A 57,671-nucleotide genomic window follows, 5' to 3' on the forward strand; every position below is an offset into this window, starting at 1 on the left:
TTAATACAAGGTTTTCTGTATTTAATTCTAAATACCTTGCTAAATTTTGAGAACTTCTTTTTAAATCAATTTCGTTGGTAGTTACTGTATTTTGAGAATTTAATACGGATAATTCCATTTGGAGTAAATCGTTTTCTGCAATTTTTCCCATTTTAAATCTTCCTTTCGAAATTTGAAAAAGGGTATCTTGATTCGATAAATTTGTTAATGCAATTTTCGATTGCATTTGTGCTTTTAATAAAGCAAAATATCTTCTAGAAGTGTTTAAAGAAATTTGCTCCATACTTTCTATGAATTGTCTTTTAGCTTCTTCATAAATTAAAGGTTCAATTTTTTTATCCCATTTAAACTCATTAAATAACAACGAATTTTGATTATAATTAATTGAAAAAGGAATTACAGAAAATCTTGTTGCGCTATTGTCTCCAAAAATATCTACACGTTCTAATTGAGAACTAAAAGATAATGTACCTCCAGTAAAAGCTACATTCTGATTCAGAGATAATGTACCATCGATTCTAGATTGATTTGAACGTACGAAAATATCCTGTCCATTATCATTCGTTAATCTTCTAACTGAATTTGCATATTGTGGTAAAGTTGCATCTAATCTTAATTGTGGTAAAAAACTAGCTTTGTAATTTCTATATCTCCAATAACTAGATTGATTTTGGTTTAATAACCTTTTATAATCTGGCGATTTTTTTTGTGCAATTTCTATAGCTTGCTTTAAGGTAATAAATTGTTGTTCTTGACCGAAAGTAATTCCGGTACATAAAATACAAAGAAATAAAATAAGTTTTTTCATAGTTTTATTCATGTCTAATTGCTTCAATAGGACTTTTACTTGCAGCAGATCTTGCTGGTGCAATTCCAAAGATTAATCCAATAAGTGTCGCAACAAAAAAGGATAATAAAATAGAACTTAAAGATAAAATAGTTTCAATTCCTGTGGTAACTTGTAGTACATAGGAGGCAAAAATACCTAAGAAAATTCCTATAATTCCTCCACCAATACTTACCAATACAGATTCTGTTAAAAACTGAAGAATTACATCTTCTTTAGTTGCTCCAATAGCTCTAATAATACCAATTTCTTTGGTTCTTTCTAAAACTGAAGCCAACATAATATTCATAATACCAATACCTCCAATTAAAAGAGAAATACCAGCAATAATACTTAAAACTACATTAAATATTTGTTTTGTTTTTTGTTGTTGTTTTAAAAGCTGAATAGGAATGGAAATTTCGAAATCTAACATTCCATTATGTCTTCTCTTTAACATTCTACTTAAAACATCTGCAGTTGCATTTAGTTCTTTTGAATCGTTTACCTGAACAACCAATTTGTCTAATTGATGATAATTACCTCTTGGAATTCTCTTTTTAGGACCTTGTGAATTTCCACCATTTATAAACACAACTCCATTACCAGTTTCCATTGGTTTATCGGAAATTATTTTACGGTCTTTATAACGAACTAAAAATGTCTTTATAGGAATGTATATATCTTGGTTCATATCTCTAATACCTAAGTTTTCTTGTGCAGTATCCGAAATAAACTTTTCTTCAATAACACCAATAACTTGTAACCAAACATCTTTAACCTTAATGTTTTTACCTATTGCACTTTCTCCTGTAAATAGTTTTTTCTCGATTTTTTTACCAATAATACAAACAGGTAATGCATTTTCGGATTGTGCAGTAGAAAAGTTTTTTCCACTTTCAATCTCAATATTAGAAGTTGCAAAATAATCGTCTGAAACTCCAATTAATTTTACGGAATTTTGTCTTCCTTTCTTAATTACGTAGGTTTCTAAAATAATTTCTGGACTTACTGTTTTTACAGATGGAACATTGTTTTTGATGCTTATAACATCTAACATATCTAATCCTTTAGAAAAACGTTTAGATTCTGTGGCACCATCATCATCTTCTTCTTCTGAATCGCTGTCTTTTTTTTCATCTGGAATTGGGGTAATTACAATATTATTTACACCTACCAATTCTAGTTGTGCTAAAATTTCTTTTTCTGCTCCACTACCAATTGCAAGCATGGTAATTACTGCAGCAACACCAAATATAATTCCTAAAGAAGTTAATAAAGTTCTTATTTTATTTGAAGAAATAACACGTACAGCCTCGCTAAAATTAGATTTTAGTTTTTCTATGTATATTTTATTGAACATAGAAATTAGTTTAATTTTGCTATTTTGGCTGTATCATAACCTTCAGGTTTGTTTAAATAAACAACATCGTTTTCCGATAATCCCTTTTTAATAATAACAGCATCGTTATTAGAAACTCCTATTTCTACTTGTTTTTTTGAAACAGAAAAACCAGATTTTGTGTATACGTATGTTAAAGAGTCTTTAGAGAAAATGGCTTCTAAAGGAATGCTTAAAACATCTTTTCTTTCGAAAGTTAATATTCTGTTAGATGTAGTCATTCCAGGTCTAATACTATTATCAGTTTCTTTTAATTTAATCATAACCTGAAACACTTTAATATCTGAACCTCTTTTCTTTTCTCCTACATTTGCAACATCTGTTACAATTCCATTTAATTCTACATCAGGAAAAGCGTCAAAACCAACTTTTACAGGCAAACCTTCTTTAATTTTTCGAATATCTACTTCGTTTGCATATGTTTTAGATTCCATTTTTGTTAAATCTGGTAAACTTGCAATGGATGGATCCCAAGGACTTATAGAAGAACCTACTTTTTTCTTAGTTCCATTCCATTCTCTCACGTATGTAATCATTCCATTTCCATCAGAATAAATAGTAAACGATTTTAATAAGTCTAATAAATTATTTAATTCTTTTCTAATTTTAGAAACTTCTGTACCAACTTCCACCATTTTAGCATTAGCTTGTCTTTTCTTAATGCTGTAATTTTCTAACTTTTCATTAAGGCCTCTTTCTGCTTTTTCTAAGCTAATTTCTAATTTTTTTATTGTTGCAGGTGGTTCGTAAATAGATTGTTTTAGTTCTAATTTTGTTTCTTCCATCGTAAAACGAAGATCTTTAATTGAATTTCTTTCTTGTTTTAGAGACAAAGTAGTATCTAATTGTTGTTGTGTGTATTTAGATTGTGCCCTTTCTAAGTTTAAACGAGCGTCTAATATTTGCTCATTTACACCAGAAGGATCTAATCTACCAACATAATCTCCTTTTTTAACAACGGTTCCTTCTGCTACTAAATCTTGAATTTTAATATCTCTTAATCTAAATTTTCTAAGATTTGCTGGACCATTTATCTTTTTTAAACTTGTAGATTGTGCTTCTCCAGAAGTAATAACCTCACTAATAAAGTCTCCTTTTTTAACTTTAGAAGTTAGATAAACTGTATCGTCTGAAGCTGGAGAAAAATAACTGTAAATTAAATAAATGGCTATTGCTGAGACAACAGCAATAATTGCAATACGTTTCTTGTTCATGTGAGTAGGTTGATTAAAAAAACAAATCTAAAAAAAAAGAGTGCCTAGAAAGGCACTCTTTGTGTTAATATCTTGGTAAAATTTTAAAGATTTAAAATACTTAAAATTGCGTTGAAAACTGCATTTGGCCTCATTGCATTGTTTGCTAAAACCTCATTAGGTTTATAGTATCCTTGAATATCTACAGCATTTCCTTGTATTTCATTTAACTGCCCAGTAATTTTAGACTCGTTCTCAAGTAACTCTTTATAAATTTTAGAAAACTCGTTACTCAATTTTGAATCTTTTGTTTGATTAGCTAAAGCTTTAGACCAATATAAGGCGATGTAAAAATGACTTCCTCTATTGTCTAATTCACCTACTTTTCTTGAAGGAGATTTCATGTTATCTAAGAAAGTATCTGTTGCATCGTCTAAAGTTTCTCCTAAAATTAGTGCTTTTGGGTTATTTTGGGTAGTTCCTAAATGCTCTAAGGAAACAGCCAATGCTAAAAATTCTCCTAAAGAATCCCAACGTAAATGGTTTTCTTCTAAAAATTGTTGCACGTGTTTTGGAGCAGAACCTCCAGCTCCAGTTTCAAACAAACCACCACCATTCATTAAAGGAACAATAGACAACATTTTTGCAGAAGTACCAACTTCTAAAATAGGGAATAAATCTGTTAAATAATCACGTAATACATTACCTGAAACAGAAATGGTATCTTCTCCTTTTATAATTCTTTTTAAAGTGAATTCAGTTGCTTCAATAGGAGATAAAACTTGAATATCTAAACCAGAAGTATCGTGATTTGGTAAATATGCATTTACTTTTTTGATAATTTCTGCATCATGTGCTCTGTTTTTATCTAACCAAAAAACTGCAGGAGTTTCAGAAGCTCTTGCTCTTGTAACTGCTAATTTTACCCAATCTTGAATTGGTGCATCTTTTGTTTGGCACATTCTCCAAATATCACCAGTTTCTACATTGTGTTGCATTAATGTATTTCCATCTGCATCTAAAACAACTACTTTTCCATTTCCAGAAATTTCGAAAGTTTTGTCATGCGAACCATATTCTTCTGCTTTTTGAGCCATTAAACCAACATTAGGAACTGTACCCATTGTTGTTGGATCGAAAGCACCATTCTTTTTACAAAAATCGATAGTTGCACTATAAATTCCTGCATAAGAACTATCTGGAATTACTGCTTTAGTATCTTGTAACTTTCCTTCTGCATTCCACATTTGTCCAGAAGTACGAATCATTGCAGGCATAGAAGCATCAATAATTACATCACTAGGAACGTGTAAATTGGTAATTCCTTTGTCTGAATTTACCATGGCAACTGCTGGTCTTTTTGTGTAAACATCAGCAATATCTAATAAAATTTCTGCTTTTTTATCTGCAGATAATTCTTCTAAATTTCTTAATAAATTTCCAAAACCATTATTTACATCTACACCAATTTCTTCTAAAGTTTTTCCATGTTTCGCAAAAATGTCTTTAAAGAAAATACGAACTGCATGCCCGAAAATAATTGGGTCAGAAACCTTCATCATAGTTGCTTTCATATGCAATGAAAGTAATAATCCTTGTGCTTTCGCATCATCAATTTCTTTTTCCAAAAAGTTAATTAATGCTTTTTTACTCATTACAGTAGCATCAATAATTTCTCCTTCTAAAAGAGAAAGCTTGTCTTTTAAAACTGTTTTTTCTCCATTTTCTGCAATATGCTGAATGCTTATTGTTGTTGCTTTAGGTAAAGTAACAGATAATTCATTGTGCGCAAAATCTCCTTCAGCCATGGTTGCAACATGCGTTTTAGAGTCTGCAGACCAAACACCCATAGAATGTGGATTCTTACGAGCGTAATTTTTTACTGCTTTTGGTGCTCTTCTGTCAGAATTCCCTTCACGTAAAACTGGGTTTACAGCAGAACCTTTTACTTTATTATATAATGCTAAAACCTTTTTTTCTTCGGCAGTATTTGCTTCTTCAGGATAGTCTGGAAGTGCATAACCTAAAGATTGTAATTCTTTTATTGCATCATTTAATTGAGGTACAGATGCACTAATATTTGGTAATTTTATAATGTTTGTATCTGGTAATTTTGCCAAATCACCTAATTGAGCCAAAGCATCTTCCACTTTTTGATCTTCTGTTAAATACTCAGAGAAATTAGCTAAAATTCTTGCTGCTAAAGAAATATCTTTTACTTCGAACTCTATATTAGAAGATTTTGTGAAAGCTTCTACAATTGGTAAAAAAGAACGCGTTGCTAAAGCTGGTGCTTCATCTGTTTTCGTGTATATAATTTTAGCTATTTTGCTCATGTAAATTGTTTTTTAAGTAATTGTACTATTGGAATAACTTTCTAAATGAAGATTCATTATTTTGAAAGCGAGCAAATTTAAGGATTTTTGTTGAGTTTTTTATTGGTAAAATGGGATTAATTAGTGGGTTTTATTGCAGAATTAATAATTTTTGAAATCGATTTCGTAGAAGTTAAAAATAAAAGCCATATCCAACAATTTCTTGTTATGATATGGCTTCTTCGAAATAGTTTTAAGTACTGTTTTGTACTGCTACAAAAACAAATAAAACAAATGTTTTATACTTCCTTAAAAAAGAAAATTGCTATCAGCTATTTCAGTTTTTGAAACATCCTTAATTATATAAAAGCATTCTACTTTTATAAAATTTTTATTAATGTTTCTATTGTTTTCTTTGAACTAAATCTAAACTTAAAATACAGTTCAGTTGATAATTTTAAAATATACGTTATAAATTCTGTGCGTTAAGAAGCGAGTGTCCTCTACTAATTTCTTAGTATTTCTAAAATAAACGAAGTTGCCTTTGTTGTGTTTTAGAATGTTTCTTTTTTAAACTACCTAATTATAATGATTTAAAATATCTGAATTGAATTTTAAAATTTCATCAATTTTCAGAAAAACAATATATAAAGAACGTTACTTTAAGTTTTTACTTTTAATTTCTTTTTAGCTTTTGAAGACTTATAGTTTAATTAATTTGTAAATTCTGAAGTAAATATAGTTTCAATTTAAAGGCTTACAAAATTTTTAACCAATTAGAAATCAACATTCTATTAACTATGGTTATAAACAATTGTTAACTAAAAAAAGCGTTGTGAAAAATCACAACGCTTTTTAATACTTTTATTTGAAAGAGATTATCTTCTTTTTTCAGTAATTCTAGCTTTTTTACCAGTAAGACCTCTAAAGTAGAAAATACGAGCTCTACGTACTTTACCTCTTTTATTAACTTCGATTTTTTGAATAGAAGGTAAGTTTACAGGGAAAATTCTCTCTACACCTACAGTTCCAGACATTTTTCTGATTGTAAAAGTTTCAGATAAACCAGTTCCTCTTCTTTGTATAACAACTCCTCTAAAAAACTGAGTTCTTACTTTTTCTCCCTCTTTAATTTCGTAATACACAGTAATTGTATCACCAGCAGCAAATTCTGCAAATTCTTTTTTTGTTACAAATTCGTCTTGTACAAATTTTATTAAAGCTTCCATATTAAATATTTATTATTTTGTAAAGCAACGTTCACGATTTCTTCGTCAGAGGTTAATTTAGCGGTTGCAAAAGTAGTAATTATTTTTAGTTACTAAAAACTAATTTTAATTATTTTTTAGGTTGATAGTCAGTACAATAGAAAACCCAGAATTTTCTGCTCTCTTTATCATTGATTTTTATAATAATTGGCTCTAGTTCTGCCACATTTTTAAAGTAAGTAGTTAATAAAGGATCTATTGTTCCTAATTTATCTTTATTGTTAAAACGCTTATCAGAATCTATAAAAATGGCATTTTTCCCTTTTAAGGTAGATAAATCGTCCCCTAAATAATCGAAATGCAAAGCTGGTAAACCTATAATGTTTTGTGCATAGACTTTATCATCCATAAAAAAGTTTAAACAGGCAGATGTTTTATAATTATCGTTAGAAAAGATAAAGGTATTTGGATAATTTTCTTGTAATTCTTCAGTTTCAGAGGCTAATTCTTTCCAGCCAACCCAAGTATCATCACTTTTAATTGGTACTAAATAAAAGATAACTTGCAAACTAACAGCAATATGAAAAACAATAGAAATTATAATTTGGGTCTTTAATAATTTTTTATTGATAAACATTCCTGCAATTATAATTCCAGTAACATAAGAAGGCATCATCCAGTTTAATTTTACCCAATAAATAGGAGTAAGAGCAAAAAAGCCAACAAATGTAGGAACAAAAAATGCTAATAAAAATAAGGTTTTCGCTTGCGGAATTTTAAACTTCAACAATGCTCTTTTAATATATTTAAAAGTGAAAGTAATTATTACCAAAAATAAAATAGGTAGTAATAAGAACATTTGATGACCAATGGCTCCAAAGAAGTTTTTTGGAGAAATTTCGAATTTTGTAATTGAACTTGTTCTTGCAGAAGATTGAAAAGCAAACGAAGCAAATTCATTCTGATAATTCCAGTACCAAACAGGAAAAGTAACAGCTACAGAAATAATTATGGAAATCCAAACCCATGGAGAAATTAATAATTTTCTATATTTATTGGAGAATATTAAGAAAGCTAACAACCCAAATTGTAATAAAATCGCTGTGTATTTACTGTTGAATGCCAATCCCATTGCAATTCCTCCAAAAATCCAAAACCATTTTTTCTCTTCGAAAATTGCTTTGTACAAACAAATTAAACTCGAGGTCCAAAATAATAAAAGTGGCACATCTGGTGTTGAATTAAACGAAAGTATGGAAACAAAAATGGTAGATGCAAATAAAAGTAAGGCTCTTTGTTGTTTTCCTTTAGATAAAAAATAACTCGCTAATTTATAAAAACTAAATATAGTTAAAGATGTAATTACAAAATCGGCAAATTTTACTACAAAAACGGAGGTTCCAAAAGCATCTGTAAACGCTCTTAGCATATAACCAATCATCCCTGGATGATCGAAATAAGAGAGCGATAAATTCTGCCCATATAAATAATAGTATGCATCTTGAGGCATTAAACCCATAAATGGTAAGAGAATCAATCTAAATAATTGAAATCCTAAAACCCAGCCAATTGCTTTGTTTTCTTTAAAATAAGCTGTTATTTTTTGAATGCTACTCATCTAATAAATCGGGTCTTATGTTTTTTGTTCTCTCATATGCTTTTTCACTTCTCCAATCATCAATTTTTGGAAAATTTCCAGATAATAAAATCTCAGGAACTTTATTTCCTTCAAAATCGGAAGGTCTTGTGTACACAGGAGGAGACAATAAATTATCCTGAAAAGAATCTGTTAAGGCAGATTGCTCATCACCAATAACCCCAGGAATTAATCGAACTATTGCATCAACTAAAACTGCAGCTGCCAATTCGCCACCAGTTAAAACATAATCTCCAATAGAAATTTCTTTGGTAATAAATACGTCTCTAATTCTTTGATCTACACCTTTATAATGTCCTGTAAGTATTAAAATATTTTCTTTTAAAGAAAGTGTGTTTGCTGTAGATTGATTCAGGGTTTTTGCATCTGGAGTCATATAAATAACTTCGTCATATACTCTTTCTGCTTGTAATTTTCGAATACAATTCGCAATGGGTTCAATCATCATAACCATTCCAGCTCCACCACCAAACTGAGTATCATCAATCTGTTTGTAGTTTCCTAAACCATATTCACGTAAATCGTGAATTATAATTTCTGCCAAGCCTTTTTCTTTAGCACGTTTAACAATTGAATGGTTAAAAGGACTTTCTAATAAATCTGGAGCTACTGAAATAATATCTATTCGCATGTTGCAAATGTAAGTTTTTTAGATAATTTTAAAATCTATTTTTAAAGAGTATTATTTAAACAAAATTACTCAACAGTTAAAATTGTTCTTAATCTAATATCGTTGGAAGATGCTCCAATTAAAATTCTAAAAGTTCCAGGTTCTACAACACGTTCCATTTTTTTGTTTAGCATTGTTAAGGTTTCTGGTGTAATTTTAAAACTTACATTTTTAGATGCTCCTTTTTTAAGATGAATTCGTTCAAAACCTTTTAATTCTAAAATAGGTCTTGCTACAGATGCAAACTCGTCTCTAATATAAAATTGAACAACTTCATCTCCATCAAAATTACCAGTATTTGTTATTTTACAAGTAACAGTTGTAGTTTCTGAAGGGTTTATAGTGTTTTTATCAAGTTGAATATCACTATATGTAAAGTTTGTATAACTCAAACCAAAACCAAAAGGAAACAATGGTTTTCCAGTAAGATTTACATAATCGTCTCCTCTTCCTGTAGGTTTGTGATTATAATATAAAGGCACTTGCGACTCGTGAATTGGAAATGTAACAGGCAATCTTCCAGCAGGATTGTAATCTCCAAAAAGTACATCTGCAACTGCATTTCCACCTTCATCTCCAGGATACCAAACATCTACAATTGTAGGAACTTCATGAATCCAATTTTGCATAGTAATTGCACTTCCACCAATTAATAATACAACTGTTGGTGTGCCTGTTTTTGCGACAGCTTTAATTAATTCTTCTTGATGCCCAGGTAATGTTAAATAAGCACGATCTCTAAATTCGCCTTCTTCAATTCCTACACAAACTACTGCTACTTCTGCGTTTTTTGCGATTGAAACTGCATTTGATATTTCTTGTTCCCAAGTATCTTTAATACCAGCATTCCAAAGTAATTTAAACCAAACATTTCCAGTGGTTTCATAAAATTCTACTTTAAGATCGTAGGTTTTATCTTTTTGAAATTTGTATGGTTTTGTAATTTGTTGAACGGTTTGTTTTTTCCAATTATCAATAATAAGTTCGTTGTTAATATATAATCTGTAACCATCATCACCCTTAATACCAATATCTATCGTTCCAGATTCTGGTGCGACTAATTTCCCTGTCCATCTTGCGGAATAATAATCGTAATTAATTTTACTTTGATCTGGAGAAAAAAGCGTCCAACGAAAATCAATTTTTTCATCAATTCTAGATAATGCAGGTTCTCCTTCAAGATCGATATTATTAAAATAATCTGCTTTTAAACCTGGTTTTTTCTCATTATTGTCAAGATGAAATAAATTTTCTTTAGGAACTGCCACAAAATCTTCGGTAATCATTTCAGTACCTTTTGCATACTTTACATTTACTGAATTGCCTACTTTGTTTTTAATTCCTTTTAAAATACTAACAGGATTATTTCCTGGGCCAGAGTAACCTCCTAAACGTGCAGCATCTGCATCAGGACCAATCACTGCAATAGATTTAATATCTTTTTTAAGTGGAAGTGTTTGGGTTTCATTTTTAAGTAAAACAATAGATTCTAAAGCGGCTGTTTTTGCTAAACCTTTATTATTTACAACACTATTATTTTTTTCTAAATCTGTAACACTTACATACGGATTTTCAAATAAACCTAATTTAAATTTTGCATATAATACACGTCTTACAGCTTCGTTAATGGCTTTTTCGTCTATCATTCCTTTTTCGAAAGCTTCGTAAAAAAGCGGATAATGATTGTATGAAGTTTGAAAAATAACATCCAATCCACCTTCAATCGCTTGTTGGGTAGATTCTGCATAATCTTTCGCTGTAAAGTGAAGTACGTTTGCACCTCCAGTTGCACCAGCATCCGAAATTACAAATCCGCCAAAACCCCAATCTTTTTTAAGTTTTTCATTTAGAACTGCATTATTTGCAGAGGCTTGTGTACCATCAATAGAATTATAGGAAGTCATAATAGACCAAGCTTTTCCTTCTTGAACACTGGCTTTAAAAGCAGGATAATAAATTTCTTCTAAAATACGTTCGTTAAAATGAATAGGGTAGGAGTCTCGACCTCCATCACCAACATTGGCAACAAAATGTTTTGGTGTGGTAATTACGCCACGTGTTTCGAAAGCAGAGATATAAGAAACTGCCATTCTCGAGGTTAAAAAAGGATCTTCTCCATAGGTTTCTTCGACACGTCCCCATCTTACATCTCTTGCGATATTAATTACTGGAGATAAAGTTTGTCGAATTCCACGCGCTTTTACTTCAATTGCAATTGCAGCAGCAACAGTATCCATTAATTTGGTGTTAAAAGATGCTGCTAAACCAATAGATTGTGGAAAAGCGGTTGCGTCTTCACGAATTAAACCATGCAGAGCTTCATCGAAAGGAATAATAGGAATGCCAAGTCTTGTTTCATTAATAAAATGTTTTTGCATGTCATTAATAAGAATTGCGGTTTCTTTTGCAGTTCCTCCACCAGAATAATCTAAAATTTGTTCTGCTCCATTTTCAGATGAACCTTTTGTTGAAACTTGAAAGCCAAAAATACCATGCTTATATTTTTCTTTTCCTTCAGATAAATCTCCTGGAATCATAAAAAGTTGCCAGAACTTTTCTTCTAAAGTCATTCTTGGTAATAAATCTGCAACACGTTCGTCTATGGACGCATCTGGGTTTTTATAAATAAATTTATCTTCTTGATTACAAGAAATAAATAATAAAAATGCTGAAAATACAATTACAATTTTCTGGGTTGAATACATTTTTTATTAATTTTTGGTGGTTGATTTGGTTTTTATGAAATTGATAAAAATGTTATTTCAAATATTTTTAGCAATTGAGTTCTGCTAATTTATTAGAAATTAAACTAGTAGACAAAAGAAGTTAATTAACTATTATAGTAAAAGGTATAGCATATTTTACGCTAACAGGTTTTCCTTTTTGGTAACCAGGTTTTATTTTTGGTAACCTTCTTATTACATTTATTACTTCATCTACAATTTCTGGATGAGGAGCTTTCACTCTAATATCTTCTGACTTTCCTTCTTTATTAACTTTAAAATTTATGAGAATTCTTTTTCTACCAGTTGATAAACCAAGTTTTTTAGGTAATTTAGAATCAAAAGTCCTTGCAAAATGACGTTGCACACCTTTACTAAAACATTTTTTTGCATTTGAAATGCTTTCAGACTTTTCACATCCTGGAAAGATAGGAATAGTTTCTTCGCCGAATTTTTTTAAAGTTTCTACGATGGTTTTACCATTTTTATAAGTTAAAATAGTTGTAAAATAATTCGCTAAAGTGTTTCTTTTTTCTAAATTTAATTGTGTATTTAGGTATTCTTTAAAAAGCTTAATAATTTTATTTTCTAAGCTATAGGAGCGAGCATTAGTTTTAATATTAATAGGTTTTCCGTTTTTATCAATTTCAAAATTTAGATATAGGTTTTTATTAATTCTGTTTAATCCAGAATTTCCAATATATTTTGCCTCTAATCTTTCTGTTATAAATTTTGTGAATTCGTTTGTTGAGCTTGCCTTATTATTTGAAATTTCATCAGCATTTAAAAAAATATTTTTATTATTTGTGGATGGATAAAAGGTATAATTATAGACAGTTGGTTTTCCATTTATTTTGGCAGGACTATTAAAAAGAGGAAAGTTACTTGTAACTCCTGAGAATAAATCTAAATTTTCACCTTTTAAAAGAATTAGCTTTCCTTTTTTATTAACTCTTAATTTTGCCTTTAAACTTTTCGTTTTCTTTTTAGCAATATTAACAGCGGAAGAGTCTAAATTTCTATTAAAAAAGTTCTTTATTTCTAAATTTATACAGCTTTTTATGTCTTTATAATATTCCAAATCTGTACAAGGCTCACAAACAGGAAGTGTTTCTTCAATAATAATGGAGCTACAATAAATAATATTTTCGTATTGAACTGTACTTGCAATAATTTGAAACGAATATCTTTTTTTGGTATCTAAAGCTCCTAAATTTAATTTTTCTATTGGAAAATCTAAAAGTGCTTTTTTAATAGTATTGCTAAGTTCTTTATTTACTTTAAAACTAGTACTTATATCATAAGGTTCGCCTAATGTATTCACATAAAAAAATACATTAAGAGTATATGTTGCTTTAGGGTACTTAATATTTTTAAGTAATCTAAAAGGAATTGCATTTTTAAAATGAAGAGATAATTCGTTTTTCGGATTAGGATTAGAATTTTTTAAATAGTCGAAATTATTTTTTTGAGAAAAACCTTCAATTGAAAGTAATAATAATACAATAAGTGTCAGTTTTATTTTCATTGCTAATAATTTTTATTCTTCTAAGCTAATATGAAACAAAGCATCTCCTTTATTTACAATTGGAGTTTGGTTTACACAGAAAATATGACAATTATCTGGTGCGTAAATTTTCTTTTTAAATTCCCCAAAAGGATCCTGTATAACACCTAAAACTTCTTTCTTTTTAACAAATGCACCATTTCTTACTCTAATTTGGAACATTCCAGAGTGTTGTGCTCTTAACCATTTTGCTTTTTTCACATAAACAGGTGTCGCTTTTACACTTAATTCTCCTTCTATTAAACCTAAACGAATTAAAACATTTTTAGTTCCATTTACACCTTCGTTTATTACTGTTGGGTTTAATTCCTTTGATTTCCCTCCTTCAAAAAGTAAAATAGTTTTATCCATTTTGTTTAAAGTATCTCTTAAAGATTTTGCAATATTATTCGAAAAAACAATCATTGGAGGGTTAAAAACTTTGGCTAATTCCAAAGCTTTTTCATCATCTTTACTACAACGAATTTGCGAAATATTATCACGCTCACCACCACCTGTATGAAAATCTATTACATAATCTACATGTGGTGCAATTTCTTTGGTAAATTGATATGCAAATTGACTTGCCAAAGAACCAGATGCAGAGCCTGGGAACATTCTGTTTAAATCTCGACCATCAGGAAATTCTCTAGTCTGAATTAAATATCCGAAGATATTAAAAACAGGAATACAAATAATTGTTCCGTTTTTTGGCTTGTTAATTTTTTGATTTATAATTTCTCTAATGATGCCAACTCCATTGGTTTCATCTCCATGAATTCCTGCTAATAATAAAACGACAGGGCCCGGATTTGTAGATCGTTCTATAATTACAGGAACATTTACAGTAGTTCTTGTATGTAATTTTGCTACTTTTAAATCTAAAACAGTACGTTCTCCTTCAGGAATTTCTTTTCCTAAAAGAATAAAAGGTTTACTCGACATGAATCTCTAAATATCTAATAATTTCTTTGGCAATATTTTTACCTGTTGCAATTTCTATGCCTTCTAATCCAGGCGAAGAGTTTACTTCTAATACTAATGGTCCTTTAGAAGATTGTAACATATCTACACCAGCAACTCCTAAACCTAATGCTTTGGTTGCTTTTAAAGCTGTTTTTTCTTCTTCGTCTGTTAATTCTATTACAGTTGCATTTCCACCTCTATGAAGATTAGAACGGAATTCCCCTTCTTTTCCTTGACGTTTCATTGCTCCAATTACTTTTCCATCAACCACAAAAGCTCTAATGTCTGCACCACCAGCTTCTTTTATAAATTGTTGTGCGATAACTCTTGCTCCTAATCCGTTAAAAGCTTCTAAAACTGAAGTTGCAGCATTTTTTGTTTCTGCTAGAACAACTCCTAAACCTTGTGTGCCTTCTAATAATTTTAAAACTAATGGAGCACCACCAACCGATTCTACTACATGTTCTACGTCTTTTGTGTAATTTGTAAAAACTGTTTTTGGTAAACCAACACCAGCTCTAGCTAAAATTTGTAAACTACTTAATTTATCTCTAGATCTTGTTAATGCTTGTGAAGAAACAGATGTAAAAACCTTCATCATTTCAAACTGACGAATTACTGCAGTTCCATAAAATGTTACAGAAGCTCCAATACGTGGAATAATTGCATCGATATTTGTTATATACTCTCCTTTATAATGAATTTTTGGAGATTTTTTTTCGATTTCTATATTGCATTTTAAATGATCTACCACCATTACTTCATGTCCGCGTTTTTCTGCAGCTTCTACTAATCTACTTGTAGAGTACAATTTCGGATTTCTCGATAAAATTACAATTCTCATTTGTTTTTGTTTTTTAATTTGTGTGATAAATCTTTCTTAGCAGTATCTATCACAAATTTTTTATTTAAAAATTTTCTTCCAAGTAAAATAGGAAATTTCATGTCTTTACGCTCACTTAAAGTCAAGTAAATGGGATACGTTTTATTAAAAATTACAATTTCTGTAAGAACCATAAAACGCATTTCAGAAATTCCATTTGAACTTTTTACAATTTTAGAGGCATAATTTTTAAACTTAAATTCTTTATTATTATAAAATGGATGTTCTGGATCTAAAAGTGTAAATTGTATAAAAGGTTGACTATTTATAGAGATTTCCTTAATATTAGAACAATGTATGGAAGATGTATACGCACCAGAATCTACTTTCAAATCAATTTCTGAAAGTGATAATTCAGGAAAATCTGCCTTGTCTGAACGACCAATCGTAATTTTCATTTAAAAACTTTAATAGAATACAAAACTAATGATAGTTATTTTAATTATTAGTTAAATGAAATAATTTCTTACATTTTAAGTTAAAATAGTCTTTATTTAAAAGAGGGCATGATTTTTTCTCATATTTATGAAATAAATAATATATATATTTGATTAATATTAAAATTTGAAATTATGAAAAACGTTAAAATAATTTTTCTACTTTTTGTTGCAACATTCATAACTTCTTGTAGTTCTTCTGATGATGATAATTTAATATCAAACCTAACAGTTTCTGGAACTATAGACACAAACGCATTAATAAGTCTTAATGGAAACGATGCTACAGCATTGGTTTTTTTTAATGGTAAACCTGCTGCAACTTTTGTAACTGAAGCAGGAGTTGGAGATGAAGTTTCTTATAAAATTAATAGTTCTTCCGCCAATGTGGAAATTGTAATTATTGATTTTTTCTATACTTCTGGAAATAGAGAATTTTGGACAAATGGAATAGAAATTTTTGTTGATACAAAATCTACACCAACAGTTGCGGCTTTAAAAGTTAAAAGCGGAGTTGCAGGAGATGAAGTAAAATTTGGTTTTACTTTTGCTCTTAAAACAAACGGAGTATTAGATTTAAATACTACTTATATTGTAGATCCAAAGATTAAAATTAGATCATAAAATAATTATTAGTGAGAAATAAAATTTTTATAAAAAAAATACATCATTTAAAAACCTATTTAATAGTAGGTTTTTTTTGTATGTTTTATGGAACTATTTTTTCTCAAAACCAAAAAATAAGTGACAGTTTAAAAATAGAATTAAAAGAGAACAGTTACACCAAAATAGAAAAACTAAAAATTTTAGAAGACATTGCTTTTGAAGAAACAAATGCCGAAGAAATAATAATTTATAGTAATTTACTCATAAAAAATGCAAAAGAAATAGATTCCATAAGACTGGAATATTCTGGTTATTTTCAATTAGGAAATGCCTATAGATTAAAAAGTGATTTAAAACAAGCCCTAGAAAATTATTTTGTAGCTCTAAAAATTACTGTAGATATGCAAGCTATTCCTAAACAAGCAAAAGTTAAAATAGCGATTGCAGATGCATATTCTATAATGGGAGATAGTAAAAATGCTGTAAGTTATTATAGAAATAGTATCAATTTACTTAAAAATGAGAAAGAAGAATTTAGAATCGATTTAGCTTCTGCTCAATTAAATTTAGGTGACGAATATTTTAATCAGCAAAAATTAGATTCTGCTTTGTTTTATTTTAATGAATCTGGAAAACTTTTTAAAGCTGCAGATTATAAAATTGGCGAAGCTTATAACTTAGGGAATGTTGGTTTGGTTTATGCCGAAAAAGGTCAACATACAAAGGCCGAGAAAAACCTTAATGAAGCTATAAAGGTTTTAACGGAAAATGAAGATTATTATCCAATTTGTGTTTATTTAAATGCAATAGCAGATATTTATTATGATAAAAATGAAGTAAGAAAAGCATTACAATTTGCTAATAGAAGTTTAAAATTAGCAAAAGAATATGGTTTAAAAGAACAGATTAGAGATGGTTATTTAAAACTTTCTACTATTTATGAAAAGATTGGCCAGTATAAAAATTCTTTTAAATTGTATAAAAAACATATTTCCTATAGAGATAGTGTAAATAATATTACTGTTGTCCAGGAAGTTGCGAATGCAAAAACAAAATACGAAATTACTTTAGCGAAAGAAAAAGCAAAGTTTCAATTAGAGAAAAAACAAACGGAGGTAGATTTATTAAATCAAGAAAAGAAAACACAAAATAGTATTGCTACTGCTATTGGTTTGGCGCTTTTACTAATTATATTATTAGCTTTTTCTCTATATAAGAGAAATAAATATGTAGTAAAAACAGGTAAAATTATTCAAGAAGAAAAAAACAGATCGGATATTTTATTGCGCAATATTTTACCTGCAGAAACTGCAAAAGAGTTAAAAGAAAAAGGAAGTGTAAAAGCGAAAAAATTCGACTGTGTTTCTGTAATGTTTACAGATTTTAAAGGATTTACAGAGTTTTCTGAAAGCTTATCTCCAGAAGAATTGGTAAAAAGTATCGATTTCTACTTTTCTAAATTTGATGAAATTATTGAAAAATATGGTTTAGAAAAAATAAAAACTGTTGGAGATGCCTATATGTGTGCAGGAGGATTGCCTTTTCCAAGTGAAATTCATCCATATAAAATTGCATTAGCGGCATTAGAAATTATAGATTTTGTAAAAGAAACCAATAATATAAACGATAAAAAAACAGCTTTAGAAATTCGTGTTGGAATAAATACAGGATCTGTAGTGGCTGGAGTTGTTGGTACTAAAAAGTTTGCTTACGATATTTGGGGAGACACTGTAAATTTGGCAAGTAGAATGGAAAGTTCTGGTGAGGTTGGCCGAATTAATATTAGTGAAAGTACTTATAATATATTGTCGAAATATAAAGAATTAAAATTCGAGTTTAGAGGTAAAATTGAAGTGAAAGGAAAAGGGAAAGTAAAAATGTACTTTGTAGATAAAATTTCTTAAAAACCATTTTTTCTGATGATTTCCAACTCATCAAAAGTAAAAATATTATTGCTATAAAGGGCATGTAATTCGTCTGAAACTGTTGCGTTAAAAAGTATTAAATCGTCTGTATTTACTGTTAATTTTATGCCTTTATCAAATAACTTTCTAATAGGATGATTTTTAATATTAGAGACAGCTCCCAAAGAAATATTACTAGTCGGACAAATATTTAAACGAATATTTCTTTCCAAAATCAAATCCATTGTTTTTTCTGATTGCACAGCATTTATTCCATGTTGTAACTCATCTGGGTTTAATAAATTTATGGTTTCTTCAATAGATTTATAATTAGTAAATTCCCCAATATGAGCTTTTGTTTTTAGCTTATTTTTTTTGGCAATTTCAAATATTTCTTTAAATGGTCTCAAATTTTTATTAGCCTCTTTTCCATAAATATCAATACCGCTAAAAATGCCACTATTTATACATCTTTCTGTGTATAGAAAGACTTTGTCTATTGGTAAATCTTTGTTAATTCCAATATCTGGTTTAAAATCTATTTGAGATTTATATTTTTTTATTATTCTTTTTATTTCTTCAATTACATTATCTATAGAATCATCAAAAAAACGTGCTAAATTAACATCTACACTTGCTTCTAGAAGTGTAATATTATCTTCTATAGAGCTTTCTACTGCAATTTCCATAAAATTAACAACATCTTCTTTAGTAAGCATTATAAGATTCAAATGCCCATAAATAAAGTCAATCATTGCAGGTAAACCATCAAAATTTTTAGGAAAAGAAATCCTAGATTTTGGGTATTTTTCTAATATTTTTTTTTGAGAACCTCCTAAATGAAAATGATTATGAACATCTGCTTTTGGCAATTTTAAAAAAGAGTCTTTTGTGTAGTTCATAGTTAAATAAAACTATCTAAAATTTGCAATAGCAGCTTCTGCACAACGTTCTCCATCCATAGCAGCAGAAATAATTCCACCTGCATAACCTCCACCTTCGCCACAAGGAAATAAACCTTCTATTTCTGTATGTTCTAAATTTTCTTTTCTTGGAATATTTACAGGAGAAGATGTTCTGGATTCAACCCCTACAATATTTGCTTCATTTGTAAAATAACCATGCATTTTTTTTCCAAATTCAGGAAAACCTTTTCGTAATCTACTCCCAATAATTCTTGGTAAAAGAGAGTGTAGTGGAGCCGATTTTAAACCTGGTTGATACGAAGTTTCATTTAAATCTGATGAGATTTTTCCATCTACAAAATCTACCAATCTTTGTGCTGGAGCAGTTTGTGTTCTTCCGCCAGCAAAAAAAGCAATTTTTTCTAAATCTTTTTGAAATTCCAATCCTTTTAATTCACCAAATTTCTCGTATTTCTTAAAATCTTGCTTGATATCTAATTCAACAACAATTCCTGAGTTTGCAAATTTATTATTCCTTCTTGAAGGAGACATTCCATTCACAACAACTTCGCCATTTGTAGTTGCTGCAGGAACTATAAATCCTCCAGGACACATACAGAATGAATAAACACCTCTATTATTTACTTGATTTACCAAACTGTAAGCTGCAGCTGGCAATAATTCGTCTCTTTCGCCTGAACAATTATACTGAATTTGATCGATAATTTCTTGCGGATGTTCTACACGAACTCCCATTGCAAAAGACTTTGCTTTAATTGCAATTTCTTTTTTATGTAATAATTCATAAATATCTCTTGCTGAATGCCCTGTCGCTAAAATAACAGCATTTGCTGTTATTTCTTCTCCATTTTGAAGTTGAATTGCTTGTAGTTTATTATTTTTAACTACAAAATCGATAACTTTCGTTTCAAAATGAATTTCGCCACCAAATTTTAAAATGTTTTCACGAATATTTTGAATGATTTTTGGTAATTTATTGGTTCCAATATGTGGATGCGCATCTACCAAAATTTGTTCTGTTGCTCCATGGAAAACTAAGTTTTCGAAAATTCTACGAACATCTCCACGTTTTAAACTTCTAGTATATAATTTTCCATCAGAATAGGTTCCTGCTCCACCTTCTCCAAAACAATAATTGGAATCTTCATTTACAAAATGGTCTTGATTAATTGCTTTTAAATCTCTACGTCTGTCTTGTACATTTTTTCCTCTTTCTAAAACTACAGGTTTGTAACCTAATTCTATACAACGCAAAGCGGCATACATTCCTGCAGGACCAAAACCAATAATATGTACTTCTTTAGCTTTTGAAACATCTTTATATTCAAAAACATAATCCGATTTTTCTGGAATTTTTTCATTAATATAAACAGCAACTTTATAATTAAAGATGATGTCTTTTTTACGAGCATCAATAGATTTTCGCAAGATTTTAACTGCGGAAATCTCTTTTTTATCCACTCCTAATTGTTTAGAAGCTTTGTAGAGCAAAATATTTTCTTTACGTTCTTCTATTAAATTTACTCGAAGCTGAATTTCTTTAATCATTTGGCAAAAGTAATTAAATTAAAAATAGTTTTGTGTTAGAAATTTTAGAGGTTTTTTAAGTATTAGTTATGGTTCTGTGGATAATTTTAATTTCTTGAAAAGAAACTAAAAATATCCAATAAAATAAGAAAAATGGAGAATACATTAAGTTTTATAAATATTATTATAAAAGAAAAAAAAATCTTTTTCAATAAATGATTTTATATACTTCCAAAGTAATTACCAATTCCACTTAATATGCTTTGTACAGCATAAGAAGCTAAAATTAGTCCCATAACTTTACTTAAAACTGTAATTCCATAATTTCCAATTCTCTTTTGTAAATGATTTGCTGTTAAGAGAATTAAGCAAGTTATTCCAATAACAAGTAATACAATTCCAGTAGTTATAGCTTGTTGTTTAATTGTGTATATATGATTGTTTGTCATTAAAACTACAGCCATAATAGCTCCAGGGGAAGCAATTGAAGGAATAGCGATAGGAAATATTGTAACATGTTTATAATCTGTAATTCGACTTTTTTCCTGTTCAGGTTTACCATCTCCAAAAATCATAGTTAATGCAAACAAAAAAAGAATTACACCTCCAGAGATTTGAAATGCATCCAATGATACAGACATTCCTTCTAAAATTAATTGTCCAATTACAATAAAAAAAAGCAATATTAAAAAAGCCATTATAGATGCTCTTATAGCTATTTTCTTTTTGTAGACTAAATCAAATTCTTTGGTTGCCTCTAAATAAACTGGAATTGATCCAATTGGATCTATTACTGCAAAAACAAAAAATATTGTTGTTAAAATTTCTGCCATTATTTTATTCTTTTTGCATGCGTTGTAAAAGACAAACCTTGTTGCCCCATAGTCGAGGTCATTATTCCTTCGAATAAAGGTTCTGGACAATTTTTTGGTATTTTCCACTCTATAATAAAGTTTGAGCCTGTTCCTCCAGAAATATCGAGTTCATCAATAATAATCTCTGTAGTTTCCATTGGTGCTAAATATATTGGTGAGTCAAAATATTTTCTAACAGATTTCCCATGAGTGTCATAATATTCTGCTCTTAAAAGATAAATAGTGTCTAGTTCACTAGTGTTTCTCATACTTAACATAGATGTTAAGTTGTGAGTCCTGTGCTCTGTATTACTGTAAATTTGAGAGTAAATCGACAAATAAGATTTTCCAAATTCAAGCGAATCTTTTGATGTAATATTTACAGTTCGCTTAGACCAATTCTCGGAATTAATAGAACTAATCTCTTGTTTTTCTTTGCAACTAAAAAATAATATAATAATTATTATGCTTAAAAATTTTATTTTCATTTTAGTAGGTTTTATTTCAAAATGTGAGGATAACTTTAATTTAGCCTTTTTCGTAAGCTAAAACTCGAAGTTACTGAACCAAGTTCAGCACAAATAGCGAAGTTAAATTTTTATAAATTTATAAACAAGCAAAACTAGCTTTTGTAATTATTAAATCTGTTTATTTTTTAATGAATATTACAAACTAATTAATAGTACTTTTGCTAAGATAAAAAAAAATACGACCACATTAAAATAATTTTAATGTGGTCGTATTTTTTAAATTTAGTTTTCTATTAGATTCCTAGTTCAATATTAATTTTTCAGTAAACTTGTGGTTAGAATTATAAATTACCAAATTGTATATTCCAACTTTCGTATTTATTTTTAAAAGATTCTCACCTGGTTGTAAGGTTGCTTGACTCATTTTTTGACCTAATAAGTTATAAACAATTAATGTTGATGCCTCCCAGTTTATGGGAATATTTATAGATACCCCATCTTTCTTTGTTGATGGATTTGGATAAATTTCTGGTTTGCTTTTATCTTTAATTTTACTTACAGATAAAGGAGTAACTACGTTATTTGAAAGTGTAAACTGAGAAAAGGAATGTACATCTAACCCTGTTGTAAAAGAAATTTTAATATTTGTTCCATCTGAGCCAGATATAGCATCTCCTGTATCTAAAACAGTGCCCCAGCCACCAAAAGTATTGCTTTCTCTTTTATATAAATTATAATCACTTGCAACAGTATTTGTGAAATTTTCGTTGTCAGTAAAACTCATATTTGTTATCGGCGTAAAATTTTTATTTTGCCCATAATTATTAATAATATAATAAGATTTGAAATCTTGTAAATTATCTGGGAGTCCAATTGGATTTATAGTACTTTTAGAAACCCAAACATCTCCATTCGGAAGTTGTCCATTAGCAAAAGTCATTGAAACTCCTGTTGTACTAAAATCTTTTAGTCCCGCTGAATTTATATTTACTTTTTCACTTACTCCACTAAAAACAGGAGCAGAGGAATTAGTGTGGCTAGAGGCTGTGGATCCTAAATATGTTAACGGATTTGAGTTTTCTGTTTTATTTACAGAAATATTCCCTGTAGCTTCATTAAATTGATAATAAGCCACTAACCCTGTACGTATTGGATTTGAGGTATCGCTTTTTGTTAAATGTCTCCACTCTCTAATCTCATCTTTAGATAAAGGTCTGTTCCAAATACTAACCTCGTCTATTTCCATATTTGTATACCTAGAGGAATAACCATTCCCATAACGACCTAAGTTTATTTTTGAAAATACCTCGGATGAAATTGCTGTCTCTCTAATACTTTCTTCGCCATTCACATATATTTTTACATCTGTTCCATTACTTACTAATGCAACATGCGACCATTCGTCTGCAGGTGCTATTAAACCAGATGACCAGTACCAGATTGGGTGGTAGCCAATTGTATTGTTTCCAGAAACAAAATTTAGTCCAAATGGACTTCCAGATTGAGTCATAAAAATACCACTATAATCTTCTTGAATACCATTTGGCTTAATCCATGCCGAGAACGTGAATGAATTTTTATTCACATTTAAATTATCAATTAACAAGTGATCAGAATTAGTTGCACCAGAAAGTTTGGCAACATTGCCAGGAACTTTTTCTGGGGTTGCATCACCACATTGGCTAGCTACTTCTATAAAATTAGTTAAAGTTTGTGAACTAGTTCCTGTAGCGTCAGTTACAGTTAAAGTAACGCTATAAGTACCATCTGCGGCATTTTTATAAGAAACTTCTGGGTTTTCTAATGTAGAGGTTGATGGTGTTCCTCCTGGAAAACTCCAAGACCAAGTAGCTGAAGCATTTCTTACAACAGAATAATCTTTAAACTGAACCATTTCTATTGCAGGACAATTTACCTTAGAAGTACTAGCTGAAATTAAAGCGTTTACGGGACTTGTTTCGTATAAATCGTGAGTAAAAGCTCCACGAGATGTTCCAATTTTAAGTTTTCCTTGATTATAATTTATAAACATATTTCTTATGTCTGCCATAGGCAATCCATTTCCTAACAATTCCCAATTTTGCATTGTATTATTTCTGTAATAAATACCACCTTTACCACCAACATAAACACCACCATTGGAGCCTCTTTGAAAAACTATTTTTGTTAATGGAAATGTTGTAAGATTAGATTGTGTAATATTGGTGTAAGTTGCTCCGTAATCTATAGATTTTAATACTTTACATGCATTTTGAACTCCACTATAAGTTATCCAAACTTCGTTAGGGTTTTCATCTCCAACTGCAATATCGGATATATTTGTTTGGCCAGACGATTCTGTACTTGTAGGTGTAACGTCTTTCCAAGTAATTCCAGCATCTGCAGTATACCATAATTTATTATTTGTTAAACCAACAACAACATACATATGATCTGGGTTTTTCATTGAGATTTTTTCTCTAAAAACTTGATCGTTAAAGGTTTTTACAATTGAAATAGTATTACCATTATCTTCAGTTTTAATAAGTGAGTTTTTCCAAACTCCCAAATTAGGATTGTTCTGAGGATAAGTACCAGCATGATGCGTAATAATTGTATAGTAATTGTTTGGATGAAATTCAATATTATTAAAATAAGAGTAAATACCACCAACATCTAAAAAGTTAGATTGATTTTCAAGAGTGTGAACTCCAGTTCTAAAATATCTGTAATTACTATACCCTTGACTATAAATATATCTATCATCTAAAGGGTTTACATCTGTGTTACCTTGGTCTGCACCTGTACCATTATACCAATCGAAACCGTTACCAGACTCTTTAATCATTACTGGGCCATGGTTATTTCCAGAAGCAACGATATCAGTTTTAAAAGCACTACCAAATCCCCAAAGTTCGTGATTACTAATGCTATTTGTTACAGTTGGCATTGTGTTACCATCGTTTGTCGTAAGTGCAGATTCACCATCCGAACCAACTAAAATTTTGTTGCTAACCACATCTATAGAACGTATATCACTATGTGTTTCAGTAGCAGAATCCGTAAAAGTTACTCCATTGTCTGTAGAAATGTGAATTATTTTTTGGCTGTATGTACCGTAAACAATTTTATTATGATTGTTTCTGTCCATCGTTACATCTCCATGATGTTGTGTATTTTTACCTGTACCCGGAATCATATTAGTTCTAACATTTTCTTGAGCACCAGTAGTTGCATTTAGTTTATATAAATGAACTGCTTGATGTCCATACGCATTGGCTCCACTTCCTACAGCCACATAAATTGAATTAGTATCTGAAGTTGGAGTAAATATTTTTGCCCAACCCACAGATTGACCTGTTGCATTCGAAGCTAATGTTAAGGTTGAAGCTAAAGAAAATGAAGCTCCAGAATTGTTTGAACGATGCAATAAAACCTGGTTATTGTGGTTTGTACTAACAGAATAAACTACGTTAGTAGAATTTGCGCTCCATTCTATCATTTCACTATGTTCTGAGCTATCCCAAGTTTGATGATTTCTAAGACCTGTAATTACTGAATTCCAGGTAATTCCACCATCTGTAGTTCTATAAATTTTGTCTCCAATTCTAGCTATTACTGTATTTGGGTTTGAAGTTGAAACAGCAATGTCATAAAATTTACCTGAATAAGAAGAAGAAACCATTGTTGTTGGCAACCAATTTAAACCACCATCAATAGATTTAACAACTTGTTGATTACTAATTGCATATACTATTTGTGGATTTGAGATTGCAACATCTAAATCATTATAAGCAGCATCTGGTAGGTTTGAATCTACTAAAGTCCAATTTGTGCCTCCATCTACGGTCATCCATAAACCACCAGTTACAAATGATACAAACATTTTTTGACTGTTTGTAGGATCAATTCTATTTAGAAAAACATAACCACCATGGTTTCCTCTACCAGAATAACCTGTTTCTGCACTATTTACAGGTCCTAATAAAGTCCAAGTACCTATTAAATTTGTAGATGTTGTATTTACAGTGTTTAAGGGAGAATTATAGCTATTTGTTTCTAAAGTTGGTTCAGGTTGTACGTTTCCTTTTTTGTCTAAATAAAATAATCTTGTTTTTAACCAGCTTTCTCCTAGAGATCTTGGTTTACTTTTTTCCCATTGATGTTTACCGAAAAAAGTGTCGTATTGTTTTTTTATGTTGAAGTAATTAGCACCATCTTTCATGTTAGAAAACCAAGGCTGACTTTTATGATGAATTTCATAGTCTAAATCTTCTTTTTCTTTTTTAGTTTCTTGTGCAAAAGCGATTCCAGAAAATAATAACAGGAGTAGGGTAATTTTAAATTTCATGATTTAAATAGATTTTTTTTTTGATTAAGAGGATTTGTTTTTTTGATATAAAACGAAGTTAATAGCTATTTATAATATTTAATTAATCTCTTTATAAGTGTCTTACATCAACTAATAAGCGAATTTATAAGGAAAAATAGTAGGAAACAAATTTAACGAAGTATGCTTATGGCCTAATATTAACCGATGTTGTGCATATTTTATCATTTTATAAAAAAATGAATAAAAATGGATTTTAATCTATTATAAATATGTGTATTAAATTGGGGGGAGTTAAACCAGTTTAAATTTAATATGAAAAAAAGTACTATTATTTACTTCTTTTTATTCCAATTTGTAGCTTTTAATATTTTATGAAAAATTTCAGTATTTTCATAAATACCCGAAAAATCCTCTGAACCTGGTCCATAAGCAAATACAGGAATTAAAGTTGCGGAATGTCCTCCAGTAGAAAATGTACCAGTAATCTCATTATAGTCGCTATAAGTTTCACCTTTTTCATTTTTCTTTTTGGTTGAAGCTAGAGTAAAACCACCAGTTTCGTGGTCTGCAGTTACAATTACTAATGTATTACCATCTTTTTCTGCAAAATCTAATGCCTTTCCAATAGCATCATCAAAATCTATCAATTCAGAAATTAGGTAATCTGCGTCGTTATTATGGCCACCCCAATCTATTTGAGAACCTTCAACCATTAAGAAAAAGTTAGTTTTCTCTGCATCTTTATTTAAAAATTGTATTCCTAACTCTGTTGCTTTAGGTAAATAATCTCCACGCCCTTTTGCAGTTGGGGGCATTTGATTATCGGCTAATAAATACGCCATTTTAGAATTTCCTTTAATTTCTGAAAATTTATCTAGACCATTTGTATTTATGTTAAACCCTTTTGTTTTAATAGCTTCTAACAAGTTTTTTCCGTCTTTTCTATTGTTGAAGAATTTCAAACCACCTCCAGCAATAAAATCTACATCCGAAGCAACTAAATCTGTTGTAATTTCTTCATAGAAATTTCTACTTAAAACATGCGCATAAAAACTTGCAGGTGTTGCATGCTGAATGGATGAGGTTGAAATTAAACCTGTTTTAATATTTTGAAGAGATGCAATCTCTACAATTGTCTTAACTTTTGTAGAATCGTCTGCAACACCAATTGCGCCATTATACGTTTTTACTCCAGCAGAAAAAGCAGTTGCACCAGCAGCAGAATCTGTAATGTCTTGTCTGGAAGAAGAAGTTTTAATAAGCCCAATCGTATTAAAACGAGCGTAATTTGGTTTAGAATCTTTATAAAAAAATGCTGAAGATATTTGCGATAAACCTGTACCATCTGCAATTAATAAAATAACATTTTTAGGTTTTTTAGTTGCTGTCTCATTAACTTTAATTGACTTACAAGAGAATAAAATAGTTAATAGCGATAAGAAAAAAATACTTTTTAGTTTCATGGTGGTTTGTTTTATAATCAACAATAATTTATGGTGCTAATTTAGTGGAGTACAAGTTTACATACAAATTAGTTCAAACTGGATTTTATCATTCGGTTATTTCCAAAAAGGTCTTTTTTTAGCTCAATATCTATAAAACCTTTGTCTTTTAACATTTTTACAGTTTCTTTTCCTAAATATTGGTTGATTTCAAAAAATAATAATCCGTTTTTAGAGAGGTGTTGTTTTGCTAAATCTGCTATTTTTTTATAGAAAATTAATGGGTTTTCATCATCAACAAAAAGTGCAAGATGAGGCTCGTTTTCTAAAACATTATTGTTGATTTCTGCTTTTTCTAATTCACGAACATAGGGTGGGTTAGAAACAATAATATCGTATTGTTGAGGTAATTTTACAGCTTGTAAAATATCTAATTCAAAAAAATCAACTTCAACTTTATTTAAAATAGCATTTTGTTTCGCAATTTTTAAAGCTTCCGAAGATATATCAATCGCAGAAATTGCTACATTTTGTAAATTTTTAGCCAAAGAAATAGGAATACAACCAGTTCCTGTTCCAATATCTAAAATAGAAAGAGTATTGTTTTCGTTTTTAGTCGAAGTACAACTTTGAATTTTAAGTTTTAAATCTTGAACACAAAGAAGAATCCACTCCACTAATTCCTCTGTTTCTGGTCTTGGAATTAGCGTATTTCCATCAACATAAAAAGGCAAACCGTAAAATTCTGTTTTCCCAAAAATATATTGAATAGGTTCTTCGTTTTTTAATCTCTCAATAATTGTTTTAATTTCTGCAAAAATAGTATCATCAATTTTAAAATCGGGTTTTAAAACGGTATCAATTCTTTGTAGGCTTAGTTTTTCTTCAATAATAATTGAGAAAAAGGAATCTTTTTCTGTGTTGGGATACATAGAAGAAAGCTCTTCAGAAAAATAGATTTTAAATTCTTTAAGCGTCATAAGTTTTATAATAATGGACTAAAAAAACGACACAAACGTTCTAACGTTTTTTGAGTTTTAGAACGGTTTAAGAAAGTTTCTAAATCAATTTTATTGGCTAATTTTTTACGTTTGTCAAACTCTTCTCTGATTTCTGAAGTTACTTTTTTATCAAAAATAATAGCATTTAATTCATAGTTATGCTCAAAACTTCTGCAATCGAAATTTGTAGAACCTACAGAAGAAATTTCATCATCAATAAAAATGACTTTACTATGCGAAAAATCGTCTCTTAAATAGATGTTTACACCGGCTTTTATTAAATCTTCGAAATAAGAATACATACTATAAGTTGCAGTTTTAGAATCACCTTTTTTGGGTAATAATAAAGTGACTTCAACACCACTTAATGCAGCTATTTTAAAAGCTTCTAAAATTGAAAACGTAGGAATAAAATACGGATTCATTACACAAATACTTTTCTCTGCCAAGTTTATAAAACTAAGATATTGTTGCATTACCACAGATTGGTCGTAATCTGGTCCACTGGAAACAATATGTATTTTAGTATCTGATTCTATGGAACAAGATTCCATATATTCCGCTTTTTTACTTAAATCTTCTTCTGTTGCATAAAAATAATCTTTCATAAAAGATTTGTGCAAACTGCAAACTGCATCTCCTTCAATTTTTATATGTGCATCTTGCCAAATACCTAAAGGCGTATCTTCTGTTATATATTCGTCAGAAATATTTACACCTCCAGTAAACCCAATATTATTATCGATTACAGCGATTTTTCTATGATTTCTAAAATTTAAAGTAAATAAAAACGTTCCGAATTTTAAAGCCATTTCTGGGTAAATATGGCAACCAGCATCTTTCAATTCCTTTCTTACACTTTTACTTAAATAATAACTTCCAATTGCATCATATAAAATTCTTACTTCGACCTTTTCTTTTCTTTTTTGAAGTAGTAATTCTTTAATATCTGCAAAAATTTCTCCATTTTCGATGATGTAATATTGTAAATGAATAAAGTGTTTTGCGTTTTTAATTGCTTCAGAAAGTGATTCAAATGTCTCTTTTCCGTTTTTTAAAACGGTTACTTTATTCTTTGTGTCTAAAGGAATATTGGTGTTGTTATAAATTAAAGAAGATATTTTCTTTGCTTTTACAGAATCTAACACCTCTAAATGTCTTTCTTTTTTATCTTCGAAAGATTTTTTAATATAATTCTTACGTTTTTTGGTTTCTTTCAGTTCAAAAAATTTTAATTTTCTTCTGTTAATGCCAAACATCGTAAATGCAAAAACACCTATAAAGGGAAAGAAGAAAGTAATTAAAATCCAACTTAAAGATTTGGAAGGTTTTACGCCAAAATATAGAATATTGTAAAATGCCCAACCAAATAAAAGTAAATGAACTGCCAAAAGAACGTAATAAATAGTCATATTTTTTCTTTAAATTTTCTTAAGCATCCATACATTACACGAATAATGGCCAGTATTTCCCATTGGCTTTTCCAAATTTACAAAACCATTTCTTTTGTACAATTTAGTAGCGGCTTCCATATATGGCATGGTCTCTAGATAACAGCTTTCGAAACCTTTTTCTTTTGCGTTTTCTAAACATTTTGTAATTAATTTGCTTCCTAAACCAATACCTCTTGCAATGGGTAGAAAATACATTTTTTGAAGCTCACAAATATTTTCTTCACTATTATCTAATTGTGCAACTCCTGCTCCACCAACAACTTTATTATTGTGTTCGACTACGAAATAAGCACTTTTTTCTTTTTGGAAATTCTCGAACATATTATCGGTTGCTTTATCTTCGTAAGCAGTGCCAATTTTTGGAGCACCCATTTCTAAAATAGCACTTCTAATAACAGTGGCAAGTTGTGGGTTGTCTGTGGGTTTAATTTCTCTGATGAGAAAATCTTCAATTGTCATTTATTACCTTATTTTTGCAAGAGCAAGTTACCTATTTTTTTAGAATTTTAAGATGAAAAAACTACTATATTTTATAAGTTTAATTCTTTTATTAGTTGGATGTTCAGTAAAAAAAGAACCCATTTTTATAAAAGTTGATAATGTGAAAATTCTCAGTTTTGCTGGAGATACTATAAAGTTAAAAGCAGATGCTTTTTTTGAAAACCCTAACGATGTTAGTGGTAAAATTACAACCGAAGATATTAAGATTTTGGTTAATGAAGTTGAGGTGGCAGAAGTTTTTTCTGAGGAATTTAAAGTGCCAGCAAGAAATGAATTTTCAATTCCGTTAATGGCACATATTCCAACAAAAAACCTTTTAAATACAGGTAAAGGTGGTGCTTTAGGTGGTTTGTTAAATTCTTTAATTTCTAATAAAGTAAATGTAAGAATTAAAGGGAAATTAGAGTATATCGTTTTTGGGTTTACCAAAGAGTTTTTAATTGATAAAAAGCAAGAAATTAAATTTTAAACTGAATTTGTTTCAGTTTTTACTACAGTAAATTATATGGGCCACGAATTTTACATAAAACGTTGTTTGCAAATCGCCAAAAACGGAATTGGAACATCTCGTCCAAATCCTTCTGTTGGTGCTGTAATTGTTTTAAAGGATAAAATTATTGGAGAAGGTTTTACTTCTAGTTATGGAGGAAATCACGCAGAAGTAAATGCAATTAATTCCGTTAAAAACAAAAAGCTCTTAGAAAAAGCAATCATTTATGTGACTTTGGAACCTTGTTCGCATTTTGGAAAAACTCCACCTTGTGCAGATTTGTTGGTAAAATGGAATTTAAAACAAGTAGTAATTGGTTGTGTTGACTCAAATAGTTTGGTTTCAGGAAAAGGAATTTTCCGTTTACAAAAAGCAGGAATTAATGTAGTTGTTGGTGTTTTAGAAGAGGAGTGTAGAGCACATCACAAAAGATTTTTTACGGTTCAAGAAAAAAAGCGACCTTATATTATATTAAAATGGGCAGAAACGAAAGATGGTTTTGTTGCTCCAGAAACTAAGAACGAACAAAAACCTGTTTGGATTTCCAACAAATACTCTCAACAATTAGTCCATAAATTACGCAGTAAAGAACAGGCAATTTTAGTGGGCACAAATACAGTTTTGGCAGACAACCCAAAATTAAATGTTAGAAGTTGGTTTGGAGAAAATCCGATTCGAATTGTATTGGATAGGGAGTTAAGAATTCCCGAAAATGTGAATATTTTAGATGGAAGCGTAAAAACGATTGTTATTTGTAATGGAGGAAGTTTAAAGCGTGAAAATGGAAGAAAAAACATCTTTTTCGAAGAAATTAATTTCTCTAAAAACGTTGCTGAACAAATTTGTAAAGTACTCCAAAAGCACGACATTCAATCTTTAATTGTAGAAGGTGGTACCCAAACTTTACAAACATTTATTGATGAAAATTTATGGGACGAAGCCATGGTTTTTATTGGTGATAACAATTTCGGAAAAGGAATAAAAGCACCAAAGTTAAAAGGAAATAAAGTAAGCGAACAAAACATTAAAAACGATGTTTTAAAAATATATAAGAATGATTAAAAACATCATCTTCGATTTTGGAGATATTTTTATCAATTTAGATAAAATGGCGACTTTTAAAGCGATGGCTGAATTAGGGGTTTCAAATATTACAGAGGAAATGATGCAGATTTATCATCAATATGAAAAAGGGTTCATGTCCACTGAAGATTTTATAAAGTTTTTTCATAATAAATTTAATATCCCAAAAACCGATTTAGTAAATGCTTGGAATGCTGTTTTATTGGATTTTCCAAAAGAGAGATTGTCGTTTTTACAAGAATTATCTGCTAGCAAAAAATATCGATTATTTTTATTGAGTAACACCAACGATTTACATATAAAATGGGTTCAAAATAGTTTGGGAGTACAATTTTATAATGATTTTAAAAATGCTTTTGAGCAGTTTTATTTATCACACGAAATTAACTTTAGAAAGCCAGACACCAATATTTACGAGTTTGTTTTAAATGAAAATTCCTTAAAAGCAGAAGAAACCTTGTTTGTAGACGATTTGGAAGAAAACACAAATTCTGCAAGTCAATTAGGAATTCATACTTGGAATTTAACTCCAGGTGTGGATGATGTTACTGAGCTTTTCGAGAAAAATAAGCAACTATTATAATGTATTTATTACTCAGCATACTTTTTTCGACAGGTTTATTTGTTATTTTTAAATATTTTGGTATTTATAAAGTGGACGTTTTAAAAGCAATATTTGTTAATTATATTGTTGCTTTTTCCATGGGTTTCTTATTAGCAGAAAGAAAAATACCAATTACAGAAATTTATTTAGAACCTTGGTTTTCTGGTGCCTTGGTTTTAGGTGCTTTATTTATTGTAATTTTTTTTGTGATGGCAATGACTGCTCAGAAAAACGGAGTTTCAGTAACTTCTATTGCAGGGAAAATGTCTGTGGTTGTTCCTGTATTTTTTGGAATTATTTTATATAATGAGTCTGTTACTTTTTTAAAAATAGCAGGAATAATTATTGCTTTAGTGGCAGTTTATTTATCTTCTGTAAAAGAAGAAAAGTCAAATAAAAATGGAACTTTGTTATTCCCAATCTTGTTATTTATTGGATCTGGAACCATTGATACTTTGTTAAAATATATTCAAACAAATCATGTTGCAGACCAAGATATTTCTATTTTTTCTGGAAGTTTATTTGGAATCGCAGCTTTCTTTGGTTTTCTAATTTTAACTTTTAAAGGCATAAAAAAAAGAGAACCTTTTGGGATGAAAAATATAGTGGCAGGAATTGTTTTGGGAGTTCCAAATTATTTTTCAATTATATTTTTAATAAAAGCTTTGCAAGATAAAAACTTCGAAAGTTCTGTGTTGTTTACAGTTAATAATGTAGGAATTGTAATTTTATCAACTTTAGTAGGTTTGTTTATATTTAAAGAAAAATTCAGCTTTAAAAATAAAATAGGAGTTGCACTTGCTGTTTTGGGAATTGTTTTGGTGACTGTTGCTTAGTGCTTCAAAGTTCAAGTTAAACTGGTTAAACGACTATCTATATTTATAAATCTTATTATTTTTAAGAATTCACGTAATTAAAATGAAAGAAGACGCATATAAAACTATCGAAAAACCATCTGAAGAAACCCTTTTTAAAGAAAAAGGAAGTAAGTTTTTTGGCTATGCCTTTCCTGTTTTTACAGAAGATGATGTAAAAGAATGCATAGAAGAATTAAAGAAAAAACACCATTCTGCTCGTCATTTTTGTTATGCGTACCAAATAGGAATCGAGAAAATACAATATAGAGCAAATGACGATGGCGAACCCAATAATTCTGCAGGTTTGCCTATTTATGGACAAATTCAATCTTTTGAAGTCACTAATATTTTAATTGTTTCTGTACGTTATTTTGGCGGAACAAAGTTGGGAGTTGGTGGTTTGATTTCAGCATATAAAACTTCTGCGCAATTTGCTTTAGAAGCTTCAGAAATTGTAGAAAAAACAATTGACGTCCATTATCAATTAAAATTCAATTACGATTTAATGAATCCTGTAATGAGAATTGTCAAAGAGAAAAATATTGATATTATCAATCAGAAATTAGAAATGGATTGTGAATACACAATTTCTGTAAGAAAAAATGATGCAGAAGCGATTTTCAATATTTTTGACAATCTATATAAAGTGGAAGTGAAGGAGTTGGAGTAAAGCTTGTGTAATTACTATTTTATATAGAGATATTTTCTAAAACCCCAAACTTTCTAATAAATAATCAGGGCATCTTGTTGGTTTCATCGTTTTAGAATTTATAAAAGCCAAAACCGAGTTTCCTGTACAAACAATTTCATCATTTTGGTTTTTAATTTCATAATCAAATTCAATCTTAACCATTGGCTTTTTTTTAAGGAAAGTTGTAATTGTTAAAACATCGTCATACAATGCAGATTTTATAAAATTACATTTTAATGAAATAACTGGTAGCATTATTCCACTGTTTTCCATATATTTGTATGTAACTCCTAGATTACGAAGCCATTCCGTTCTTCCTAATTCGAAAAATTGAGCATAATTTCCGTGATAAACCACGCCCATTTGATCTGTTTCCGAATAACGAACTCTGGTTTTTGTTGATGAATTTTTCAATACTTTTAGACAATTAAGTTTTGAGCATTTTACGTAAAAAATAATTAATAATCAATAGCATTTTGATTTTTTTATACTGAATTTTATTCACACTTTTGTAAAGCCTTAGAAAAAGGGGGATTTCTACCCTTTTAAATAATTATTAATTAAAGAAACTACTTTACCTAGAATGACTGTAAATGCTGACTCTGTTTGGAACGAATGCTTATCTTTTATAAAAGATAATATAAAACCTCAGGCGTACAAGACATGGTTCGAACCTATAAAACCGGTGAAACTATCTGGAGAAGCATTAACCATACAAGTTCCTAGTAAATTTTTTTATGAATGGTTAGAAGAGCATTACATTAAATTATTGCGTGTTGCATTAGTTAGGCAGTTAGGAAACGATGCAAAACTAATTTACGATGTAAAAATGGAAAATAACTATAGCAGTAATAGACCGCAAATAGTTAAAATTCCTAGTTCTAATAGAGATCCATTAAAACCTCAAAAAGTTACAGTTCCTTTAGAATCTAATAAACGAGAATTAAGAAATCCATTTGTAATTCCAGGTTTACAGAAAGTAAAAATAGAATCTCAACTAAATCCTAATTACAACTTTGTTAATTTTATTGAAGGAGATTCTAATAGATTAGCACGTTCTGCAGGAATGGCAGTTGCCAACAAACCTGGAGGAACATCTTTTAATCCATTATTAATTTATGGTGGAGTTGGTTTAGGAAAAACGCATTTATCGCACGCAATTGGTGTAGATATTAAAGACAAATATCCAGACAAAACTGTTTTATATATTTCTTCGGAAAAATTTACACAACAATTTATAGATTCTGTAAAGTCGAACACCAGAAACGATTTTATTCATTTCTATCAAATGATAGATGTTTTAATTATCGATGATGTTCAGTTTTTATCAGGTAAAGCAGGTACACAAGATGTATTCTTCCATATTTTTAACCATTTACACCAAAATGGAAAGCAAGTAATTTTAACTTCAGACAAAGCACCTGTAGATATGCAAGATATCGAACAGCGTTTGTTATCTCGTTTTAAATGGGGATTGTCTGCAGAATTACAAGCACCAGATTACGAAACAAGAATTTCTATCTTACAAAATAAATTGTATAGAGATGGTGTGGAAATGCCAGAAGAAATTGTAGAATATATTGCCAAGAACATTAAATCGAATGTTAGAGAATTAGAAGGCGTAATTATTTCGATGATTGCCCAAGCTTCTTTTAACAGAAGAGAATTCTCTTTAGAATTGGCAAAACAAATTGTAGATAAATTTGTAAAAAATACTAAAAAAGAAGTTTCTATAGATTACATTCAAAAAGAAGTATCTAAATATTTCGATATGGATGTTGCTACTTTGCAATCGAAAACACGTAAACGTCATATTGTGCAAGCAAGACAGTTAGCAATGTTTTTTGCAAAAAGATTAACCAAAACTTCATTGGCAAGTATTGGAAATCAAATTGGGCAAAGAGATCATGCAACTGTTTTGCATGCTTGTAAAACTGTGGATAATCTAACAGAAACGGATAAACAATTTAGAAAATACGTAGACGACTTAACTAAGAAGTTAACGTTCTAAATTTCGATTTTAAAAATCAATTTTTTTAATTTTATTTTAATGAAAAAAGTACTTATGGTTTGCTTAGGGAACATTTGTCGTTCGCCATTAGCACAAGGTATTTTGCAGTCTAAAGTAAATTCAGAGGCAATTTTTGTAGATTCTGCTGGAACAGCAGCTTATCATGTTGGCAATCTTGCAGATGAACGTTCTATAGATGTTGCACATAAATATGGAATAGATATTACAAACCAAAGAGCTAGAAAATTTGTAGTAAAAGATTTCGATACTTTTGATGTTATTTATGCAATGGATGCTAGTAATTACGATAATATTCTCTCATTAGCAAGAAATAACGAAGATGAGCAAAAAGTAAAAATGATATTAAACGAATTGCAACCAAACGAAAATAATTCAGTTCCAGATCCATATTATGGAGGAAACCAAGGTTTCGAAAATGTTTTTAAAATGTTAAACGAAGCTTGTGAAATTATAGCTAAAAAATATTACATTTAATTTTTAATCATATTTTTCAGTTTAAATCTAGGTTAAAACATTTTTTATTTCTGTAAATTCGTGAAATCGTAATTCAAAACAACACCCCCAAAAACTACAATAATGATTGGTAAACTCTATTTAATTCCCACAACTTTAGGAGATACAGCAGAGCCTTTAGAGGTAATGCCATTATCTGTAAAAAAAGTAATCGAACAAATAGATTTTTATATTGTAGAAAACGAAAAATCTGCAAGAAGATTTATTAAAAAAATTTCTCCGAAAAAATCGCAACCAAGTTTACATATTATGTTGTTAGATAAATATGCAGAGGAATTAGAAACAACTAAATATTTAGATGTTTGTAAAGAGGGTATAAATGTTGGTTTACTTTCGGAAGCAGGAGTTCCTGCAATTGCAGATCCTGGAGCAAGTATTGTAAAATTGGCGCACGAAAATAACATTCAAGTTGTTCCTTTAGTAGGACCTTCTTCAATACTAATGGCGATGATGAGTTCTGGTATGAATGGGCAAAATTTTGCTTTTAACGGATATATTCCTATTGATAAAGGCGAAAGAAAAAGAGTAATAAAAGATTTAGAAAAGCTTTCTAAAGAAAAAAATCAGTCTCAAATATTTATTGAAACACCTTATAGAAACGAGAAAATGTTTGCAGATTTAAAAGCAACATTGGCACCAACTACAAATTTATGCATTGCTGCAGATATTACACTGCCAACAGAATATATAAAAACAATGTCTATTCAAAATTGGAAACGTCACACACCAGATTTGCATAAGAAACCTGCTATTTTTATCATTCAGAAGTAGATTAGTTTGTCATTCCAATGAAAACAGGAATCCCTAGAAAGTATTTAGATAATAAAAATACTTTTATACTCTCGCTTTTTTATCGGCAATAATATTAGAAACATTATACCCTTCGAACTTTTTTAAATAAGATTGTATAGTTGCTCCATAAGCATCTGAAAAACACTCAGTTCCTCCACTTCTTAAGAATTTTTTTACATTTCCAGCGCCACTTAAATGTGCCGCTGCTAAAATTCCAGATTCTGTAATTTTAATACCATTTATGGTTTTTCCAACCGAGCGTTTAATGTCTTTTCTTAAAATCCATTTGTTTACCTTACACAAAGCAACAAATGCTTTTTCTTGTAGTTCAGGGTTATTTAAAAAGTGTTGTGTGTTATAAATTCTAAAACGCTCTAAAGTGGTGCGTCCAAATTGGTATTTTCCTAAATATCCTAAAGTATTAACAACTCTGTATTTTCCTTGCGACTCTTTAAAAGCAACAGCTTCTTTAAACGCCATAAAGTCTTTTGGAAGGTATAGAAGGGAATTATCTATAAGCTTTGGAAAAGCAATTATTCTTGTCTTGGAGATTTCTTTTGTTGAAACCTTTTTATTATCAATAGTTGTTGCACTGATAAAAATTAAAACAATACCGAATAAAATGAATTTATTTTTGATAAAAAATATATTTCTGTTTTGCGAGCGCAAATTTACGACATAAAGTTTAATGTAATGATTATCAATATGTTAAAATTTATTAAAAATACAGATAATGAAATTTAACTTGACCTTTGGTGTTAATTTCTAGAGTTGGAGCAGGTATTTTTATGAAATTAACAACAGAAAAGACCGATTTTAAGAATTTCGAATTTGTATTGATTTTTGTTAAATCTAAGTCTAAACTCAAGTAAAATTGTCTGTAAGGATCTTGTGGGAAAGGGTTTGATGGTTTTGTTTCTCCATATAACATGCCATCTGCACCATAACCAAAAGCAACATTTAACCATTTAGGAAACGAACTTTCCTTGTTAAAAGACCAAATATTCGCAGAAAGCCAATAAGTTTGTCCATTATAATCTTTTAAAGCCTGTTGTAAATAATTTTTGCCTAATGTATTTGGGCGTTGTTTTGCGAATTCAGTTTGATTGAAGGAATATTTTACGGTTATTCGTTGTTCTTTCCAAAGTAATTCTTGACCAATTAATAAACCAGTTCCTGCTGCATTTGCCAAAATATCACCAGCAGAAGCACCCCATTCTTTCGAGAAGCCATCTAAAATTTCTACGGCTGTAAGAAAAGTAAAGCCATAAGTAGCACCGTAAATAAGCTGGTTTTTCTTAGAAACACCAGCCCAATCTAAAACTTCCATTCCTACTTTACCAACATAATAAGAAGTCATAAAATGACCGATTTTGTCCATTTGTTTCCATTCTGCATTATCGTTTGTAAAATGAAAGCTAGAACGTTCGTAGTCTTTATACCAAAGTTCGTTTAATGCCAATAAAGAACCACCAGCCAATAAACTTTCAGTAATAATTACTGTATTTCTTCTTTGTTTATTTAAAGTGTCAGATTTTTTAAAAAAAGAGGAGTTTTGAGAAAACCCGATAATAGAGTAGAAGAGTAATGCAAGGCAAAGACAATACTTTTTAATTTTAAAAATCATGCTGTTAGTTCTCTACTAATTTAAAAATTCTATTATGCTCAAAACCTTTGTCTGTTTTATCTGGCTGAAGTACAAAATTATTTTTTTCTAATAACGCAATTGAAGGTGCATTATCTTTATGAGTAAAAGCTTCAATTGTTTTTAAATCTAAACTTTTAAATCCGAATTTTAAAACTTCTTTTAGAGCTTCACTCATAAAGCCTTTTTGTTGAAATGTTGGTTTTAATTTATAACCAATTTCTGCAAAACTATCTTTTAAGGAAATTCTGTGCAAAACTATACTTCCAATTACTTCGTTTTTATAATGAATCAACCAAAAAATTCGATTCTCTTCTTTATAAAGTTTGTCGCAAATATTTATAAAATCTTTCGCCTCTTCTATATTTTTAACTCTTTTAGTAGCAACAAATTTATTTATTTCTTCACAAGAACGTAAATCGAAAACAGCTTTTGTATCATTAAAATTAGCCTTACGTAATAAAAGTCTTTCTGTTTTTAATTCAGGAAAAATCGTAAAGTTAAATTTCATAATTGAATATTTTAATATGACTGAAAACTGAGACTGAGGACAGCCTACTGAAGACTAACCCTTTTATCTACACTCCAAGCTTGTGGTTTGTCATTAAATAAAACTTTAGTTTTCGCCCAAACAGATTTAAAAAGCTCGGAATTTCTATAATTTTCTAAATCTTGCTCATTTTCCCAATAAGAATAAGTAAAAAAGATTTCAGGATTTGTTTTATCTTGATATAATTCTAATAATTTACAACCACTCGAATTTCTAATAAATTCTTTTTTATGTTCAAAAATAGCTGAAAATTTAGCAATGTATTTTGAGTGAAAACTCATTTTTACAATTCTTACAAACATAAAATTATTTTAAGATAAAGGAGAAAAATCGGGTTTAGAATCATTTATAAATTCAATAATTACTGAATCTCTATATTCTAGACCTAAAAGAGAAGACGCACCACCAACAGTATCTAGATTGCTTCTATAAATTGCAATTTCTAAAAAACCAGCAGTATTAAAAATGGCTAACTTTTGCCCATCAAATTGATGACTTTTATGTGAGTTTTTGCCAGTTATTTCGTTGTATTTTGTAAAAATTGTATTAAAAGAATAACGTCTAGCTGTTGCTTTAAAAGCTCTTCCTTTGCCAATATCATTAAACATTTTTTTACTGATATTCGTAATTACATTTCCATAATTATCAATATAAATAACACCTCCAATAATTTGATTTTGAGCTTGATTTACTTTTGGTTGAATTTCAACCAATTTTTTAAACTCTGTAATTTCTCTACCAATTACAGTTAAATTTCCACCTCTGGCTATAAAACAAGCTACTTGAACAAAAACATCTAAAACAGGAAAACTACTTTCAATTCGATCGTGAATATTTATCTCTACAATTTTTGTTGGATTTATTTCTGAAGCAATCATAGAAATTAAGCCATTATCTGGACAAACAAAAAAATGCCCATCTAATTCTAAGGCAATATGTTTATTGTCTTCACTTAATTCCGAATCTACCCCAATAATATGTATAGTTCCTTTAGGAAAACTTTTATAAGAATTTTTTAAAATATAGGCAGTTTCTGTAATGTTAAAAGGTGTTATTTCGTGAGTTATATCTACGATTTTAGCATCCTCTAATTCAGAATAAATAGCCCCTTTTACAGCACCCACAAAGTGGTCTTTGGTTCCAAAATCTGTAGTTAAAGTAATTAGAGACATTAAAATTAGGCTGTTAATTAATTGTGTAAAAGTTGTTAACTATTTAACGCAAATCTAATCATTTTAGCAATTTTATTCGCTATTTTTAGTTGAAATAAAATTGTTATCAACATATAAAAAATAAACATTTGAACGAACGCATTATAGAATTAACAGAAATTAATCCTGGAGAATTTTTTGGAGCTCAAAATAGCACTATAGAACAGCTTAAAAGGTATTTTCCAAAAATTAAAATTGTAGCACGTGGTTCCAAAATGAAAATTTTTGGAGAATCGGATCTTTTAGATGAATTCGAAATTCGAATCGAAAGATTAATTAAATATTATAATAGATATAATAAGTTAGACGAAAATAGTATTGAACGTATTTTAACTTCTTCTGGAAATGATGAAAAAAATGCAGCTTCAAAAAAAGCGAAAGACGTTTTAGTGCATGGAGTTAGTGGAAGATTGATAAAGCCACAAACTGAAAACCAGCGTAAAATGGTTACGTTAATGGATAAAAATGATATGCTATTTGCAGTTGGACCTGCAGGAACTGGGAAAACCTATACTGCAGTTGCTTTGGCTGTAAAAGCGTTGAAAGAAAAAGAAGTTCGTAGAATTATTTTAACAAGACCAGCTGTAGAATCTGGAGAAAATTTAGGATTTCTACCTGGAGATTTAAAAGAAAAATTAGATCCTTACATGCAACCTTTATATGATGCCTTAAGAGATATGATTCCTCATGAACGTTTAGAATCTCATTTGGAAAAAGGCGTAATTCAAATTGCACCTTTAGCATTTATGCGTGGTAGAACTTTAGACAATGCGTTTGTAATTTTAGATGAAGCTCAAAATACGACTCACAATCAAATGAAAATGTTTTTAACTAGAATGGGTAAAAGCGCTAAGTTTATTATTACTGGAGATCCTGGGCAAATAGACTTACCAAGAAAACAAGTTTCTGGTTTAAAAGAATCTCTATTAGCTTTAAAAGATATCGATGGAATTGCACAAGTTTATTTAGATGATAAAGATGTTGTTAGACATAAATTAGTAAGAAAAATAATATCAGCATATAAAAGTATAGAAACAGAATGATAAAAATCGAAAAAGAGAAATTAGGGTTACAAGATTATTTTTACATCGGTTACTTATACCTAATTATTTTAGGAATTGTTAGTGATGCAATTTTCTATGGCATTTTCGGTGTTTCTTATTTGAATTATACCACAATTTTAGATGCCTTAATTTCCCCTATAAGTTTATTAGCAAATAATTGGATTTTATCTATTGCATTAATATTAATGTTTGGTTTATTGTATTTATACGTAACAAAATGGTCTTTAGTTATTTATAGGAAATTGAAAGTAAAGAAATTGTATCAGAAAATATATAATATCGAAAAAATGGATTTGAGATACAAGCAATTACAAGAGAAAAAAAACTTGTTACCTGGTTTAATGTTTCTTTTTTTTCTATTATTTATTTCTATGAGAACAGGAATGGGAATTGGTATGAAACATAAATTTAAAAGTAAAGAAATTATACCAAATTACACATTAGTTTTTAAAGATAACGAAAGGTTAGATGTTCGAAAAATAGGACAGAATTCTGCTTATTTTTTCTATTTTATTCCTGGCGAAACAGAAATAACTGCAACACCAATTACAGATAATTTAAAGCAAATAAAACGTTTGAAGAAGAACAAAAAATGAGTAAAAAAATAGTTGCAATTTTAGGTTTGTTAGTTTGTTTTATTGGATTTTTTATTCAATTTTTTGAAAGTAGAGAATCTAATTTAATTCCAGAATTTTTAAAAGGAACTGGCTTGTACTTTTTAATTATTGGGGCCTCTTTTTCATACCTATATTCTTTAAAGAGAAATCAAAAAAAAGAAAAGTAAAATCACTATTTTTGCAACAACAAACAACACAACAATTAAAATGAATACAATTAACGAAACGAATTTTAAGTTTCCGAATCAAAAATCTGTTTACAAAGGAAAAGTAAGAGAGGTTTATAATATTAATAACGAACTTTTGGTAATGATTGCCACAGACAGACTGTCTGCTTTCGATGTTATTTTACCAAAACAAATTCCTTTTAAGGGACAAATATTAAACCAGATTGCAACCAAAATGATGAATGATACTGCAGATGTTGTTCCTAATTGGTTAATTGCAAATCCAGATGAGAATGTAGCAGTTGGGCATTTATGTGAACCTTTTAAAGTAGAAATGGTAATTCGTGGTTATTTATCGGGTCATGCAGCTCGTGAGTACAAATTAGGAAAAAGAATTTTGTGTGGCGTTGAAATGCCTGAAGGTTTAAAAGAAAATGACAAATTTCCAAAACCAATAATTACACCATCAACAAAAGCAGAAAATGGAGAACATGATGAAGATATTTCTCGTGAAGACATTTTAGCAAATAAAATTGTATCTGAAGAAGATTATGTAGTTTTAGAAGATTACACAAGAAAGTTGTTTCAAAGAGGAACAGAAATAGCTGCAAAAAGAGGACTTATTTTAGTAGATACTAAATACGAATTCGGAAAAACAAAAGATGGTAAAATTGTTTTAATTGATGAAATTCATACACCAGATTCTTCAAGATATTTTTATGCTGAAGGATATCAAGAAAGACAAAATAAAGGCGAATCTCAAAAACAATTATCGAAAGAATTTGTAAGACAATGGTTAATTGAAAATGGTTTTCAAGGAAAAGACAATCAGCAAATACCTGAAATGTCTGATGAAAAAATTACAGAAATTTCAAATAGATATATAGAATTATACGAACAAATTACTGGAGAAACTTTTGTAAAAGCTTCCACAGAAAATGTCTTAAATAGAATAGAGAAGAATGTAATTTCTTTTTTATCAAACTAAAAACAAACAATAATGATTATAGAACCAAGAACAAGAGGCTTTATCTGTTTAACTTCACATCCAACAGGTTGTGAACAAAACGTAAAAAATCAAATAGAATATGTAAAATCGAAAGGAGAAATTGAAGGCGCTAAAAAAGTGTTGGTAATTGGTTCTTCCACAGGTTTTGGTTTGGCATCTAGAATTACAAGTGCTTTTGGGTCTGATGCAGCAACAATTGGTGTATTTTTCGATAAACCTTCTACAGAAGGAAGACCAGGTTCACCAGGATATTACAATACTGCTGCTTTCGAAAAAGAAGCACATAAAGCAGGTTTATATGCAAAAAGCATCAATGGAGATGCATTTTCTAACGAAATAAAACAACAAGTTGTAGACTTAATCAAAAAAGATTTAGGTCAAGTAGATTTGGTAATTTATAGTTTGGCTTCACCAGTAAGAACGCATCCAGATTCTGGAAAAAGATTTAAGTCTGTTTTAAAACCAATTGGAGAGGTTTTTACAAATAAAACAGTAGATTTTCATACAGGAAATGTGTCGGAAATTTCAATAAATCCTGCAGAAGGAGAAGATATTGAAAACACAGTTACTGTAATGGGAGGAGAAGATTGGAAAATGTGGATGGATGCTTTAAAAGCCGAAAACTTACTTTCTGAAGGCGCAACCACAGTTGCCTATTCTTATATTGGCCCAGATGTTACCAAACCAGTTTACAGAAATGGAACAATTGGTGCAGCAAAAGATCATTTAGAAGCAACTGCATTTGAAATTACTGACGAGTTAAAATCGATAGGTGGAAAAGCATATGTATCCGTAAATAAGGCCTTAGTAACACAAGCAAGCTCTGCAATTCCAGTAATTCCTTTATATATTTCTTTGTTATATAAAGTAATGAAAGAAAAAGGAATTCACGAAGGTTGTATAGAGCAAATTCAGCGTTTGTACAGCGAAAGATTATATACAGGTGAAGAAATTCCTTTAGACGAAAAAGGAAGAATTAGAATCGACGATTGGGAAATGTATGAAGATGTGCAGGAAGAAGTTATGGAACTTTGGAAAACTGCAACTACCGAAAATTTATCAGAAATTGGAGACTTAGAAGGATATAGTAACGATTTTTATAATTTATTCGGTTTTAAAGTTCCTGGAGTAGATTATGATAAAGATGTAAATGAAATGGTAGCAATGCCAAGTGAAAAATAAATAGAATTGACAAAAAAAATAATATTCTTCTTCATTCTTTTTCTTTTTTGTAGAGCACTTTTTGCTCAGGAAAAGAAAGAGAATAAAGTTGTTGTAAAAGTACTCAGTTTTAATATTCTTCATGGAGCAACAACGAATGGAAGTTTCGATTTAGATATTATTGCAAACGTTATTAAAAAAGCAGATGCAGATTTTGTCTCGCTACAAGAAGTAGATTTTAAAACAAATAGAGCCAAAAAGTATGATTTACCAACAGAGTTGGGATATCGTACTAAAATGGCTTCTGTTTTTGGAAGAGCTATGTATTATGATGGAGGAGAATATGGAGAAGGAATTCTCTCTAAATCTTCTTTTTTGTCTACAAGAAATGTAGCTTTACCATATTCAAAAGGTAATGAACCAAGAGCTGCTTTGGAAGTAACAACAGTTTTAAAAACTGGTGATACAATTTCGTTTATTGGAACCCATTTAGATCATTTAAAAGAAGATACAGATAGAGTTTTACAAGCAAAAGCGATTAATAAAGCATTTGCAAACAACAAATATCCAACAATATTATCTGGAGATTTAAATGATACTCCAAATAGTAATGCCATTAATATTTTAGAATCTTATTGGAAAGCTTCATACATGAAGAAAAATACATTATTAACTTTTCCTTCAAACAAACCAGTTGAAAAGATAGATTATGTACTATTTTATCCAAGAAATAAGTGGAAAGTAGTTTTTAGAGAAACAATTTGCGATACAATAGCTTCTGACCATTGTGCATATTTAGTTACTTTAGAATTAGTTAAATAACTTTATGAAAACTGTAACCATAAAACAATTAAAAGACGAAGTTGCTCATAAAACTGCAGATGAGTTAAAAGAGTTGTGTTTGCAATTGGCGAGGTTTAAAAAAGAAAATAAAGAATTATTGGGCTATTTATTATTTGAGTCTCATAATGAAGAAATGTATATAGACTCTATTAAGGAGGAAGTAGATACCTTATTTGAAGAAATAAATACCAAGAATTATTTTTATATTAGAAAAGGTGCTCGAAAAATTTTAACGTTTATAAAAAAACACATTCGTTATTCTAAAAAGAAAGAAACAGAAGTAGAATTATTACTGTATTTCTGTAAGAAAATGAAAGCATTTAGGCCTTCTATAAAAAGAAGCACACGTTTGCAGAGTATTTTTGGAACTCAGGTTAAAATGATTAAAAGAATAATCGACAAATTACACGAAGACCTACAATACGATTATCAATTAGAATTAGACGAATTGTTAGAAAATGACTAAAGAAAGACCAGTTATAAGTGGGTTAATAAATGAAGGAACTTCAGAAATAGAGTTGTTTCAAAATAAAACTTTACGTACCATTATTAAGATGCAACATGTTTTGTTAATCGATTCTTTTAAACATTACCTTCAAAAAAGAAAAATTGATTTTGTTGTTTTATCAGAACAAAAAAAGAGAAGTAGAATTTCGAGTGTTTTTAAAACTGATAATAATTACAAAAACATCAATTTAGGCTTTATTATAGGACATTTTTCCAAAGATGAATTTGATTTCTACACTATTAATTCATCAGAAATTAATAGAAGAATTTTACAAATAATTGCACAAAGAATTAGAGATAGTATTACTGAAATATTATAAAAAAAGTCGCTACATTAAAATGTAACGACTTCTATCAATCAACCAAAATCTTCTTATTTAGAAAATTATACTTTAAAGTATAAAATCACAGCTAGAAGCCAGCTGTTAAACAATTTTTTTACACAACAAATTTAAGATATAAAATTTATTTTTTGTTTAATAAAATGTTAAAATTATTAAACAATAGAAATTAAAATTAAAAATAACCTCAATTGTTTTGAGGTTATTTCTTTTATATTTTGTTTAAAAATTATTTTTTTTCTAAAAGTTGTTTTTGTTTTAATAATTTTTTTTGATAGCTTCCTTGTACTACATCTACAATAATTAAAATTGCCAATACAAAGTAAAAAGTTGTTTTACTCATTGGTACAATTTCGTTCCCAAATAATTTTAAATGTGCTAAATGCCCACCTTCAGTAACCAACATTATCCCAACAATAAAAAGTATAAATAAACCTAAAACTTCGTACATTCTATTTTTAGATAAGAAAACTGAAATTTTATCAGCCATAAAAAGCATTAGTAATCCACTAATTACAATAGCAATAGCCATAATAATAAAAGCAGTAGTCGTATTTTCAATTTCACTTGTTAAACCAATTGCTGCTAAAATAGAATCGAAAGAAAAAACTAAATTCATTAAAACAATACTAAAAATAACTGCTTTAGAAGATTTAGATCCTTTATCGATAGCCATTTCAGAAACTTCAAGTCCTTTAGTAGAAATCATGTGCCAGATTTCTTTAATTGCTGTATATATAATAAAACCACCACCTAATAAAACAATAATACTATGTCCATTAAAAGCGAAACTAACTATATCTTCAACTTTTGCTGTTAAAAATGAAAAAGGTTCTTGAAAATAATCGATAATAGAAACCAATAAAAATAATAAAACAATTCTTAAAATAATGGCGATTAGAATTCCATTTTTTCTAACTTTTTTCTGGTCAACTACTGGGGCTTTTTTAGATTCTAACGAAATGTATAATAAATTATCAAAACCTAAAACGGCTTGTAACATAACTAACATTAAAAGTGTAAATATATTTTCTAACATTTTTTTATTTTTTTATTAATGCCTTCAAAGATATTTGGAATGAATTAGATGTGCAAATAGAAGTCTTTATTAATTCCCTTTTTTAAGGTGTTTTTAAAGTAGGAAGTTTCTGCCTTAGTTTTCAGTTCCAGTTTTCAGTTACTAAACTTTGCTTTTTTTTTGATAAAAAAATAAACATACAAAGCGCAACCATCTGTAAAATCGGTGAAATTTGTGTCAAAAAAACGTATTTAAATAATATCAACTTAAAACAAATACTTAATCAAAATACGAACACTTACAAAAGCAATCAAAATTGCAGTGGCTTTTTTAAGCTGAATAGGAGTAAAATAGGTATTGCTAAGTCTGCTTCCAATTTGTCCGCCAATAAAAACAGTAATTAATAAGATGGAAGTCAGGTTCCAATCAATATAAAAATCTGGATTCGAATATTGCCCCAATAAACCAGCAACTGAATTTACTAAAATAAAAAAACTTGCAGTTGCCGCTATTTTTTTAGGAGTATCCCAATTTGTAAGGTGTAAAAGAGGAGCTAAAAAAATTCCACCACCAATTCCAACCATTCCAGATATAAAACCTATTATTCCACCAAAACTGGCATTTTTTATTAAACTTTGTTTTTTTACCTTTTCTTCTGAAGAAATAATTCTCTTAGAAATCCACATCGTTATTGCTGCAAAAAGAAGCGTAATTCCTAAAAGAATAAAGAAGAATTGCTTACTAATTTCTATAAACCCACCTAAATAAGCCAAAGGAATACTCGTTAAAACAAGTGGAGAAATTTTTTTAAAATCAATTTTTTTTTGTTGATAAAACAAAAACACGTTTCCAAAAACAACAACAATATTACAAAGAAGTGCAGTAGCTCTTATTTGTGTAAATACAACTCCTGTTAGCGCAAAAATCGCTAAATAGCTAGATCCACCACCAAAACCTACAGAAGAATATAATATTGCGACTGTAAAAAAAAGCAGAATAATATACCCATTTGCTAAAATAGTTTCTATAATCATCCGTAAATTTATTCCTAACAAATATAATTTATATAAAGAGAGATGTTTATTTTTTAGAAAAAAAAATCGAATTAGTAAAAAGCCATCAATTCTATGTTTTAAATTATTTATTAAATGAGTTAAGAACTATAATTATAATTAAAGCATAGAAGCATTTAAAATATAGTAAGATAAATAATTATATTGCAAAATATTAACTAAACCAATTATAATATGTCAATTAAAAAAGAGAAAAGATATTGGAAAAAGAATCTAAAGTACTTAGTTATATTATTAACTATTTGGTTTTTAGTTTCATTTGTTTTTGGAATTCTTTTGGTGGACGAATTAAACACGATAAGGTTTGGTGGTTTTAAGCTCGGTTTTTGGTTTGCGCAACAAGGTTCTATTTACGTTTTTGTGATACTCATTTTTGTTTATATAAGATTAATGAATAAGTTAGATAAAGAATTTGGATATAATAATTAATTAAAAAAAAGTATATTATGAGTATTCAAGTTTGGACATGGATTTTAGTAGGAATAACATTTACACTTTACATTGGAATTGCAATTTGGTCGAGAGCAGGTTCTACAAAAGAGTTTTATGTAGCAGGAGGTGGTGTTTCACCATTAGCAAATGGTTTGGCAACTGCTGCAGATTGGATGTCAGCCGCATCTTTTATATCTATGGCTGGTTTAATTTCTTTTAACGGTTATGATGGCTCAGTTTATTTAATGGGCTGGACTGGTGGTTATGTTCTACTAGCATTACTATTAGCACCATATTTAAGGAAATTTGGAAAATTTACAGTTCCAGATTTTATAGGAGATCGCTATTATTCTAATGTCGCAAGAAGTGTAGCTGTATTTTGTGCGCTTTTAGTTTCATTTACCTACGTTGCTGGTCAAATGCGTGGTGTAGGTTTAGTTTTTTCTCGTTTTTTAGAAGTAGATATTAATACAGGTGTAATTATAGGGATGATAATAGTTCTTTTTTATGCAGTTTTAGGAGGAATGAAAGGAATAACTTATACACAAGTTGCACAATATTGTGTGTTGATTTTTGCTTTTATGGTTCCTGCAATTTTTATTTCTATTCAAATGACAGGAAATCCTATTCCACAATTAGGTTTTGGTGGTATGGACGAAAATGGAGTTTATTTATTAGATAAATTAGATGGTTTGCACAAAGAATTAGGTTTTGCAGCATATACATCTGGAAGCAAATCTACCTTAGATGTATTTTTAATTACAGCAGCTTTAATGTTTGGAACAGCTGGTTTACCCCATGTAATTGTACGTTTTTTTACAGTTAAAAAAGTTGCGGATGCAAGAAAGTCTGCAGGGTGGGCATTATTATTAATTGCAGTTTTGTATACAGCAGCTCCAGCAATTTCTGTGTTTTCTAGAACAAATTTAATTGAAACAGTAAGTAATAAAGAATATGCTAATTTACCAGAATGGTTTACAAACTGGGAAAAAACAGGTTTAATTACTTTTGATGATAAAAATAAAGACGGTAAAGTTCAATATTTGGCAGATGTTTCTAAAAATGAGTTAATAGTTGATAAAGATATAATGGTTTTGGCTAACCCAGAAATTGCAGGTTTACCGAATTGGGTAATTGCTTTAGTAGCTGCAGGAGCTTTAGCAGCAGCTTTATCTACAGCAGCAGGTTTGTTATTAGTAATATCTGCATCAGTTTCTCATGATTTAATAAAGAAAATGATTAACCCTAATATTACAGAAAAAGGAGAGTTAATCGCAGCAAGATTAGCGGCAGTAGTTGCAGTTTGTGTTGCAGGTTATTTCGGGATTAATCCACCAGATTTTGTGGCAGCCACAGTAGCTTTAGCTTTTGGTTTAGCAGCAGCTTCTTTTTTTCCAGCAATTATTTTAGGAATTTTTAGTAAAAGAATAAATAAAGAAGGTGCCATAACAGGTATGGTTGTAGGTATCTTATTAATGCTTTTTTATATGATGAAATTCAAATTCGATTGGTTTGGAGGAGGAACAAAAGAAAACTGGTGGTTTGGTGTTTCACCAGAAGGTTTTGGTACAATTGCTATGTTTGCAAACTTTATAATTGCCATCTTAATTTCTAGAATAACACCAGCACCTCCACAAAATGTTCAAGAAATAGTCGAAAATATAAGAATTCCAAGTGGAGCAGGAGAGGCAACACATTAATTAAATCAAAGTATTTTGTTTTTTTGTCGTAGAATTAATGTTGTAGGTAGAAAAAATGATATAGTAATTTTTATTTTTTATAATTTTCAACAACTTAAAAAAGCACTTAAAATTGACCATTTTACCCCCTAAAAAAGAAAAATAAATATATATTTTTAAAGTCTCTTAAAAAATAAACCGAATTATGAGTAATTACCATATTAAACATTTAGAAGAATATTATCAAGTTTATAGAAAATCGATTCGTGAACCCGAAAACTTTTGGGAAGAAGTTGCAGAGGAGCATTTTTTATGGCGTAAAAAATGGGATAAAGTTTTAGAATGGGATTTCTCGAAACCAGAAATTAAATGGTTCGAAGGTGCAAAACTAAATATTACAGAAAATTGTATAGATAGGCATTTGGCAACTCGTGGAGATAAAACAGCCATTTTATTTGAGCCAAATGATCCAAAAGAACCAGCAGAGCATATCACATATAAACAATTGCATAAAAGAGTAAATCAGTTTGCAAATGTTTTAAAAGAAAATGGAGTTAAAAAAGGAGACAGAGTATGTATTTACGTTCCTATGATTCCAGAACTGGCAATTTCACTTTTGGCTTGTGCTAGAATTGGAGCGATTCATTCTGTAGTTTTTGCAGGATTTTCTTCCACAGCATTATCCACGAGAATAAATGATTCCGATTGCAAAATAGTAATAACTGCAGATGGTTCTTACAGAGGAAAAAAAACAATCGACTTAAAAGGAATTGTAGATGAAGCTTTAGAAAGTTGTGCAGGTGTTAAAACCGTTTTAGTTGCAAAAAGAATAAATTCGGATATTCATATGGAAGAAGGTCGTGACAAATGGTTGCAACCACTTTTAGACGAAGCTTCCACAGAATGTACAGCAGAAGTAATGGATGCAGAAGATCCGTTATTTATTTTATACACTTCTGGTTCTACAGGAAAGCCAAAAGGAATGGTTCATACAACAGGTGGTTATATGGTTTACACAGCTTATACCTTTAAAAATGCTTTTCAATATACAGAAAACGATGTGTATTGGTGTACTGCAGATATTGGATGGATTACAGGACATTCCTATATTGTTTACGGCCCATTAGCAAATGGAGCAACCACTGTTTTATTTGAAGGTGTTCCAAGTTATCCTGATTTTGGAAGATTTTGGGATATTGTAGAAAAGCACAAAATCAATCAATTTTATACAGCACCAACAGCAATTAGAGCTTTGGCAAAACAAGGAACAGAATTGGTAGATAAATACGATTTATCTTCTTTAAAAGTTTTAGGTTCTGTTGGAGAACCCATAAACGAAGAGGCTTGGCATTGGTATAATGATAATGTAGGGAAAAAGAAAAGTCCGATTATAGATTCTTGGTGGCAAACTGAAACTGGTGGAATTATGATTACTCCAATTCCTTATGTTACCCCAACAAAACCTACCTACGCAACTTTACCTTTTATAGGAATTCAACCTGCTTTAATGGACGAAAATGGAGACGAATTAAAAGGAAACCAAGTAGAAGGAAGATTGTGTATTAAATTTCCTTGGCCAAGTATTGCTAGAACTATTTGGGGAAATCACCAACGTTATAAAGAAACCTATTTTTCTGCATTCGATAATATGTATTTTACTGGTGATGGAGCATTAAGAGATGAAGTTGGGTATTACAGAATTACAGGTAGAGTAGATGATGTAATTATTGTTTCTGGCCATAATTTAGGAACAGCACCAATTGAAGATGCAATAAATGAGCATCCTGCAGTTGCAGAAAGTGCCATTGTTGGTTTTCCACACGATGTTAAAGGAAGTGCTTTGTATGGTTATGTAATTTTGAAAGATGCTGGGGAAAGCAGAAACCACGATAATTTAAGAAAAGAAATCAATCAAATTATTACAGAACATATTGGGCCGATTGCAAAGTTAGATAAAATTCAATTTTCGGAAGGATTACCAAAAACACGTTCTGGGAAAATTATGAGACGTATTTTACGTAAAATAGCTTCCAATGAAATGGATAATTTAGGAGATACAAGTACATTGTTAAACCCAGAAGTGGTTCAAAATATTATAGATAATCGAATGTAAATACAATTAATATAATAATTAGACCTGTTAAGTTTTAAAAACCTGACAGGTCTTTTTAGTTATTGTAACTTTGTAAATATGTCATGCTACTCTCTAATGGCATATAAATTGACAATTAGAAGTAAATTACATTCTTAACATATTTTATGCAACAATTTAAAGAGTCTAAAAAAGATAAAAAGAAACCCAATGTTTCTATGGGTAAAGCTTTTAAAACGATTATTTGGCCAAGAAGAAATTTAGTTTTTATAGGCTTAGTTTTAATTGTTATAAAAAGTTTGGCAGGTTTAATTTTACCTTGGCAAAGCAAAATTTTGTTAGACGAGGTTGTTCCAAATAAAGATTTTAAACAATTATACACATTAATAGGAATTGTTTTGGTTGCCATTTTGGTGCAAGCAATAACCTCTTTTTTATTAACCAGAATATTAAGTGTACAAGCACAATATTTAATATCCGAATTAAGAGCACAAGTACAGAAAAAAGTGTTGTCTCTGCCAATTAGTTTTTTCGACAATACAAAATCTGGTGCATTAGTTTCTAGAATTATGAGCGATGTAGAAGGCGTAAGAAACTTAATTGGTACAGGTTTAGTACAATTAGTTGGAGGGTCAATAACAGCTATAATTTCTTTAGTTATATTAATAAACTTAAATCCATGGATGACTTTATTCGTCTTTTTACCCATTTCAATTTTCGGAATTGTAGCACTAAAAGCATTCAAATTTATACGTCCCATTTTTAGAACTCGTGGTAAAATTAATGCAGAAGTAAAAGGAAGATTAACAGAAACCTTAGCAGGAGTTCGAGTAATAAAAGCATTTAATGCAGAAGAACAAGAAAATACAGTTTTCGAAAAAGGCGTAGATAAATTATTTCAGAATGTAAAAAAGAGTTTAACAGCAACTGCTTTAATGACGAGTTCTTCTACTTTTTTAATTGGAGTAGCGACTACAGGAATTATGGGAATTGGAGGTTATTATATGATTCAAGGAGAAATGACGGCTGGAGAATTTTTGTTTTTCACATTAATACTTGGTTTTATGATTGCACCAATAGTACAAATGAGCAACATTGGTAGTCAGTTAACAGAAGCTTTGGCAGGTTTAGATAGAACAGAAGAATTAATGAATATGGCTGCAGAAGAAGATGACGAAAACAGAACCATCTCTCTAAAAGATGTAAAAGGAGAAATTATTTTTAACGATGTTTCTTTCGCTTATGAAGAAGGTAAAGAGGTTTTAAATAATATTAGTTTTCAAGTGCCTTCTGGCTCTGTAACTGCGTTGGTTGGGAGTTCTGGTTCAGGAAAATCGACTATTGCAGGTTTATCTGCAACATTTTTAAAGCCAAAATCTGGTAAAGTTACTATCGATAATAACGATATGTCTAAAGTAAAACTTTCCAGCTACAGAAAGAATTTAGGTGTAGTTTTACAAGACGAATTTTTGTTCGAAGGAACCATTAGAGAAAACATTCTATTTCCAAGACCAAATGCCACAGAAAAAGAATTGCAAAATGCTGTAAAAGCCGCTTATGTAAACGAATTTGCAGACAGATTTGATGATGGGTTAGATACTTTAATTGGAGAAAGAGGTGTAAAACTATCTGGCGGACAAAGACAACGTTTGGCAATTGCAAGAGCTATTTTGGCAAACCCAAAAATCATAATTTTAGACGAAGCAACGTCGAGTTTAGATACAGAAAGTGAAGCTTTAATTCAAAAAAGTTTATCAGAATTAATAAAAGACAGAACCACCATTGTAATTGCCCACAGATTGAGTACCATCAAGCAAGCAGACCAAATTTTAGTCATAGAAGCTGGGAATATCGTAGAAAGAGGAACACATAACGAACTGATAAAATTAGAAGGAAGATATTTCGATTTGTACACCTACCAAGCGAAAATATAATTTTATAACTTTGGTTTTTTGGGCGTTTTAACGGGCTTTTCGCTACAATCTTTTGCCAGAAAAAGGCAAAAGGATTTCCACTGCAATCCCTAACGCGCATACTCAATCCTTAAAAAATGAATAAATTTTCTTAATAATAAATTCATTGTATTTTTGTAATTATCAAATTTTAAAATCGACTTTATCAAAAAATAAAATCAAACTAAAAAATGAAAAAAATAATTTTATTACTAATTATTGCAGTAACAGTTTCTTGTAAAAATGAATCAAAAAAAGAAACTAAAAAAGTAAAAAATGTTGAGGTTAAAAAAGAAAATTTCCCAACAGAATTAGGAAAAGTTTTTGAAAAACACGGTGGAATTGATACTTGGAGAAAAGCTCAGGTTTTGTCTTTTAATAAAGGAGAAGAAGTTCATACAGCAGATTTACATTCAAGAAAAACAGTAGTGAATTCACCAACATATTCTTTAGGTTTCGATGGTAAAGAAGTTTGGTTAGATGAAGAGGTAAAAGGTTCTTATAAAGGAAACCCAACTTTTTATTATAATTTATATTTCTACTTTTATGCAATGCCTTTTGTCTTGGCAGATGATGGAATTATTTATGATAAAGTAGACGATTTAGTTTTTGAAGGAACAAATTATCCTGGTTTTAAAATTTCTTACAAATCTAATGTTGGTACTTCACCAGATGATAATTACATAGTGTATTACAACCCTAAAACGTATCAAATGGAATGGTTAGCATATACAGTTACGTTTAAGTCTAAAGAGCCAAGTGAAAAGTTCAATATTATAAAATACAATTCTTGGGAAAACGTAAACGGATTACTTTTACCAAAAGCAATTACTTGGTATAAAAAAGATGAAAACGGAATTCCAATAGAACCTGCAAAACCGGCAACAGAATTTACATTGCCATTAATTAGCCAAGGTAAATTAGCAGATTCGTTTTTTGAAAATCCAGTAAAATAAGTGTTTAGAAAACTGTGTCAATTTACAGTTTGTTAAATTATTTTAAAAGTGAAGTAATTTTCTCATAAACAGAAACATAATATTCATGAAACCTCGGAAGCAAAACGTTTTCGAGGTTTTTTGTGTTCTTTAAAACCGCCAAATCGAATAATTGTAAACCAGCAACTTCCTCAATTTGCATGGTTAAACTCTCTACAGGAACTTTTAATTCCGCAATAAAAACATGATGATGTTCATTGTCTTGAATTCCGTTAGCATGAGAAACTTGATGAATTCTTGTGCCAATTTTAACCAACTCTTTTTCTTGTAATTCAAGTCCAATTTCTTCAAAAACTTCTCTCTTTGCTGACGATAAAATAGATTCTCCAGCACTAATATGTCCTGCCACAGAAATATCCCACAAACCAGGAAATACTTTTTTTGTTAACGCTCTTTTTTGAAGCAGTATTTTCTTGTTCGAAGTAAAAAGCCAAATATGCACAGTTGCATGAAACCAACCGTTTTTATGAGCTTCCGATTTTAATGCTGTTTTTCCTGTTTGTTTTCCTTCAGGAGTTAAAATATCTATAAGTTCATCCATTCTATAAACAAGCTATAATACAATCTGTTAATTTATTAAAATCTTCTTTTGTATTGTATAAATGACATGAAATACGAATATAATTTCCTCTAAAAGAAATAAAGATATTTTCTTCTTTCAGTTTTGTCTTTAGTTGTTCAATATCTAATTGTTTTGGTAATTCAACTCCGAATAAATGATGTGTTCTAAAATTATCTTCTTCAATAAAACAACCAATTTCTTTTAGTTTTAAAACGGCATCAAAAGTAATTTCTTTACAATATTCTTGTATCGATTTAGGTGCCCATTCAATAACTTGTTTTAAAGCTTCAATTTGCATTTTAATGTAAATAAAACTTGCGTGTTCTCCAGCAGAATATCTATTTGCTAAAGGTTTGTATTTAGTTTGGTAAGAAGTTAAACCACTCATATTTTCGCTGTTTAAACGATTAGACCAATTTTCTTCTAACGGATTTCCATTATCGAAATATTCGCCAAAATATGCGTAACCACAACCATAAGGTCCAAAAAGCCATTTGTAACCTGCGCAAATTAATGCATCTGGGTTTATTTCTTTAACTGAAAATGGTAACGCACCAACAGACTGACTTCCATCAATAATTAATAATGCATTATGTTCTGTAGCTTTTTTTCTGATGGATTTCAAATCAAACAAAGTTCCATTTGCCCAATAAATGTTGCCTAAAGTAACAACAGCTGTTTTATTAGAAATTGAATTTAGAATTGCTTCATTCCATTTTTCTCCTCTGTTTTTAGTTGTTTTTGGCATCGAAACAATAGTTAGTTTCGCATTAAATTTATTTGCCAACTTTTCCCAAACGTAATAATTACTTGGAAACTGACCTTCAACTAAAAGAATCTCATCACCTTTATTTAATGTAATATTATT

The 57,671-nt window shown here is 29.6% G+C and carries 54 protein-coding genes (2 of these 54 cut by a window edge); 23 read left to right on the plus strand and 31 right to left on the minus strand.

All coding sequences use genetic code 11. The features are described from left to right. From H9I45_RS15880 to H9I45_RS15935, 12 genes are all read right to left on the minus strand, one after another. Nucleotides 1–808: the 5' portion of a TolC family protein gene (locus H9I45_RS15880; RefSeq protein WP_088354306.1), read on the minus strand. It extends 656 nt beyond the left edge of the window; 808 of the gene's 1,464 nt are visible here — the first part of the coding sequence; it begins with the start codon at nt 806–808; its stop codon lies off the left edge, out of view. 4 nt (nt 809–812) lie between these two features. Further along, nucleotides 813–2,189, minus strand: a complete 1,377-nt coding sequence (locus H9I45_RS15885) for an ABC transporter permease (protein WP_088354148.1) — start codon at nt 2,187–2,189, stop codon at nt 813–815. Nucleotides 2,190–2,194: 5 nt separating this feature from the next. Beyond that, entirely contained in the window at nt 2,195–3,442 is a 1,248-nt protein-coding gene (locus H9I45_RS15890; RefSeq protein ID WP_088354147.1) for an efflux RND transporter periplasmic adaptor subunit, read from the minus strand. 83 nt (nt 3,443–3,525) lie between these two features. Beyond that, nucleotides 3,526–5,757 (minus strand): NADP-dependent isocitrate dehydrogenase, encoded by a 2,232-nt coding sequence (locus tag H9I45_RS15895; RefSeq protein WP_088354146.1) that lies wholly within the window; start codon nt 5,755–5,757, stop codon nt 3,526–3,528. A gap of 857 nt (nt 5,758–6,614) precedes the next feature. Beyond that, nucleotides 6,615–6,965, minus strand: a complete 351-nt coding sequence (gene rplS, locus H9I45_RS15900) for a 50S ribosomal protein L19 (RefSeq protein WP_088354144.1) — start codon at nt 6,963–6,965, stop codon at nt 6,615–6,617. 109 nt (nt 6,966–7,074) lie between these two features. Next, the gene (locus tag H9I45_RS15905; RefSeq protein ID WP_088354143.1) at nt 7,075–8,562 is read right to left on the minus strand and encodes a glycosyltransferase family 39 protein; all 1,488 of its coding nucleotides are present in this window, start codon (nt 8,560–8,562) and stop codon (nt 7,075–7,077) included. Beyond that, entirely contained in the window at nt 8,555–9,232 is a 678-nt protein-coding gene (gene trmD, locus H9I45_RS15910; protein ID WP_088354142.1) for a tRNA (guanosine(37)-N1)-methyltransferase TrmD, read from the minus strand. Before trmD ends, H9I45_RS15905 begins: the two co-directional genes overlap by 8 nt. Before the next feature lie 65 nt (nt 9,233–9,297). After that, entirely contained in the window at nt 9,298–11,976 is a 2,679-nt protein-coding gene (locus H9I45_RS15915) for a glycoside hydrolase family 3 protein (protein WP_088354141.1), read from the minus strand. Between the two features lie 121 nt (nt 11,977–12,097). Beyond that, nucleotides 12,098–13,522 carry an energy transducer TonB gene (locus H9I45_RS15920; protein WP_088354140.1) on the minus strand — a complete coding sequence of 475 codons (1,425 nt, stop codon included), beginning with the start codon at nt 13,520–13,522 and terminating at the stop codon, nt 12,098–12,100. Nucleotides 13,523–13,534: 12 nt separating this feature from the next. Continuing rightward, nucleotides 13,535–14,485 (minus strand): succinylglutamate desuccinylase/aspartoacylase family protein, encoded by a 951-nt coding sequence (locus H9I45_RS15925; protein WP_088354139.1) that lies wholly within the window; start codon nt 14,483–14,485, stop codon nt 13,535–13,537. Further along, entirely contained in the window at nt 14,475–15,350 is an 876-nt protein-coding gene (rimK, locus tag H9I45_RS15930) for a 30S ribosomal protein S6--L-glutamate ligase (protein WP_088354138.1), read from the minus strand. Before rimK ends, H9I45_RS15925 begins: the two co-directional genes overlap by 11 nt. Then, the gene (locus H9I45_RS15935) at nt 15,347–15,787 is read right to left on the minus strand and encodes an ATP-dependent zinc protease family protein (protein ID WP_088354137.1); all 441 of its coding nucleotides are present in this window, start codon (nt 15,785–15,787) and stop codon (nt 15,347–15,349) included. The genes rimK and H9I45_RS15935 overlap by 4 nt, the downstream gene beginning before the upstream one ends. A gap of 174 nt (nt 15,788–15,961) precedes the next feature. Here H9I45_RS15935 and H9I45_RS15940 point away from each other — a divergent pair, with 174 nt between their 5' ends. Both H9I45_RS15940 and H9I45_RS15945 read left to right on the plus strand, forming a co-directional pair. Next, nucleotides 15,962–16,450, plus strand: coding sequence for a hypothetical protein (locus tag H9I45_RS15940; RefSeq protein WP_088354136.1), 489 nt, complete (start codon nt 15,962–15,964; stop codon nt 16,448–16,450). A gap of 11 nt (nt 16,451–16,461) precedes the next feature. Further along, on the plus strand, nt 16,462–18,336 hold the full coding sequence (locus H9I45_RS15945; protein WP_228454951.1) for an adenylate/guanylate cyclase domain-containing protein: 1,875 nt from the start codon (nt 16,462–16,464) through the stop codon (nt 18,334–18,336). Here H9I45_RS15945 and H9I45_RS15950 read toward each other — a convergent pair. The 9 genes from H9I45_RS15950 to H9I45_RS15990 all read right to left on the minus strand — a co-directional run bounded on the left by H9I45_RS15950 (nt 18,333) and on the right by H9I45_RS15990 (nt 30,781). Continuing rightward, nucleotides 18,333–19,238, minus strand: a complete 906-nt coding sequence (locus H9I45_RS15950) for an amidohydrolase family protein (protein WP_088354134.1) — start codon at nt 19,236–19,238, stop codon at nt 18,333–18,335. The genes H9I45_RS15945 and H9I45_RS15950 overlap by 4 nt on opposite strands. Nucleotides 19,239–19,250: 12 nt before the next feature. Further along, a complete protein-coding gene (locus tag H9I45_RS15955) occupies nt 19,251–20,810 on the minus strand; it encodes an NAD(P)/FAD-dependent oxidoreductase (protein ID WP_088354133.1) in 1,560 nt (519 codons plus the stop codon). 200 nt (nt 20,811–21,010) lie between these two features. Next, entirely contained in the window at nt 21,011–21,622 is a 612-nt protein-coding gene (locus H9I45_RS15960) for a MarC family protein (RefSeq protein WP_088354132.1), read from the minus strand. Next, entirely contained in the window at nt 21,622–22,131 is a 510-nt protein-coding gene (locus H9I45_RS15965; protein WP_088354131.1) for a DUF3124 domain-containing protein, read from the minus strand. Before H9I45_RS15965 ends, H9I45_RS15960 begins: the two co-directional genes overlap by 1 nt. A gap of 283 nt (nt 22,132–22,414) precedes the next feature. Continuing rightward, on the minus strand, nt 22,415–26,443 hold the full coding sequence (locus H9I45_RS15970) for a LamG-like jellyroll fold domain-containing protein (protein WP_088354130.1): 4,029 nt from the start codon (nt 26,441–26,443) through the stop codon (nt 22,415–22,417). Nucleotides 26,444–26,757: 314 nt separating this feature from the next. Then, the gene (locus H9I45_RS15975; protein ID WP_088354129.1) at nt 26,758–27,888 is read right to left on the minus strand and encodes an alkaline phosphatase; all 1,131 of its coding nucleotides are present in this window, start codon (nt 27,886–27,888) and stop codon (nt 26,758–26,760) included. A gap of 68 nt (nt 27,889–27,956) precedes the next feature. Then, on the minus strand, nt 27,957–28,847 hold the full coding sequence (prmC, locus tag H9I45_RS15980) for a peptide chain release factor N(5)-glutamine methyltransferase (RefSeq protein ID WP_088354128.1): 891 nt from the start codon (nt 28,845–28,847) through the stop codon (nt 27,957–27,959). Nucleotides 28,848–28,852: 5 nt separating this feature from the next. Continuing rightward, a complete protein-coding gene (cls, locus tag H9I45_RS15985) occupies nt 28,853–30,280 on the minus strand; it encodes a cardiolipin synthase (RefSeq protein ID WP_088354127.1) in 1,428 nt (475 codons plus the stop codon). 9 nt (nt 30,281–30,289) lie between these two features. Next, entirely contained in the window at nt 30,290–30,781 is a 492-nt protein-coding gene (locus H9I45_RS15990) for a GNAT family N-acetyltransferase (RefSeq protein ID WP_088354126.1), read from the minus strand. A 52-nt stretch (nt 30,782–30,833) separates the two neighbouring features. On the opposite strand from H9I45_RS15990, the gene H9I45_RS15995 reads away from it, so the two are divergent. The 5 genes from H9I45_RS15995 (at nt 30,834) to H9I45_RS16015 (ending at nt 34,527) form a co-directional block, all read left to right on the plus strand. Beyond that, nucleotides 30,834–31,292: an LEA type 2 family protein gene (locus H9I45_RS15995; protein ID WP_088354125.1), complete on the plus strand. Its 459-nt coding sequence runs from the start codon at nt 30,834–30,836 to the stop codon at nt 31,290–31,292. A gap of 36 nt (nt 31,293–31,328) precedes the next feature. Continuing rightward, nucleotides 31,329–32,375 carry a bifunctional diaminohydroxyphosphoribosylaminopyrimidine deaminase/5-amino-6-(5-phosphoribosylamino)uracil reductase RibD gene (gene ribD / locus H9I45_RS16000; protein ID WP_088354124.1) on the plus strand — a complete coding sequence of 349 codons (1,047 nt, stop codon included), beginning with the start codon at nt 31,329–31,331 and terminating at the stop codon, nt 32,373–32,375. Then, nucleotides 32,368–32,979 (plus strand): HAD family hydrolase, encoded by a 612-nt coding sequence (locus tag H9I45_RS16005; RefSeq protein WP_088354123.1) that lies wholly within the window; start codon nt 32,368–32,370, stop codon nt 32,977–32,979. Before ribD ends, H9I45_RS16005 begins: the two co-directional genes overlap by 8 nt. Then, nucleotides 32,976–33,836 carry an EamA family transporter gene (locus H9I45_RS16010; RefSeq protein ID WP_088354122.1) on the plus strand — a complete coding sequence of 287 codons (861 nt, stop codon included), beginning with the start codon at nt 32,976–32,978 and terminating at the stop codon, nt 33,834–33,836. The genes H9I45_RS16005 and H9I45_RS16010 overlap by 4 nt, the downstream gene beginning before the upstream one ends. An 82-nt stretch (nt 33,837–33,918) precedes the next feature. Further along, nucleotides 33,919–34,527, plus strand: coding sequence for an IMPACT family protein (locus H9I45_RS16015; protein ID WP_088354121.1), 609 nt, complete (start codon nt 33,919–33,921; stop codon nt 34,525–34,527). 36 nt (nt 34,528–34,563) lie between these two features. On the opposite strand, the gene H9I45_RS16020 is transcribed toward H9I45_RS16015, so the two are convergent. Next, entirely contained in the window at nt 34,564–34,962 is a 399-nt protein-coding gene (locus tag H9I45_RS16020) for an acyl-CoA thioesterase (protein WP_088354120.1), read from the minus strand. A gap of 169 nt (nt 34,963–35,131) precedes the next feature. Between H9I45_RS16020 and dnaA the strand changes: the two genes are divergently transcribed. The 3 genes from dnaA to H9I45_RS16035 all read left to right on the plus strand — a co-directional run bounded on the left by dnaA (nt 35,132) and on the right by H9I45_RS16035 (nt 37,864). Continuing rightward, nucleotides 35,132–36,559 (plus strand): chromosomal replication initiator protein DnaA, encoded by a 1,428-nt coding sequence (gene dnaA, locus H9I45_RS16025; protein WP_088354119.1) that lies wholly within the window; start codon nt 35,132–35,134, stop codon nt 36,557–36,559. Nucleotides 36,560–36,598: 39 nt separating this feature from the next. Further along, nucleotides 36,599–37,054: a low molecular weight protein-tyrosine-phosphatase gene (locus H9I45_RS16030; protein ID WP_088354118.1), complete on the plus strand. Its 456-nt coding sequence runs from the start codon at nt 36,599–36,601 to the stop codon at nt 37,052–37,054. 102 nt (nt 37,055–37,156) lie between these two features. Continuing rightward, entirely contained in the window at nt 37,157–37,864 is a 708-nt protein-coding gene (locus tag H9I45_RS16035) for an SAM-dependent methyltransferase (protein WP_088354117.1), read from the plus strand. Nucleotides 37,865–37,927: 63 nt separating this feature from the next. On the opposite strand, the gene H9I45_RS16040 is transcribed toward H9I45_RS16035, so the two are convergent. From H9I45_RS16040 to H9I45_RS16060, 5 genes are read right to left on the minus strand one after another with little or no spacing between them, the layout of a single operon-like run. Beyond that, complete coding sequence (locus H9I45_RS16040; protein ID WP_088354116.1) at nt 37,928–38,554, minus strand: peptidoglycan-binding protein LysM; 627 nt, start codon at nt 38,552–38,554, stop codon at nt 37,928–37,930. A 49-nt stretch (nt 38,555–38,603) separates the two neighbouring features. Next, entirely contained in the window at nt 38,604–39,512 is a 909-nt protein-coding gene (locus tag H9I45_RS16045; protein ID WP_088354115.1) for a DUF2279 domain-containing protein, read from the minus strand. A gap of 4 nt (nt 39,513–39,516) precedes the next feature. Beyond that, the gene (locus H9I45_RS16050; RefSeq protein ID WP_088354114.1) at nt 39,517–40,041 is read right to left on the minus strand and encodes a GNAT family N-acetyltransferase; all 525 of its coding nucleotides are present in this window, start codon (nt 40,039–40,041) and stop codon (nt 39,517–39,519) included. A gap of 44 nt (nt 40,042–40,085) precedes the next feature. Further along, entirely contained in the window at nt 40,086–40,382 is a 297-nt protein-coding gene (locus tag H9I45_RS16055) for a putative quinol monooxygenase (protein ID WP_088354113.1), read from the minus strand. A gap of 9 nt (nt 40,383–40,391) precedes the next feature. After that, on the minus strand, nt 40,392–41,252 hold the full coding sequence (locus H9I45_RS16060) for an SAM hydrolase/SAM-dependent halogenase family protein (protein WP_088354112.1): 861 nt from the start codon (nt 41,250–41,252) through the stop codon (nt 40,392–40,394). A gap of 128 nt (nt 41,253–41,380) precedes the next feature. On the opposite strand from H9I45_RS16060, the gene H9I45_RS16065 reads away from it, so the two are divergent. Genes H9I45_RS16065 through H9I45_RS16100 form a run of 8 tightly spaced genes read left to right on the plus strand, consistent with a single transcriptional unit; the run spans nt 41,381 to nt 46,979 of the window. Further along, nucleotides 41,381–42,334 (plus strand): PhoH family protein, encoded by a 954-nt coding sequence (locus H9I45_RS16065; protein WP_088354111.1) that lies wholly within the window; start codon nt 41,381–41,383, stop codon nt 42,332–42,334. Next, complete coding sequence (locus H9I45_RS16070) at nt 42,331–42,951, plus strand: hypothetical protein (RefSeq protein WP_088354110.1); 621 nt, start codon at nt 42,331–42,333, stop codon at nt 42,949–42,951. The genes H9I45_RS16065 and H9I45_RS16070 overlap by 4 nt, the downstream gene beginning before the upstream one ends. Beyond that, nucleotides 42,948–43,139, plus strand: coding sequence for a hypothetical protein (locus H9I45_RS16075; RefSeq protein ID WP_088354109.1), 192 nt, complete (start codon nt 42,948–42,950; stop codon nt 43,137–43,139). Before H9I45_RS16070 ends, H9I45_RS16075 begins: the two co-directional genes overlap by 4 nt. Before the next feature lie 40 nt (nt 43,140–43,179). Beyond that, nucleotides 43,180–44,127: a phosphoribosylaminoimidazolesuccinocarboxamide synthase gene (locus H9I45_RS16080; RefSeq protein WP_088354108.1), complete on the plus strand. Its 948-nt coding sequence runs from the start codon at nt 43,180–43,182 to the stop codon at nt 44,125–44,127. A gap of 12 nt (nt 44,128–44,139) precedes the next feature. Continuing rightward, the gene (fabV, locus tag H9I45_RS16085) at nt 44,140–45,330 is read left to right on the plus strand and encodes an enoyl-ACP reductase FabV (protein ID WP_088354107.1); all 1,191 of its coding nucleotides are present in this window, start codon (nt 44,140–44,142) and stop codon (nt 45,328–45,330) included. A 6-nt stretch (nt 45,331–45,336) separates the two neighbouring features. Then, the gene (locus tag H9I45_RS16090) at nt 45,337–46,131 is read left to right on the plus strand and encodes an endonuclease/exonuclease/phosphatase family protein (protein WP_228454954.1); all 795 of its coding nucleotides are present in this window, start codon (nt 45,337–45,339) and stop codon (nt 46,129–46,131) included. Nucleotides 46,132–46,135: 4 nt separating this feature from the next. Next, complete coding sequence (locus H9I45_RS16095; protein WP_088354106.1) at nt 46,136–46,618, plus strand: hypothetical protein; 483 nt, start codon at nt 46,136–46,138, stop codon at nt 46,616–46,618. After that, nucleotides 46,611–46,979, plus strand: a complete 369-nt coding sequence (locus H9I45_RS16100; protein ID WP_088354105.1) for a glyoxalase — start codon at nt 46,611–46,613, stop codon at nt 46,977–46,979. Before H9I45_RS16095 ends, H9I45_RS16100 begins: the two co-directional genes overlap by 8 nt. Nucleotides 46,980–47,229: 250 nt before the next feature. Here H9I45_RS16100 and H9I45_RS16105 read toward each other — a convergent pair whose 3' ends face one another. Both H9I45_RS16105 and H9I45_RS16110 read right to left on the minus strand, forming a co-directional pair. Next, nucleotides 47,230–48,039, minus strand: coding sequence for a TerC family protein (locus H9I45_RS16105; protein WP_088354104.1), 810 nt, complete (start codon nt 48,037–48,039; stop codon nt 47,230–47,232). A gap of 245 nt (nt 48,040–48,284) precedes the next feature. Then, nucleotides 48,285–49,052, minus strand: a complete 768-nt coding sequence (locus H9I45_RS16110; RefSeq protein ID WP_228454957.1) for a sulfite exporter TauE/SafE family protein — start codon at nt 49,050–49,052, stop codon at nt 48,285–48,287. Nucleotides 49,053–49,265: 213 nt separating this feature from the next. Here H9I45_RS16110 and H9I45_RS16115 point away from each other — a divergent pair, with 213 nt between their 5' ends. The 5 genes from H9I45_RS16115 to H9I45_RS16135 all read left to right on the plus strand — a co-directional run bounded on the left by H9I45_RS16115 (nt 49,266) and on the right by H9I45_RS16135 (nt 56,202). Further along, nucleotides 49,266–49,520, plus strand: coding sequence for a DUF4212 domain-containing protein (locus tag H9I45_RS16115; protein ID WP_088354103.1), 255 nt, complete (start codon nt 49,266–49,268; stop codon nt 49,518–49,520). Nucleotides 49,521–49,537: 17 nt separating this feature from the next. Beyond that, nucleotides 49,538–51,223: a sodium:solute symporter family protein gene (locus H9I45_RS16120; protein WP_088354102.1), complete on the plus strand. Its 1,686-nt coding sequence runs from the start codon at nt 49,538–49,540 to the stop codon at nt 51,221–51,223. A gap of 184 nt (nt 51,224–51,407) precedes the next feature. Continuing rightward, complete coding sequence (acs, locus tag H9I45_RS16125) at nt 51,408–53,315, plus strand: acetate--CoA ligase (RefSeq protein ID WP_088354101.1); 1,908 nt, start codon at nt 51,408–51,410, stop codon at nt 53,313–53,315. 146 nt (nt 53,316–53,461) lie between these two features. Then, nucleotides 53,462–55,228 carry an ABC transporter ATP-binding protein gene (locus H9I45_RS16130; RefSeq protein ID WP_088354100.1) on the plus strand — a complete coding sequence of 589 codons (1,767 nt, stop codon included), beginning with the start codon at nt 53,462–53,464 and terminating at the stop codon, nt 55,226–55,228. A gap of 209 nt (nt 55,229–55,437) precedes the next feature. Further along, nucleotides 55,438–56,202 carry a DUF6503 family protein gene (locus H9I45_RS16135; RefSeq protein ID WP_088354099.1) on the plus strand — a complete coding sequence of 255 codons (765 nt, stop codon included), beginning with the start codon at nt 55,438–55,440 and terminating at the stop codon, nt 56,200–56,202. A gap of 37 nt (nt 56,203–56,239) precedes the next feature. Here the strand turns inward: H9I45_RS16135 and H9I45_RS16140 are convergent, their stop codons facing one another. Both H9I45_RS16140 and H9I45_RS16145 read right to left on the minus strand, forming a co-directional pair. Continuing rightward, nucleotides 56,240–56,782 carry an NUDIX hydrolase gene (locus H9I45_RS16140; protein ID WP_088354098.1) on the minus strand — a complete coding sequence of 181 codons (543 nt, stop codon included), beginning with the start codon at nt 56,780–56,782 and terminating at the stop codon, nt 56,240–56,242. Between the two features lies 1 nt (nt 56,783). After that, on the minus strand, nt 56,784–57,671 hold the 3' portion of the coding sequence (locus tag H9I45_RS16145; RefSeq protein ID WP_088354097.1) for an aminotransferase class V-fold PLP-dependent enzyme. The gene runs 270 nt beyond the window's last position; 888 of the gene's 1,158 nt are visible here — the last part of the coding sequence; its start codon lies off the right edge, out of view — the gene reads right to left on this strand; it ends in the stop codon at nt 56,784–56,786.

Origin of the sequence: Polaribacter haliotis (assembly GCF_014784055.1) — a bacterium.
GTDB classification, from domain to species: domain Bacteria; phylum Bacteroidota; class Bacteroidia; order Flavobacteriales; family Flavobacteriaceae; genus Polaribacter; species Polaribacter haliotis.

What these genes read in the sequence shown, in the direction of transcription:
- H9I45_RS15885 (WP_088354148.1), bottom strand. Translation starts at nt 2,189, where the DNA reads ATGTTCAATAAAATATACATAGAAAAACTAAAATCTAATTTTAGCGAG.
- H9I45_RS15890 (WP_088354147.1), bottom strand. Translation starts at nt 3,442, where the DNA reads ATGAACAAGAAACGTATTGCAATTATTGCTGTTGTCTCAGCAATAGCC.
- H9I45_RS15895 (WP_088354146.1), bottom strand. Translation starts at nt 5,757, where the DNA reads ATGAGCAAAATAGCTAAAATTATATACACGAAAACAGATGAAGCACCA.
- rplS (WP_088354144.1), bottom strand. Translation starts at nt 6,965, where the DNA reads ATGGAAGCTTTAATAAAATTTGTACAAGACGAATTTGTAACAAAAAAA.
- H9I45_RS15905 (WP_088354143.1), bottom strand. Translation starts at nt 8,562, where the DNA reads ATGAGTAGCATTCAAAAAATAACAGCTTATTTTAAAGAAAACAAAGCA.
- trmD (WP_088354142.1), bottom strand. Translation starts at nt 9,232, where the DNA reads ATGCGAATAGATATTATTTCAGTAGCTCCAGATTTATTAGAAAGTCCT.
- H9I45_RS15915 (WP_088354141.1), bottom strand. Translation starts at nt 11,976, where the DNA reads ATGTATTCAACCCAGAAAATTGTAATTGTATTTTCAGCATTTTTATTA.
- H9I45_RS15920 (WP_088354140.1), bottom strand. Translation starts at nt 13,522, where the DNA reads ATGAAAATAAAACTGACACTTATTGTATTATTATTACTTTCAATTGAA.
- H9I45_RS15925 (WP_088354139.1), bottom strand. Translation starts at nt 14,485, where the DNA reads ATGTCGAGTAAACCTTTTATTCTTTTAGGAAAAGAAATTCCTGAAGGA.
- rimK (WP_088354138.1), bottom strand. Translation starts at nt 15,350, where the DNA reads ATGAGAATTGTAATTTTATCGAGAAATCCGAAATTGTACTCTACAAGT.
- H9I45_RS15935 (WP_088354137.1), bottom strand. Translation starts at nt 15,787, where the DNA reads ATGAAAATTACGATTGGTCGTTCAGACAAGGCAGATTTTCCTGAATTA.
- H9I45_RS15940 (WP_088354136.1), top strand. Translation starts at nt 15,962, where the DNA reads ATGAAAAACGTTAAAATAATTTTTCTACTTTTTGTTGCAACATTCATA.
- H9I45_RS15950 (WP_088354134.1), bottom strand. Translation starts at nt 19,238, where the DNA reads ATGAACTACACAAAAGACTCTTTTTTAAAATTGCCAAAAGCAGATGTT.
- H9I45_RS15955 (WP_088354133.1), bottom strand. Translation starts at nt 20,810, where the DNA reads ATGATTAAAGAAATTCAGCTTCGAGTAAATTTAATAGAAGAACGTAAA.
- H9I45_RS15960 (WP_088354132.1), bottom strand. Translation starts at nt 21,622, where the DNA reads ATGGCAGAAATTTTAACAACAATATTTTTTGTTTTTGCAGTAATAGAT.
- H9I45_RS15965 (WP_088354131.1), bottom strand. Translation starts at nt 22,131, where the DNA reads ATGAAAATAAAATTTTTAAGCATAATAATTATTATATTATTTTTTAGT.
- H9I45_RS15970 (WP_088354130.1), bottom strand. Translation starts at nt 26,443, where the DNA reads ATGAAATTTAAAATTACCCTACTCCTGTTATTATTTTCTGGAATCGCT.
- H9I45_RS15975 (WP_088354129.1), bottom strand. Translation starts at nt 27,888, where the DNA reads ATGAAACTAAAAAGTATTTTTTTCTTATCGCTATTAACTATTTTATTC.
- prmC (WP_088354128.1), bottom strand. Translation starts at nt 28,847, where the DNA reads ATGACGCTTAAAGAATTTAAAATCTATTTTTCTGAAGAGCTTTCTTCT.
- cls (WP_088354127.1), bottom strand. Translation starts at nt 30,280, where the DNA reads ATGACTATTTATTACGTTCTTTTGGCAGTTCATTTACTTTTATTTGGT.
- H9I45_RS15990 (WP_088354126.1), bottom strand. Translation starts at nt 30,781, where the DNA reads ATGACAATTGAAGATTTTCTCATCAGAGAAATTAAACCCACAGACAAC.
- H9I45_RS15995 (WP_088354125.1), top strand. Translation starts at nt 30,834, where the DNA reads ATGAAAAAACTACTATATTTTATAAGTTTAATTCTTTTATTAGTTGGA.
- ribD (WP_088354124.1), top strand. Translation starts at nt 31,329, where the DNA reads ATGGGCCACGAATTTTACATAAAACGTTGTTTGCAAATCGCCAAAAAC.
- H9I45_RS16005 (WP_088354123.1), top strand. Translation starts at nt 32,368, where the DNA reads ATGATTAAAAACATCATCTTCGATTTTGGAGATATTTTTATCAATTTA.
- H9I45_RS16015 (WP_088354121.1), top strand. Translation starts at nt 33,919, where the DNA reads ATGAAAGAAGACGCATATAAAACTATCGAAAAACCATCTGAAGAAACC.
- dnaA (WP_088354119.1), top strand. Translation starts at nt 35,132, where the DNA reads ATGACTGTAAATGCTGACTCTGTTTGGAACGAATGCTTATCTTTTATA.
- H9I45_RS16030 (WP_088354118.1), top strand. Translation starts at nt 36,599, where the DNA reads ATGAAAAAAGTACTTATGGTTTGCTTAGGGAACATTTGTCGTTCGCCA.
- H9I45_RS16035 (WP_088354117.1), top strand. Translation starts at nt 37,157, where the DNA reads ATGATTGGTAAACTCTATTTAATTCCCACAACTTTAGGAGATACAGCA.
- H9I45_RS16045 (WP_088354115.1), bottom strand. Translation starts at nt 39,512, where the DNA reads ATGATTTTTAAAATTAAAAAGTATTGTCTTTGCCTTGCATTACTCTTC.
- H9I45_RS16050 (WP_088354114.1), bottom strand. Translation starts at nt 40,041, where the DNA reads ATGAAATTTAACTTTACGATTTTTCCTGAATTAAAAACAGAAAGACTT.
- H9I45_RS16055 (WP_088354113.1), bottom strand. Translation starts at nt 40,382, where the DNA reads ATGTTTGTAAGAATTGTAAAAATGAGTTTTCACTCAAAATACATTGCT.
- H9I45_RS16060 (WP_088354112.1), bottom strand. Translation starts at nt 41,252, where the DNA reads ATGTCTCTAATTACTTTAACTACAGATTTTGGAACCAAAGACCACTTT.
- H9I45_RS16070 (WP_088354110.1), top strand. Translation starts at nt 42,331, where the DNA reads ATGATAAAAATCGAAAAAGAGAAATTAGGGTTACAAGATTATTTTTAC.
- H9I45_RS16075 (WP_088354109.1), top strand. Translation starts at nt 42,948, where the DNA reads ATGAGTAAAAAAATAGTTGCAATTTTAGGTTTGTTAGTTTGTTTTATT.
- H9I45_RS16080 (WP_088354108.1), top strand. Translation starts at nt 43,180, where the DNA reads ATGAATACAATTAACGAAACGAATTTTAAGTTTCCGAATCAAAAATCT.
- fabV (WP_088354107.1), top strand. Translation starts at nt 44,140, where the DNA reads ATGATTATAGAACCAAGAACAAGAGGCTTTATCTGTTTAACTTCACAT.
- H9I45_RS16095 (WP_088354106.1), top strand. Translation starts at nt 46,136, where the DNA reads ATGAAAACTGTAACCATAAAACAATTAAAAGACGAAGTTGCTCATAAA.
- H9I45_RS16100 (WP_088354105.1), top strand. Translation starts at nt 46,611, where the DNA reads ATGACTAAAGAAAGACCAGTTATAAGTGGGTTAATAAATGAAGGAACT.
- H9I45_RS16105 (WP_088354104.1), bottom strand. Translation starts at nt 48,039, where the DNA reads ATGTTAGAAAATATATTTACACTTTTAATGTTAGTTATGTTACAAGCC.
- H9I45_RS16110 (WP_228454957.1), bottom strand. Translation starts at nt 49,052, where the DNA reads ATGATTATAGAAACTATTTTAGCAAATGGGTATATTATTCTGCTTTTT.
- H9I45_RS16115 (WP_088354103.1), top strand. Translation starts at nt 49,266, where the DNA reads ATGTCAATTAAAAAAGAGAAAAGATATTGGAAAAAGAATCTAAAGTAC.
- H9I45_RS16120 (WP_088354102.1), top strand. Translation starts at nt 49,538, where the DNA reads ATGAGTATTCAAGTTTGGACATGGATTTTAGTAGGAATAACATTTACA.
- acs (WP_088354101.1), top strand. Translation starts at nt 51,408, where the DNA reads ATGAGTAATTACCATATTAAACATTTAGAAGAATATTATCAAGTTTAT.
- H9I45_RS16130 (WP_088354100.1), top strand. Translation starts at nt 53,462, where the DNA reads ATGCAACAATTTAAAGAGTCTAAAAAAGATAAAAAGAAACCCAATGTT.
- H9I45_RS16135 (WP_088354099.1), top strand. Translation starts at nt 55,438, where the DNA reads ATGAAAAAAATAATTTTATTACTAATTATTGCAGTAACAGTTTCTTGT.
- H9I45_RS16140 (WP_088354098.1), bottom strand. Translation starts at nt 56,782, where the DNA reads ATGGATGAACTTATAGATATTTTAACTCCTGAAGGAAAACAAACAGGA.